The sequence below is a fragment of the Methylophaga sp. OBS4 genome (genome assembly GCF_026319305.1).
Lineage (GTDB): Bacteria > Pseudomonadota > Gammaproteobacteria > Nitrosococcales > Methylophagaceae > Methylophaga.
Map to the genome: position 1 here is coordinate 1 of NZ_JAPDMV010000019.1, position 57,671 is coordinate 57,671.

Sequence of the window (57,671 nt, forward strand, 5' to 3'; positions counted from 1 at the left end):
CATCACTACCTGACGCGGGTGCTGGCGGTTAATCTCAAACAGGGGCGTTGGGACAAGCTACTTTATATCATTGCCCTGTCAGGGCTGGTCCATGCCGCAATCGGCATTGCCCAGATCTGGTTAAAAGCGGATATGCCTTATCTGTTACCCAAATCACCTAATGGTGTGCCTTCCGGTTTATTTCAGCAGATTAACAATCAGGCCACTTTTCTGGTGGCGGTGATCAGTCTGTCGCTGTTCCTGGCTGCCAGACCTTTGTTGTATAAACGCCGGCTGTTTATGCAACTGTTGCTGGTCATCACGGTGTTGTTGTCAGCGTATATTGTGGGTGTGTCAGGTTCGCGTATTGGCGCCCTGACGTTGTTTATTTCCGTGCCGTTATTAATTTTTGCTTTACGCAGACCCTTACTCAGAAACAGTCGTTTCTCTGCGGCCATTTTACTGGCCATCGTGATGGGTTTTTCAGCAGGCCTTCTGCCCGGAACTTCAAAAGCGATTGATAAAACGGTAGCCATGCAATCGGGCTATTCCGGTTCAGCGCGGTTGGGTATTTACAAAATCTCACTGGATCTGGTGGCGGAAAAACCTGTTTTCGGACATGGCGTTGGCAGTTTTGCAAGCGTTTTCCAGTTTGCCCGGCCAGCCTTTTTTGAACAAAATCCGGATGGCACATTACCCAAGCAAATAGTCAGCCATCCGCACAATGAAATTATCCAATGGCTAGTGGAAGGCGGCCTGATAGCCCTGATGGGGATCGTTCTGGTTGCTATTGGTGTTTTGCGGGCATTACGGCAAACAGGCTGGTCAAGAGGGCTGGCTTATACAGGCTTGCTGTTGCCCATTGTTCTGCACACCCAGGTGGAGCTGCCACTCTATACGTCAATTTTGCACTGGTTTGTGTTGGTGATATTGCTGGCGCTACCCTTCAGCCATCAACTTACAAACAGAAATAACAGCCTGACCATTTATGCCAATAAACTGGCTGCCATCAGTCTCTGGGCGATAGTGGGCATATTTATCTTGTTCTTATTGCATACTGTCCGCTCAAACTGGGACTTTGTCGCTTTCTATAAAGGCGAGCAGCGGGAAAATCCATTACAAATTGCCAAGCAAAATCCGTATTTATCCGACCAGGCGCAATGGATAGATATGAGCGCGATGATGTATTCCAGCATGCAGTATGGTTTAAAAGACAATGTCGAGTTTTACACCAACTGGGGCGAACAATACCTCACTAAACGCCCGGATGTGGATCTGTATCAAAAACTCACGGATGCCTATGAGTTTCTGGGTAATAAACCGGCATACTGTGATGTAGCAAAGCGTGGCTTTGAAATCTATCCTCAGGCTGAGCGTCTTCAACGGGCAGTGGAATATTGCCGGTACTGACAAATATGGTCACTTTATGACGTTGATGGTTGCTTTTAATTATTAAGCCCTGGACTAAACCAATATAAAACAGCGTGTTGGTTATTGGCATAAAAGTAGCATCAATTTAAACAGCAAATTTGGGTTTGCTGGTTTCATCAACAAGGAGATTGAAATGAAAAAAACACAACAAGGTTTTACATTGATCGAGCTGATGATCGTGGTTGCGATTATTGGTATTTTGGCGGCTATTGCGATCCCTGCCTATCAGGACTACACCATCAGAGCAAAAGTCCAAGAAGGTGTTAGTGCCTCTTCACCGGCAAGAACATCGCTCGGCGTCGCATGCAGTGAAGCTGAGAGTTTAGCAAGTCAAACTAATGCTACTCTGGAGTTGCCAACAAATACTGACTACGCTAACGGCAATAAGTATATCGAATCTGTCACTGTTGCAGGTGTCGATGCCTCAACTGCTACTGTGACCATTGATTATAACACCGCAATTCCACAGTTAGCCGGTGGCCAAGTAGTTTATACTGGTACTTGCCGAGACACTGGTACAACCTGGGCCATCACAGCAACAGGTGGCTTCCCAACTAAGTATCTGCCTAAAGAGTAAATCAAAAATCAAAGGAATCAAAGGAATCAAAGGAATCAAAGGGGTCAGACACGATTGATTCTGATTTGATCTGAAAGATGCGAAAAAGCCCTGGAGCAATCCGGGGCTTTTTTGTTTGTAGAGCAGACGTTAGGATATGAAGGAATGTTTCAAAAGGATTTGAAGATGGCACGTCTACCAAGATTTGAACTACTGGGTCATTCCCAACACGTTATTATCCGTGGCAACAATCGTCAGATTATTTTCGTTGCTGACGAGGATTATGTTTTCTATCTCGAAAAACTGGCAGAGGCCTGTGACCGCTATGACTGTCAAGTGCATGCTTATGTATTAATGACAAACCATGTTCATCTGTTGATGACGCCACTGGAGTCAGGGGCAATCGGCAAGGTTATGCAGAGTGTTGGTCGTCGTTATGTTCAATATTTCAATCATTGCTATCAACGCACCGGGACATTATGGGAAGGGCGCTATAAGTCGGCACTGATTGACAGCGACCGCTACGCACTCACCTGTTATCGTTATATCGAAATGAATCCTGTTCGTGCCGGGATGGTGCAGTCTCCCGCAGAATACCGTTGGTCGAGCTATCATACCAATGCTCTGGGTAAGTCTGATGAGTTGATAACTCCACATGAGCTTTATTCTGAGCTGGCTGAAGATGATGTCCGTCGTCAACAAATCTATCGGGAGTTAGTCAGTGAGCAAGTCGATGCAAGTGTGATAGACGATCTGCGAAGAGCCACAAACAAAGGTTGGGCGGTGGGTAGCGAACGATTTAAAACGCAGGCTGAAAAGTTGATTGGCAGACGTGTTTCACCCAGTGCGCGGGGAGGGGATCGCAAATCTCAACGATTCAAAGACAAAAAAGCGTGAGATATTTTCGATCGTGTCTGACCCCATTGATTAACCCCATTGATTTTATTTTTGATTTTGGCATTGATTTGCCATTGATTCCCATTGATTAAAAAGCTTTATTAAGTGTACTATTAATAGTACTGTTAAGGGGGCGATAAGATGATTACTGCAAACGATATTAAAACCAAAGGTGTGTCGAGTGTAGAGGAAGCACTCCGTGGCCATAGCGAGGCGATGATTACGGTACGTGGCAAGCAAAAGTATGTCGTGATGCGCGTGGAGGACTATCAGCAGCTTCGTGAGGCAGAGCTGGAGGCCGCCTTGTGGGAAAGCCGCCGTGATATCGAAAACAAAGCTTTTAAAACGCAATCTGTTGCTGAACATATTCAAGAATTGTTCGATTAATGGCGTATCAGCTGCTTTTTACGGAAAGCTATCTGAAACGCGCCAAACGCTTTGCAAAACGTCATCCTGAGTTGCGATCGCAATATGAAAAAATATTGTTGCTATTGGAGCAAAACCCTTTCCATCCATCACTTCGCTTGCATCCATTGACGGGGCGTTTATCCGGCCTGCATTCGGTCTCTATCAATCTCAATTACCGCTTGACGCTTGAGCTGATTATTCATGATGAACGGATTATTCCGATTAATGTTGGCAGCCATGAAGAGGTGTATCGGTAAACAAACTTGCAAGCTGGTATTTTTGATAAATCCGCAGATTACGCAGATGGTCGCAGATTATTCTGAAAGAAAAAGCGTTTCATCTGCGAAAGAAAATCAAAAGGGTCATCCATAAGTCGCTCCTGGCGAATTTGTCCCGCCAGGGGAGAGGGAATGGGATTCTTTCTCAAGGACAGGAAATGACCATAGACTGAGAATGCATAAGCCTGTGCTGGAATTTGCTCAGGCGACTTTCATATACTGAACATGAAGGACTGGCAAATCTAGATAATATCTTTCTGATTTTAATGAGTTATTCGTGGGGGTCCCTCAGTGTCTGACCCCATTGACCTGGCGTCTGAGCCTACTGATAGCTGTACTGGCTATGAAAGCGTTGTAGTTTAATGTGGCTGGCTATCTTCGCGATAGCGTTCTGCCACAGCCTGGCCGCGGGGGAAATTGACCTTTAGACAGACTATAAATGCCAGGGCAAAGAAGAGTGCGCATAGCAGAATGGCGTTTTGCAAACCGACCCAGGCCTGCATCAGTCCGACACCGACCAGACCGATAATGGCGGCCAGTTTGTGGGACAGGCCCCAAAAACCGAAGAACTCTGCCGCTCTTGCTAACGGTGTTAATTGCCCGACAATGGCGCGACTGGCCGACTGGGTCGCCCCCAAACAAAGTCCGGCAGCAACGGCTACGACAATAAAGACATCCTGCATCTGTAATTCATGACCAAACTGGTTGAGCCAGGCTGTGAGTTGTGGCGTTTGCCAGATTAACAGGATGGCCAGGATCCAGAAAAGCAGGGTAAAGCCGTAGGTAAAACGACTGCCCATACGATCCTGTATCCAGCCAAACAGGATGGCACCGGCAGTGGCGGTGACTTGTACGGTGATAAAGGTCAATACCCGCATCCGCTCATCCCAGCCGATAACCTGAGCACCATAGATAAAGGTAAAGGCGATGATGATGTAGATGCCGGACATGGCAAATAAAGCTGAAAGCAGGAAGATACGCAGATCATGATAATCGGTCAGATAGGTCAGGCTGCTACGGACCCGTTTCAGTCCTTGCTGCCACATATCTGCCTGACCGACGGGATGCGGGGTGCCGTTTTCTTTTAGCCAGAGGAAGGTGGGTATAGCTGCCAGCAGAAAGAAGGCAGCGGCAAACGGCCCCACCCAACGGACATTGTCAAAGTTGTCGGCACTGACTTCGCCAAGAAATAACAGCGCGATACCGGTTGCTACCAGACCGCCAACATAACCGAGCGCCCAGCCGAAACCAGAGATCCGTCCAAGGTCTTTGGCTGGTCCCAAATCGGGCAGAAAGCTGGCGATAAAAGATTCACCAATTGAATAGGCATAGTTGGAGACCACAATTAACAGCATGCCGAGCAGGATGTAGCCGGGAGCAACAAAGTACAGCAGCGTGGTTGTTATCACGGTAACCAGATAACTGATAAACAGAAATTGCTTGCGCCGGGCGCTGAGGTCCATCACTGCGCCCAGAAAGGGCGCGGTTATTACAACAAGCAGGTAGCCAGTTGCCAGTGACAAACTCCACAGCAGGTTACCCAGCCGGTAGTTGTTTTCTGCATCACCGACAATGAGCCGGGTAAACAGATCACCAAAGATGACGGTAATGATAAGTAGAGTATAGGACTGATTGGCAAAGTCGAACATTGCCCAGCCGAGGATCTCTTTTTTGGAAGCGCGCTGGCGTGTCATGGCATGGTCACCGGGCGTTTATTTTTGTGGTGGTGGTGGGCTAATGGTAGCAGTTGATCCCCTAAAAGAGATGGTTCATGGCGCTAATGTTGCGTTAGATGCCAATGTTTTGACCACAGAACAAGTATTTTCGGTATTTTATGAATTCCCGCCTGCGCGTGAATATCAGCTTAATTTACAATTCGGGTGGCTTGGTAAACCTTGTATTCAAGTTTAGACAGGCAGCCATAGAAATCATTGATGGTGTTATAACGATACATTCGTCATTCCCGCGTGGTCGCTGCCTACACGGGAATGATGGGTGTCCGGGAATTATTTAACCCGCATACCCGGCTGGGCGCCGGCATCAGGGTTCAGGATAAACAAGTCTTTACCGCCCGGACCGGCAGCCAGCACCATGCCTTCCGACAGACCGAACCGCATTTTACGCGGTGCGAGGTTGGCAACCATCACGGTCAGTTTGCCAATCAAGTCTTCCGGTGAATAGGCCGATTTAATACCGGCAAACACCTGTTTTTCTCCCAGACCGATATCCAGCGTCAGTTTCAGCAGTTTGTCGGCGCCGTCGACATGTTCGGCATTAACGATTTTAGCGATACGGAGATCGATCTTGGCAAAGTCATCAAACTGGATTTCAGCGGCAATCGGGTCGATATAGCTGTCAGCTTGTACGTTGTCGGTTGTTTTTGTTTTGCTGGTCATATTTTCTTTTGAAGCTTCCAGAATGGCATCGAGTTTGTCTTTTTCAATGCGGGTCATCAGCGGTTTGAACTTGTTGATGGTGTGATCCAGTAATGGCGTTTCAATATCAGCCCAGTTCATAGGGGCAATATTGAGGAAGGCTTCAGCCTGCTCGGCAGTGCGGGGCAATACCGGTTTCAGATAGGCCAGCAGAACGCGGAACAGGTTCATGCCCATGGTGCAAATAGCTTGAACTTCCGTCTCCTTACCTTCTTCTTTGGCCAGCACCCACGGTTTCATTTCGTCGATGTACTGGTTGGCGCGATCAGCCAGTGCCATGATTTCACGCATGGCCTGACCGAATTCACGCTGCTCATAACGTTTGGCAATGGCTTCTGCCTGATTGCTGAAATCTCTGAACAAAGCCGGTTCACTTAATTCAGCCGCTAAGCGGCCGTCAAAGCGTTTGCTGATAAATCCGGCGCAGCGGCTGGCAATATTCACCACTTTACCCACCAGATCTGCATTGATACGGGTCTGGAAGTCATCCAGGCTCAGGTCGATATCCTCAATGCCACTGCCGAGTTTGGCGGCAAAATAGTAACGCAGATATTCGGGGCTGAGATGATCAAGATAAGTGCGGGCCTTGATAAAGGTGCCGCGGGACTTGGACATCTTTTTGCCATCAACCGTCAGAAAGCCGTGGGCGTAGATGTTGTCGGGTTGGCGGAAACCGGCACCTTCCAGCATCGCCGGCCAGAACAGGGCATGGAAGTAGATAATGTCCTTGCCGATAAAGTGGACGAGTTCGGTATCACTACCCGGCTTCATAAATGCGTCGAAGTCGATGCCGGTGCGGTCACAGTAATTTTTGAAGCTGGCCAGATAGCCGATAGGGGCATCCATCCACACATAAAAAAACTTGTTGTCTGTATCGGGTATCTCAAAGCCGAAATAGGGCGCATCACGGGAAATGTCCCAGTCCTGCAAGCCACTGTCGAACCATTCATTGAGTTTACGGCTGACTTCCGGTTGCAGATGGTCACTTTGCGTCCACTCTTTGAGGGTTTGTTCAAAGTCACCCAGCTTGAAAAAGTAATGCTCTGATTCTTTGGTGATCGGCGTGGCGCCGGACACTGCTGAAACCGGATTTTTCAGTTCAGTCGGATCATAGGTGGAGCCACAGGCTTCACAGTTGTCGCCATATTGATCGGCGGCGCCGCACTTGGGGCATTCGCCACGAATAAAACGATCCGGCAGAAACATTTCTTTTTCCGGATCATAGGCCTGACTGATGGTGCGGGCCTCGATATGGCCGGCATCACGGTTGGCGAGATAGATCTGGCTGGCCAAAGCCCTATTTTCAGGGCTGTGGGTGCTGTAATAATTATCAAAACCAATTGCAAACTCGGCAAAATCCGCTTGATGCTCTTTGCTGACATCACTGATTAATTGTTCGGGCGTAATGCCTTCGTTGTGCGCCCGCAACATGATGGGGGTGCCATGGGCATCATCAGCACAAACATAGTGACATTCATGGCCACGCATTTTTTGAAACCGCACCCAGATATCGGTTTGGATATACTCCACCAGATGACCGAGGTGAATCGATCCGTTGGCATAAGGCAGGGCGCTGGTGACCAGAATTTTTCTTTGCATGAGTGATTCGCAACAACCGTCTGAAAAAGCGTTTAAAGATACCAGAAATGGGTATTTTGTACTATGTAACAAAATATATAAATTGCTTGTCTATTGAAAACTTGCCGGCTTTAGTCTAGATTGGATATTTGCAACTCTTATATAAGATATATGACACTAACGGGGGAAGTTGATGGATCTGACATTACACGATATTCATGCCGATTCGATTGATCTCGCCCTGGACAAAGCCCGCCAATACCGCTCACTGCTGGAACCGGAAATTGCCGAAAGTATCTGCCTTGATATTCTCCATATCGATCCTGATAACCAGCAGGCACTGGTTTTATACATTCTTGCGCTTAGCGACCAACTGCATCACGCCGGTAAAAAAACACAGGTCAAATCGATAGAAGATGCGGTGGAAAAACTCCACAGCGAATACCAGCGTTATTATTACACCGGCTTGCTGCATGAAAGGCGTGCCCGCTTTATGCTGACACAGAGTATGGCGCGTGTATTTGCCTATGACTATTTTATCGAAGCCTTGCAGTTTTACCAGATGGCCGAGCAGATTCGGCCCGAGCATAATGATGAATCTATTCTGCGCTGGAACAGCTGTATCAGGACAATCGAAAAAGAAAAACTGAAACCGCGTCCGGACAGTAAAGATGCCAGACAGGATATGGAAAGCTGAGCATGAAACTGTTGCAACTTCAAAAACGCACTATGGCGCTGGCGGGCATGGCGATGACTGTTTACCTGGTCTTTCATATGCTCACTAACTTGAGCTTCTTTTCCAGTGAAGGCTTTAGCCGCTTTTATGATTTTTACAACCAAACCTGGGTTCGATGGCCTTTGCTGATTATTGTGTTGGTATCGTTGCTGATTCATGTCAAAGCGGCAGTTGTTATCAGAATCAAGAACAGCCAGGCGCGGGGGCAAGGCTACCGCAAGCATGACAAATTGCATGTGCCGGCGCCACTGGTTTCGATCAGCATTGCGTTGTTGCTGCTGTTTATTCTGGTGCATATCGGCCAGACTTTGTTCATGGATACCACCAGGGTCAGAGCAGAACTGGTTCACTGGTTCAAATCGCCGCTGATGGTGTTGTTTTATTTGTCGGGTTTGTTAATCCTGGCGATGCACCTACAGCATTCGCTGGTTAATGTGCTGCAAACCTTGGGCATCACTTCCCGTATGTACAAAACATTGATTATAAGTAGTGTGGTGTTACTGACGGCTGGCTTTGCAAGTGTGCCTGTTTATATCTGGATAACCGCATGAACGATTTTGAGCTGGACAGTCACGCACCCAAGGGACCACTTCAGGATCGCTGGACCCAGCATAAATACAACGCGCGGGTAGTCAGTCCCGCCAATCGCAAGAAGTATACGGTGATTGTGGTCGGCACCGGTCTGGCAGGCGCTTCAGCGGCAGCTTCACTGGGCGAAATGGGCTACAAGGTGAAAACCTTCTGTTTTCAGGACAGCCCGCGCCGCGCGCACAGTATTGCCGCGCAGGGGGGGATCAATGCCGCCAAGAACTATCAAAACGATGGCGACAGTGTCTGGCGCCTGTTTTACGATACTATCAAGGGCGGAGATTTCAGAGCCAGGGAATCCAATGTCTTTCGTCTGGCGCAACTCAGCACATCGATCATTGATCAGGCAGTCGCACAAGGCGTGCCTTTTGCCCGTGAATACAGTGGTTATCTGGCTAACCGTTCATTCGGGGGGGCACAGGTCTCACGTACATTTTATGCCCGCGGCCAGACCGGTCAGCAATTATTACTGGGCGCTTATCAGGCGATGAGCAGACAAGTGGCTGCGGGTACCGTGACCCATTATTCCCGTTGTGAAATGCAGGATTTGATTATGGAGGGTGAACGGGCCATCGGTATCGTCACCCGCGATCTGGTCAGCGGTGAACTGGAAAGTCATCTGGCTGATTGTGTGGTGTTGTGCACCGGTGGTTACAGTAATGCCTTTTTCCTGTCGACCAATGCCAAAGGTTGCAATACCTCCGCTATCTGGCGTGCGCATCGCAAAGGGGCTTTGTTTGCCAACCCGTGTTTTACCCAGATTCACCCGACCTGCATTCCGCAGCATGGTGAGTTGCAGTCAAAACTGACCTTGATGAGTGAATCTTTGCGTAATGACGGTCGGGTCTGGGCACCTAAAAATATCGCCGATTGTGATAAACGTCCGGAAGAGATTCCCGAGCAGGATCGAGATTATTTTCTGGAGCGTATGTATCCGGCTTTCGGCAATCTGGTGCCGCGTGATATTGCTTCACGTGCAGTCAAATTGATCTGCGATGAAGGCCGCGGTGTCGGTTTTGAGATTGATGGCAAAAAACTGGGTGTCTATCTGGACTTTGCCGATGCCATCAAAACCCAGGGGCTGGAGGCTATCAGCGAGAAATACGGCAATCTGTTTGAGATGTACAAACGTATTACCGCTGAAGATCCCTATACAACGCCGATGCGTATCTACCCGGCGGTGCATTACACTATGGGCGGCTTATGGGTGGACTACAATTTAATGACTACCATCAATGGTCTGTTTGCCGCTGGCGAAGCCAACTTTTCCGATCATGGTGCCAACCGTCTCGGTGCCAGCGCCTTAATGCAGGGGTTGGCGGATGGTTATTTCATTCTGCCTACCACGGTGTCAGATTATCTGGCCAAACAGCAGCCATTGAAACCGGAGAATTATAGACAGCAGGCACAACAAACTTTACAGGAAGCGCAGCAACGCATTGAGCGCTTGATGAATGCGCCGGCGCCGTCAGTCACGCCCGATGATTTTCACCGGCAACTGGGGCAAATCCTCTGGCATGCCTGCGGAATGGCACGCGAAAAACAAACTTTGCTTAACGCCATTGATGAGATACGTGAATTGCGCCAGCAGTTCTGGCAGAAAGTCAGAATCAGCGGCGATAGCCGCCAGATGAATCAGACTTTGGAGCGGGCAGGGCGCGTGGCTGACTTTTTTGAGCTGGCGGAACTGATGTGCCTGGACGCGCTGGAGAGAGAAGAGTCATGTGGTTGCCATGCCCGGGAAGAGCATTTGACCGAGGCGGGTGAACCACAACGCAACGATAGTAATTATTCCTTCGTATCAGCCTGGCAGTACAGTGGCGATATCAGTAAACCCAAACTGTACCGTGAGGATCTGCATTTTGATTTTGTCCGACCCAGCATAAGAAACTATCAATGATTTTCAAACTGAATATTTGGCGACAAGCCAGTCCGGACGCGGAAGGCTATTTCGAAGCGCAAGAAGTCGATGCCAGTGAGGATTCTTCTTTTCTTGAAATGCTGGATGCCCTCAACGAGCAGTTGATTCTGGAAGGCAAAGATCCCGTTGCCTTTGATTTTGATTGCCGGGAAGGCATATGTGGCTCATGTAACCTTGTTATCAATGGCACTCCACATGGCAAGCAACAGGCGACCACGACCTGTCAGCAATACATGCGCGACTACAAGGACGACAAAGAATTGTGGATTGAGCCATGGCGGGCAAAGGCTTTTCCGGTGATTAAAGATTTGATTGTCGACCGCACCAGCTTTGATCGCATTATCCAGGCAGGCGGTTATATTCCTATCCGCACCGGCTCTGCCTGTGAAGCCAACACCTTACCGGTAGAAAAACATGTGGCTGATGCGGCCTTCGATGCCGCTACCTGTATAGGTTGTGGCGCTTGTGTCGCCGTGTGTCCCAATGCTTCGGCTACCTTGTTTGTGGCAGCGAAAGTCGCGCATTTGTCGACTTTGCCGCAGGGAGACATGGATAAAAAACGGCCGGCAAAATTGTTAAAAGCAATGGAGCTGGAAGGTTTTGGCAGTTGCAGTAATTACCGTGAGTGTGAGCGGGTTTGTCCGAAAGAAATCAAGATCAGTACTATTACCACAATGAACTATTTGTTATATCAAGGCAGATAGCGCCATTCTCTCTCCCACTAGCCAAGTGCGACGGTTGTAATCTGCCATGCTTATTCACATGGATGTGATGGCCGCTATCACTATCCCTGCTAACGCGGCGTTTGGGCATCCGGCCCATCATTGCCTGGAAATAACATACAAGGAGCAGTTATCGGTCTGCGTGAGACCCTGTTTGGCCGAAGGACTACGGCGGATCAGAAACCCGTTGACAGTTAAAGCTTGCCAGTCTTCAATCAGTTCATGACAATGAAGTTGAAACGTTTTCCAAGCGCTACAATCCGGTTACATTGCGTGACTTATAGAGGAGACACTAATGGCTAGGGTTATATTGACGCACCTTTACGTTATTTTTATGGCGATCTTTGTGGTAATGACCGGTAATATTCTCGCTGATCGTTATGGTGATGATATTGTTTCCGGTCTCAAAAGCATGGTGAGCGGCGCTGATAATGAAATTTCCGAGATGAAAAATAGCGTCAAGGATTGGAACAAAAATATGTTGGATTAAAAGTGAACGTAACAGATCAAAATGAAGTCACAGCGGTTGGCTGGCGGGAGTGGTTATCGCTGCCGGATTTGGGCGTAGACAGAATCAAGGCGAAGGTGGATACCGGCGCCAGAACTTCCGCGATTCATGCCTTTGAGGTCGACCCGTTTGAAAAAGACGGCAGGCAATGGGTACGTTTTGGACTGCATCCCAATCAGGATGACACTGACACAGTGATCTGGTGCGAAGCTGCAGTTATTGATCAGCGCAACGTCACTGACTCTGGTGGTCATACCGAACAACGTTATGTGATTCTGACCAATGTAAAGCTGGGACAGAAGATGTGGCCTGTAGAAGTTACACTCACAAACCGCGATAATATGCTGTTTCGCATGCTGCTGGGCCGTACGGCGATGACAGCAGGCAATATTGTGGTCAACCCCGCTTTGTCCTTTTTGTCCGGGCAAAGCTCACTGGAACAAGATGAACAGCCACACAAAGAAATCCTTGATGGAGAAAGTTGATGAAAATAGCCATCCTGTCGCGTAATCCCAAGCTCTACTCTACCAGCCGTCTGGTCGAAGCAGCTGAAGCGCGCGGCCATGAAGTGCGTGTACTGGATGTGCTGCGATGTTATATGAACATCACATCGTTGAAACCGGAAGTACATTACAAGGGCGAGAACCTGACCGGTTTTGATGCGGTGATTCCGCGAATCGGGGCCTCGGTGACTTTTTACGGCACAGCGGTATTGCGCCAGTTCGAAATGATGAGTGTCTATCCGCTTAATGAATCCGTAGCTATCAGCCGCTCCCGCGACAAGTTGCGTGCTTTGCAATTATTGTCACGCAAAGGCATCGGTCTGCCGGTGACCGGTTTTGCCCATCGTCCCGACGATGTGGATGATTTGATCAAAATGGTCGGCGGTGCACCGCTGGTGATTAAATTGCTGGAAGGCACGCAAGGCATAGGAGTAGTGCTGGCCGAAACAGAAAAAGCGTCGGAAAGCGTTATTGAGGCTTTTATGGGCATGAAAGCCAATATCCTGGTGCAGGAATTTATCAAGGAAGCCGGTGGTGCCGATATTCGCTGCCTGGTTGTTGGCGATAAAGTTGTTGCAGCGATGAAACGGCAGAGTAAGGAAGGCGAGTTTCGCTCCAACCTGCATCGTGGCGGCAGTGCCAACTTGATTCGAATCACGCCTGCCGAGCGGGCCACCGCGGTGCGAGCGGCAAAAACCATGGGGCTCAATGTCTGTGGTGTTGATTTGCTGCGCTCCAATCATGGTCCGGTGGTGATGGAGGTCAACTCTTCGCCGGGGTTGGAAGGCATTGAAAAAGCGACCGGCAAAGATATCGCCAATATGCTTATCGAATTCATCGAAAAGAATGCTAAAGAAGGTAAAACCAAAACCCGGGGCCGAGGCTGACAATATGGCAGATTTGCTGGTGATTGCCGGTGAGGAAGTCAAACCTGGCCAGAATAAAATCATCGAAATTCCTTTACCGGATCTCTATATGCATACGGCATTGAGTATGCCGGTTCAGGTCATACGGGGGCGACGAAAAGGGCCGGTTTTATTTGTGTCCGCTGCCGTTCATGGTGATGAAATCAACGGCGTTGAAATCATCCGCCGCCTGGTCAAAAGCAAAAGCCTGAAAGGCTTGCGCGGTACTTTGATTACTATTCCCGTCGTGAATGTCTACGGCTTTCTCAATCAGTCCCGATACCTGCCGGATCGGCGAGATCTTAACCGTTGTTTTCCCGGCTCTGAGGAGGGTTCGCTGGCGGCACGGTTGGCTAATTCCTTTATGACCGAAGTAGTTAGTCAGTGCACGCATGGCATTGATCTGCATACGGCCGCCATTCACCGTGACAACTTGCCGCAGATAAGAGCCGACTTGTCCAATCCGGAAGTAGAGACGATGGCCAGGGCTTTTGACGCGCCGGTAGTGGTTAATTCAGGGCTGATAGAAGGTTCTTTGCGCTATGCAGCTCAACAGAATGAAGTCGCTGTGATTGTTTACGAGGCGGGGGAAGCACTGCGTTTCAATGAATTGTCGATCCGCGCGGGCGTTAAAGGCGTTTTGACTGTTATGCGCAGTATCGGGATGTTGGCTGCCAGTCGCCGCGCTAAGAAAAGAGAACCTTTTGTGGCCCGCTCCAGTGCCTGGGTTCGTGCGCCACAAAGTGGTATTTTCCGTATGCTGGTACCGATGGGCGCTAATGTCAACAAAGGCGATTTACTGGGTATGGTCGCGGCCCCATACGGCAAAGAAAAGTCAGAAACCGAAGTATTTGCTACCAGTTCAGGCATCGTTATCGGCCGCACCAACATTCCGCTGGTCAATGAAGGCGAGGCCTTGTTCCATATCGCACGCTTTAATCGACCTGATGAAGTGGCCGATAGTGTAGAAGCATTTCATTCCGATCTGGATCCGGCTACAGACACTGCTGTACCGGAAGAATTGCCGATAATCTGAAGGGCTTGTCACGACGTTGTAAAGTGACAGTTGTTACAATTGTAATAATTCTTTGCATTTTCGATCTAAAGTATAGAAAATCCCGCGTTTTGATAACGGTTACGAGAGTCAGTCCATGCAACCCCCTTTAAATTCAACACTGGAAAATGAGCTGGACCTGAGTCAGGAATGGAGCGCTGAGCTCAGCGCCCGTCTCTATGGCGTGCGTGACTGGGGCAGTGATTACTTTGATGTTTCAGAAGATGGTAATGCCGTCGTCTCGTTGCAGTTTGGCGATAAAACCATCAAAGTGCCGATTATCGATATCGTCAACGGCATGAAACAGCGCGGGCTGGACATGCCGGCTGTCTTGCGCATTGAAAACCTGCTTGATCTGCGTATTACCCAGCTTAACGAGGCGTTTGCCCGGGCTATTACAGACGCGGGTTATCAGAACCACTATCGCGGCGTGTTTCCTATCAAGGTGAATCAGCAATGTCATGTTATTGAAGAAATTGCTGATTATGGCAGTCGCTATCACCATGGGTTGGAAGCGGGCAGTAAGGCGGAACTGATTATTGCCCTGTCGCAATTACGTGACCATGACAGCCTGATCATCTGTAACGGCTATAAAGATGAAGAGTTCATCGAACTCGGTTTGTATGCGCGGCAGATGGGCATCAAATGCTTCTTTGTCTTGGAAACAGCAATGGAGCTGGAAACCATTCTTGAGCGTAGCCGTGCTTTGGGCATCGATCCGCTGATCGGCGTCCGTATCCGGCTGGCTTCGATGGTCGAAGGTCACTGGAATGAAGACAGCGGTGACCGTTCAATTTTCGGTTTATCGACCAATGCCTTACTCAACGTGGTCGAACAGCTGAAAAAAGCCGATATGCTGCATTGTCTGCAGTTATTGCATAGTCATCTCGGCTCGCAAATTCCCAACATTCGTAATATCCGTAGCGGTGTGATGGAAGCCTGCCGTTTTTACGCCGGGCTCATCGAAGAAGGCGCACCGATGGGTTATATCGACTTGGGCGGCGGCCTGGCGGTGGATTACGAAGGAACACGCAGCAACAGTACACACAGTATGAACTACGGGCTCGACGAATACTGTTACAACATTGTTGAAACCCTGCAGGAAAGTCTGGATCCGCTGGATATTCCACATCCGGTCATCGTCTCCGAATCCGGCCGTGCGCTGGTGGCGTATTCATCCATGTTGTTGTTTAACATTCTGGAAGTGCGTGAGCACAAACCAGAGATTATTCCTGAACAAGCGCCGGATGACAGCCACGATCTGATCGTCAACCTGTTTGGTGTGCTCGATTACGTCAATGCCGATAACTTGCAGGAATGCTACAACGACTCGCTTTACTATCGCGATGAAGTCCGTGAACTGTTCCATCATGGCCAAGCCTCATTGCGCGATCGGGCGTTGGCGGAAAACCTCACACTGGCCATTCTGGAAAAAATCTCCGATCTGTTGCCGCAGGCGCGGCGCGTTTCAGCGGAACTGGAGAATCTGCCGGAGTTGCTCTCTGATATTTATTACGGCAATTTCAGCCTGTTCCAGTCTTTGCCTGATATCTGGGCTATTGATCAATTGTTCCCGATCATGCCGATCCACCGGCTCAACGAGGCACCCATTCGCGATGCAGTGCTGGCCGATATGACCTGTGACTGTGATGGCAAAATCGATAACTTTATATCCCCGGATGGCGTGCGTAGAACCCTGCCGTTGCATCCGCTGAAAGAGGGTGAAGAATATTATCTGAGCGTATTTCTGGTCGGTGCTTATCAGGAAACCTTGGGCGATCTGCATAACCTGTTTGGTGACACCAATGTAGTCAGCGTGCATATCAATGAAGACGGCAGCTTTGATTTTGTCCGTGAATTCCACGGTGACAGCATTGCCGATGTGCTGAGTTATGTTGAATACGACCCGAAGCTGATGCAGGAGCAGTTCCGCCGTATAGCAGAACAGGCTGTGCGTGACGGCAAGATCTCGGTGCCGATGCGTCAGCAGATGTTGCGCGCATTTCGCGAAAGCATGAACGGTTATACTTTTTTTGAACGTTAATTCAGCCCCTGTTCTGAACTTGGTTAAAGGAATTCAGCTATGTCTAAAGTCGTGATTATTGGTGCCGGCGGTGTCGGTGGTGTGGTCACCCATAAATGTGCACAATTGCCGCAAGTATTTTCCGAAATCTTGTTGGCCAGCCGTACTGAAGAAAAATGCAAAGCTATCGCTGCACAGCTGGATCGTCCCATCAGAACCGCACAGGTTGACGCCGATAATGTGGCTGAACTGACTGCGCTTTTGCAACAGGAAAAACCGGATCTGGTCATTAACGTCGCACTGCCTTATCAGGATTTGAGCATTATGGATGCCTGTTTGGCTGCGGGTGTGGATTACCTGGACACCGCGAATTATGAACCGCTGGATACCGCCAAGTTTGAATATAAATGGCAGTGGGCTTATCAGGATAAGTTCAAGCAGGCTGGTTTGACGGCCTTGCTCGGCAGTGGTTTCGATCCGGGTGCCACCAATGTGTTCACGGCTTATATTGCCAAACATTATTTTGATGAAATCCATGAACTGGACATCATTGATGTCAATGGCGGCGATCACGGTTATCCGTTTGCGACCAACTTCAACCCGGAAATCAATATCCGTGAAGTCACCGCGGAATGCCGCCACTGGGAACAGGGCGATTTTGTGACCACGCCGGCAATGTCGAAAAAAGCCAGCTTCACCTGTCCGGAACAGGTCGGTACTTTTAATATTTACCGTATGTACCACGAAGAGCTGGAATCGTTGACCAAACATTTCCCGACCTTGAAACGGGCACAATTCTGGATGAGCTTTGGCGAAAGCTACCTGAAACATCTGGAAGTATTGGGCAATGTCGGCATGACCAGTATCGAGCCGGTTGAATTCCAGGGCCAGCAAATCGTGCCGATTCAGTTCCTGAAAACCCTGCTGCCGGATCCGTCTACGCTGGGACCGCGAACCAAAGGCAAGACCTGCATCGGTTGTGTGGTCAAAGGTATCAAAGACGGCAAGGAAAAAATTGTCTACATCTATAACATCAAGGACCACCAGGACTGTTATAAAGAAGTGCAATCACAGGCTATTTCCTACACCACCGGTGTACCGGCGATGATCGGTGCCAAAATGATTTTGGAAGGCAAATGGAAACAGCCGGGCGTGTGGAACATCGAGCAGTTTGATCCGGATCCGTTTATGGAAGATATGAATAAATACGGTCTGCCTTGGCAAGTGGTCGAGCTGGATAATTTTAATCTTGATTAAAGGTTTATAAATCCGCAGATTACGCCGATTTTCACAGATGAAAAACCGTTTCAAAACAATCTGCGTCCATCTGCGTAATCTGCGGATAAAAAATAAATTAAATGCAATTCACGGATTTTTCGAAACTGGACCTGTACCGGCTGCCGTCCCCTTGTTTTGTGGTCGATGAAGTAGCCGTCGAGCGAAACCTGCGGATTCTCAGTGAAGTCGCTGAAGCCAGCGGTGCCAAGATTCTGGGGGCGTTAAAAGCTTTCTCAATGTGGTCATTCGGTCCGCTGACGCATCATTATCTCAGCGGCACCTGCGCCAGCGGTCTGCACGAAGCCAAACTCGGCCATGAGGAATATGGCGGTGAAGTGCATGTGTTTGCGGCGGCCTTCAGTCAGGCTGATATTGATGAGTTGCTGACTTTTGCCCACCATATCGTGTTCAATTCCTGCAGTCAGTGGCGGCGTTTCCGTGAACAATGCCTGGCCGCACAACAGCAACGGCCCGAGTTGCATTTCGGCCTGAGAATCAACCCGGAACACTCCGAGGGCACGGTGCCGATTTATGATCCCTGTTCACCGGGGTCAAGACTGGGTATTCCTTTATCGCAGCTGGATGAGAATGTGCTGGAGGGTATCAGCGGGCTGCATTTTCATACTTTGTGTGAGCAGGGCTTTGCCCCCCTTGCCAGAACGGTCGCGGCGGTTGAAGATAAATTCGGTCATTTGCTGCCAAAAATGCAGTGGATTAATTTTGGCGGTGGTCATCATATTACCGCTGAAGGTTATGATATCAACGGACTGGTAGCGTTGATCCAGCAATTCAAAAATCGTCATCAGCTCGAAGTGTACCTGGAACCGGGCGAGGCGATGGCTATAGGCACCGGTATTCTAAGTTGCGAAGTTTTGGATATCACTTGGAATCAGTTGAATCAGGCGATCCTGGATACTTCGGCCACCTGCCATATGCCGGACACGCTGGAAATGCCATACCGGCCTGATATCACCGGTGCGGATGAAGCTGAGGTGTTGCCATATACCTATCGTCTCGGCGGTTTGACTTGTCTGGCGGGTGACGTGATTGGCGATTACAGTTTTGCCGAACCGCTTGCCATCGGCCAGCGGCTGGTTTTTGAAGATATGAGTCATTACACCATGGTCAAAACCACGACTTTCAATGGCACCAAGCTGCCCGCGATAGCCATCTGGAATTCGGAAACCGATGCCTTGCGCGTGGTCAAAGAATTTGGTTACGCCGACTTTAAACACAGACTCTCGTGAGTAAAAACATGAACAAAGATTATCCCTTATTTCTGGGCTCTGAAATTGAGCAACCGCTGCCAACGCAAGCCATGTTCCATGTATTGCCGGTGCCTTATGAAAAGACCGTCTCCTATGGCGGCGGAACCCATGAAGGGCCTTCAGCTATTCTGAAAGCTTCCTGGCAGCTGGAAGAATGGGACGGTAAAAGCAAACCGTGCGTTGAAGGTATTTACACTTGCGAACCAGTCGATTGCAGTGTCGCTGCCGAACAGGTGATCGAAAACATTGCCAATGCTACCGCCGAGATTGTTGGTCATGGCGCGATGCCGGTAGTGTTGGGCGGTGAACATACGGTGACTTATGGTGTGCTGAAAGGTTTGCGCGAAGCCGGCTTTGATGATTTTGGCATTGTACAAATCGATGCCCATGCCGATTTGCGTGAAGCCTATGAAGGCGATCTGTTAAGCCATGCCTCGGTGATGAAACGCGCTGTTGATATGGGCATTCCGCTTTATCAACTGGGCATTCGTGCTTTTTGTGAAGAAGAAATGGCTTATCGTGAACAGTTCGGCGTGTTGTATCAGGATGGTGACGAACTGGTGCCGAACAATATCAACAGCATCACCTTGCCGGATGATTTTCCGCAAAAAGTGTTTTTTACGCTGGATATTGATGGTATGGATCCATCGGTGTTTCCTTCGACCGGTACACCGGTTCCCGGCGGACTTGGTTGGTATCAGACCCTGAACCTATTCGAATCGGTGGCCAAACAGCGCGAGATCATCGGTTTTGATATTATGGAGTTTGCGCCGATTAAGGGCTTCCATGCCTATGATTTTGCGGCGTCTATGCTGGCTTACAAAATGATGGGTATTGTGCAGCGCAACCGCCGCTAAAAAGTGCTGGACGAGGTTTCCACGGAGAGCCCGTGGGAACCAAGTGGAAATTTTTTATAAATCCGCAGATTACGCAGATGGACGCAGATTATTCTAAAAGAGATGAGCAGACCTATCCGTAATCGGCGCGGCGACCTTAATCGGCGAAATCTGCGGATAAATATTCATTTTGAACGATGCTGTGGTTAGTCAAATCCTACAGTCAAAATTTTATACTTTTCTTTGAGTCATTTACGGGCTAAAATCCGCCGTTTTTCTCTTTTTGGGATTTTTCTAATGAATCAAGCCACTGTAAAACTGTTGCAAGATTATTATGCTGCTTTCAACCGTCAGGATATGGACGCGTTTCTGGGCATGCTGACCGAAGATGTCGTGCATGATGTCAATCAGAGCGGTCGTGAAGTCGGTAAAGAAGCGTTCTCCAAATTTATGGATCGCATGAACGCCCATTACAAAGAAGAAATTGTTGATATTTCCATCACCACCAATGACGAAGGTGATCGCGCTGCAGTTGAGTTCACCGTATTAGGCCAGTATCTGTCGACTGATGAAGGTTTGCCGGAAGCCGCTGGCCAGACTTACCGTTTGCCGGCCGGGGCTTTCTTTGAAGTCCGTGACGGTAAAGTGGCTCGTGTAACCAACTATTACAATCTGGAAGATTGGATCGCGCAGGTCGCAGGTTAAGAGATAGCAATGTTAAGACTGGAACGACTGTCAGGTGATAAGCTGACACAGTATATTCCGGAACTGGCCCGGCTCCGGATCGAGGTCTTTCGTGATTTCCCCTATCTGTATGATGGGGACCTCGCTTACGAAGAACGCTATTTGCAAACTTACATCGAAGCGCCGGACAGTGTGATCGTATTGGCATTCGACGGTGATAAGGTGGTGGGCGCCTCGACCGGTATTCCGCTCAAGTATGAAACCGACGAAGTCAAAGCGCCGTTTATTGCCGCGGGTTACGATGTCGACAAGATCTTCTATTGTGGCGAATCCGTGTTGTTGTCTGCTTATCGTGGACAGGGCGCGGGTATAGCTTTTTTTGAACATCGTGAAGCACATGCAGCCGAAATCGGTGGTTTTGAATACAGCTGTTTCTGCGGTGTGCAGCGCCCGGATGACCATCCGCGCCGTCCCGTCGATTATGTGCCGCTGGATAATTTCTGGCGTAAGCGCGGTTATGAAAAATATCCGGATATCAATACCTCCTTCAGTTGGAAGGAACTCGACGAAGATGTTGAGTCGCCCAAGCCCATGACCTTCTGGATGAAGAAACTTTAAAAGTCACCTAGTCCGTTGTTAAATACAGACTCCTGGTGGTAACTGGATTCCCGCCTCCATGGGAATGACGTGATGTTGTTCCAGGCATGTCATCCCCGCGTGGTTCCCGCCTTCGTGGGGATGAAGATATTCATTCCGTCGTTCAAGCTTTAGCGGCTACTTCAACGTGATTATTTTGGATTTTATATATGAGCAAAGTCAAAGCGGCGGTTGCCCAATACGATATCGGCTTCTTCAGCCACTGGTCAGAGTTTGAGAACAAGCTGACGCAGTGGGTGAGTCAGGCGGCTTTGCATGATGCCAAGCTGCTGGTGTTCCCGGAATATGGCAGCATGGAACTGGCGTCTTTGTTCGGCGAAGCGGTTTACAGGGATCTGACTAAACAACTGCATGCGATGCAGGATGTTTATGCCGATTATGAAATGCTGTATCAGCAACTTGCCAGACAATTTGATGTGATGATTCTGGCCTGTTCCTTTCCGGTTCTGCAATCAGATGGCTCATTTCGCAACCGCGCCAATCTCTATGGCGTCGACGGCCAGATTGATTATCAGGATAAATTGATCATGACCCGCTTTGAGAATGAACAGTGGCTGATTCATGGTGCTTCGCAGATCAAGGTCATTGATACTGATATTGGCCGTATCGGCATTAATATCTGCTATGACACTGAGTTTCCGCTGATTGCCCATAAACAGGTGGCTGCGGGCGCTGATTTGATTCTGGCACCAAGTTGTACCGATACCGAAGCCGGTTTTCATCGCGTGCGTATCGGTTGTCAGGCGCGGGCGCTGGAAAACCAGTGTTATGTTTTGCATTCACCGACTTTTGGCAAGGCGCCGTGGTCGGAAGCGGTGGATATCAACACTGGCCGCGCCAGCATCTACACCCCCGTTGATTATGGCTTTCCTGATAACGGTATCCTCGTTGAAGGCAGCCACGATACCGCGCAGTGGGTATACGCGGAACTCGATTTGGCTGAAATTGCCCGGGTTCGCAAAGAAGGGCAGGTGTTTAATTATCGTGACTGGCCCTTGCAAAACAAGTTGCAGGCCCCCAAGTAAACTTCATACGCCATCAATGATGGCGTTTTTTATCCGCTGAAAAGCCCTAGAATATATGTGGATGAAGCCCCCCTACAACGGCAAGTTCAATATGTTTCCAACGGGCAGTTCGTAACAACAGCGAACCGACTTTCCATCCGTCATTTTGGATTTCGAGAGAAAGTCGAATATGGCGAGTCCACCAACAGGGTGAATCTGATGACGGTGTACGAAATGACGGAGATCCTGGGGACACGCCTGAGAGTGTGAGCCGTATTCTGGCCTAATTCAAACGTAGTGATACCTTGCATAAGCGGGGTAGTTGCCTGCGCGACATCTACGAAATAGATGTTCAGCGTCTGCAATATGGGGTACGGCAATAATCTACCTAAACAACATCGTTGCTCAGGTTTGTCACCACGGCGGGGATAAGGTGTAAAGTTAAATGGTGGTTTCTTACTAAGGCACACGCTTATGAAGCTCCCGATCAAAGACCGAACAACGGCAGGTCAACATCTGGCCCAGGCGTTAAGCGCTTATCAGGATCGCGAAGATGTACTGGTGTTGGCGTTGCCACGCGGCGGTGTGACGGTGGCTCACCAAGTGGCGAAAGCCTTAAATGTGAAACTTGATATCTTGCTGGTGCGAAAACTCGGCTGTCCGGGGCAGAAGGAACTGGCGATGGGGGCGATTGCCAGCGGCGGATTACGCGTACTGAACGACGATGTGGTTAGGCTCCTGGCGATACCTGATAAAGTGATTGATGAGGTCGCCGCCGAAGAACAGCGGGAACTCGAACGCCGGGAGCGGGCCTACCGTGGTGAGCATTCCAGACCGGAAATCGCAAGCAAATATATTATTTTGGTCGATGATGGCATTGCCACCGGAGCAACGATGCGGGCAGCTATTGCCGCATTACGTCAACAGAATCCGGCCGGAATTATTGTTGCCGTACCGGTGGCGCCTGCAAAAACGATCGAGCTCCTGGCTGGCGAAGCCGATAAAGTCATTTGTCTGGCTACGCCCGAACCCTTTACGGCCATTGGCAACTGGTATATGGATTTTTCCCAGGTTCCGGACCAGCAAGTCAACCAAATTTTGTCTCAAGCCTGGATGGATTCATCATGAACCTGTACGGCCTGTTTTTAAGGTTTAATTGTCCATTGACTGGTCATGAAAATGATTAAACGACAGAATTATCAGAAGACAAATTCGGACATTGAGAGTCTCATTACTAAGACCTGGATGTAGACACCTATTATGTTCGATAGCTAGGGGAGTGGTGCTAATGATTAATAATAGAAATAGAACCGTCATGTCGAACCTGCTCGCGCTGTATGACGACTACGGTCAATCCGTGTGGATTGACCAGCTTGAACCCCGCTTTTTTGAGGATGGTGTACTCAGAAATCTTGTGTCAACGGGTATCCGCGGTCTCAATATCAGTCTATCGACATTTTGTGCCGAGTTAGGTACCGCAAATACTTACGATGGCGTGATTCGTGATCTGATACAGGCCGATCATGCCATCGATCTGGAGCAGCTTTATCGTTGGCTGCTGATCCAGGATGTCCAGGCTGCTGCCGATATGCTTGAGCCTGTTTATGACAGTAGCCATGGCGTTGACGGTTACGTCAGCGTGGCCATATCACCGCATCTTGCCTATGACACGGCCGGCACAATAAAGGCCTCACAACAATTATGGCGAGAGATCGGCAGACCCAATGTGCTTCTCAAGATTCCGGCGACGCCGGAGGGGCTGCCTGCTGTGGAGCGGCTTATTGCGGAGGGAATCAATGTCGATGTGGTGGCACTGTTCGGCATATCGCGCTACTGCCAGGTGGCTGATGCCTATCTGCATGGGCTGGATATGAATACGGATCCCGCAGCGGTCAGCTCAGTAACTTCCTTTGCTGTCAGTGGGCTGGACAGCAAAGTGGACGCACTTCTGAAAAAACTCGATGCTCCTGAGGCCAAGCAGCTTATCGGCAGGATTGCTGTTGACAATGCCAGCCTGATCTATAGCGAATTCAAGATGTTCTTTCAGGGAGAAATATTCAAGCCTTATCAAACACGCAACGCCCGGCCGCAACGTTTACTGTGGACGGATACCCGCAACTCAGACTATGTCGACGTTCACTATGCCAATGACTTGATTGCGACTGACACGATCAATGCCATGTCGAGGCAGACCCTGGATGCCTTTCAATATCATGGTGAGTTGCGTGTCAGTCTTGAGCCACAGCTTGGCAAGGCCAGGCATGATTTGCATTTGTTGCAGGAATGGGGGATTGACCTGGGGAAAGTTACCGACGAACTGGAGCAAGAATACATTGCCAGGCAAGTGCAGGATTATGATGCTTTGCTGAAAACACTGGAGGACAAGCGCAACCGCGTGGCCAAGGACTTTGCAGGCTGAATGAGGTGGGTCTAGGGGCTGCCGATAGTGCACGTTACACACTCATAACAGCGAGCATCAGGCCTTTTCTGCGTGGTCCCGATTCTTGCTGGCAAACGCCTGCCTTTTCTCTGCAAAATCGATCAGACGTGCGGTGATGCGCTGGTTCAGACTGCCTTCGGGAAAGTGGCCGTCCTTGTCACGCTCGCCGGCGTCGATGCCGGTCAATACCGACATGCATTCATCAATGTGATTGACCGCATAAATATTGAATTGGCCCGCCGCAACAGCATCAATTACCGGCTGACGCAGCATTAGATGTTTGACGTTGCTGGCGGGGATAACGACGCCCTGATTGCCGGTCAGCCCCCGCGCCGTGCAGAGGTCGAAGAATCCTTCTATCTTCTGATTGACGGCCCCGATGGCCTGAATATGGCCATACTGGTTGACTGAACCGGTAATGGCGATCGTTTGTTTGATGGGCGCTCGGGCAAGTGAAGAGAGCAGGGCGCAGAGTTCGGCAGCCGAGGCGCTGTCGCCTTCGATAGGGCCATAAGACTGTTCGAATACCAGGCTGGCAGACAAAGACAGCGGACGGTCGGCGATGTAATTAGATGACAGGAAACCGGACAGGATAAGCACACCTTTGGAATGAATCGGCCCGCCGAGTTCGACTTCGCGCTCGATATCGATGACCTTGCCCGACCCCATCGACAGGCGAGCTGTGATGCGGCAGGGGCGGCCGAAGATGAATTCACCCAATTGAATGGCGGCGAGTCCGTTAACCTGGCCGACTGCCTCGCCTTCGGTATCAATCAGTATCGTTTCGCGCAAGGTTGCACGCAGAAGTCGATCATGGATGCGGCCCATACGGCGTCGTTGGCCATTGATGGCACTGAGTATTTCTTCAACACCGATGATGTTTCTGCCATTTTTCGCTGACCAGTAATGCGCTTCGCGCACAATATCGGTAACCCGTCGCACCTGGGTTGATAACCGCTGGGCATCGTCAGCATGGCGCGAACTTTCTTCGATGACTCTGGCCATACCTTCCCTGTTCAAAGGCGGAAGCTTTTCTTTGCGGGCAATGGCGCCAATCAGGCGGGCAAGTTGTTGTGTATTTTTGACGTTACGTTCCATGTCATCCTCAAAGTCGGCGGCCACTTTGAAATGTTCCAGAAACTCCGGATCGTATTGTTGTAAGAGGTAATAGAGCACTCGATCACCGATCAGAATAACTTTGACTTTGAGTGGGATAGGTTCAGGCTCGAGAGAAATAGTGCTGACCAGGCTGTATTCCTGGGCGATGGACTTAATATCGATTTCGCCGGATTTCAGCGCACGCTTCAGCGCATCCCAGGCAAATGGTTGCATCAGAATCTTACGCACATCAAGAACCAGATAGCCGCCATTAGCGCGATGCAGAGCACCCGGTCTGAGCAGGCTGAAATCGGTGAAAAGTATGCCCTGTTTTGCAGTGTGTTCTATCTGCCCGACCAGGTAGGCGTAGCTGGGATGATCTTCAAAAATAACCGGCGCACCTTTCAGGTCATCACGGTCAACGAGAAGGTTGACTCGATAACGGTGTACTAATGCGGAATCATAATCAACGGCCCGTTCACCGGTAAAAACCTCTTTCAGACTGGTCATGTCCATGTCGGATGCTTGCCTGAACAATTCGACATGGTCTGCGATATCCTGTTGCAGTTCTTTAAGAAAGACGATGATTCGGGGAAAGGCTTCATACTGTTGTATAAGTTCCTCGATGAGGCTGCCTACGGCAAACAGTGCGACTTGACGATCCAGCTTCTGAATCTGTTCCCGTACCTTTCTCACCCGCCGTGGAATGGCTTGCAGCATTTTGCGCAATTCCTTGCTGACTTTTTCGGTTTCCTGTTGCAGCCGTTGTTGTTCATCCTCGGAGAGTTTTCTGAATTCTTCCGGTGTGATGGCTTCACCCTTGTGCAGGGGAACGAAGGTAAACCCGGTTGCGGTTTGAATAATACCAAGGCCGTGTTGTTCAGCCTGTGATTGCACTTCCTGGAACGCATTTTCCTGCTCCTGACGGGCCTGCTGCTCTATCTGCTGCCGACGCTTGTGATAGTCCTCGCTTTCAAAGGCGTCAGGAATCGCGGAGATAGCCTCTTCAATAAGCCGTGCCAAATCATCACGGAAACGTCGCCCCATGCCAGCGGGTAATTCAATTGCTTTTGGTGTGCGCGGATCGTAGAAATTATTGACATAACACCAGTCGGATGGGGTGGGTTCGGCACGGGCTTTTTCTTGCAGAAATTGCCGAATAAAGCTGTGGCGTCCTGTACCGGGCGGGCCCAGCACAAACAGGTTGAAGCCTGGCAAATCAAGGCCGGTGCCAATTTCTATGGCCTCCACCGCACGATCCTGCCCCAGCATCTGATCAAGATCTTCGAGTTCTGCCGTGGTCTCGAAAGTGAATTCGTCAGGATTACAACGATGGTAGAGGGTATCTGCGGGAAGTGGCGCAACAGTATTCATATCTTTCGCCTATCTATCTGATGAAACCGACAAACATCTGTTACCGAAAGACCAGCCTGACAACTGTTACCGTTACACATCGCCGCCGTCTGGTCAAAAAGCATTTAAATGCCAACAGGCCCTAAGTAGCATAGCTTTGAATTTATTGTCCAGCTTGGCTAAGGTTAGAAAAGATCGTCATAACGGTCGGAGGCGGACGATTCCTGCTTCTGCTTTAGCATTTATGATTGTGGCATAGCCGTTGTGATCATTGAGATTTATTAATGCGGTTGCCGGCAGCGAAATTTAAGCTTATTTATTCAGCACATCAGGGGGGGGTATGAAAAGACAAAACAGGCCCAAAAGGGTCATGATCATTCAGGGCCATCCGGATGCAGAGGGCAGTCATCTCTGCCATGCACTTGCCAGGGCTTATGAACAGGGAGCAAAAGAGGCCGGGCATGAGGTAAAATACATTGATATTGCAACGCTGGACTTTACTGTGATCCGCACAAAACAAGACTGGGAAAGCGGAGCGCTGGCTAACGATATCGCCAATGTTCAAACTGCGATCATTTGGGCCAATCATTTGGTGCTAGTCTACCCACTGTGGCTCGGCACCATGCCAGCGCTGCTTAAAGTGTTTCTTGAGCAGGTACTGCGTCCCGGCTTTGCCTTTGAAATGTCGCCGGACGGCAAACGATGGACAAAGAACCTGACCGATAAAAGCGCCCGCATCGTCGTGACAATGGGTATGCCGGCTTTTGTTTATCGCTGGTATTTTCGCGCTCATGGCCTTAAAAACATGAGACGCAATATCCTCGGTTTTTGCGGTATTAAACCGATCCGGGAGAGCCTTATCGGCATGGTCGAAGGCGCTGAGAGCGCCAGGATCAACAAGTGGCTGGCAAAGATGCGGACGCTGGGCAGCAAGGGTGTCTAAACGGGTTTCCAGTGTCAGCGCTATGAACTGGCAGTATTGTTATTCATACGGTGTTCAATCATTTACCAACAACGCCACCGGAAAGTACCTGAGCAGCGCCGCCGCGTCGAGCCAGACGCCACCTTTTTGTTTGTTCGCCGGCACCATTTCATCGGTAAAGATATTGCGATAGTACCCTGTTCGAACGTTGTTGGAGACTGCGATCCGGGTCTTGTCCCAGGTTGGACTGCCTAGCGGGAGTTGCTCTGAGTTGCCTGCCAGACGCATGAACCAGCGTGCAGCGACGACCAGTACCTCTTTGTCATCAAAGCGACGGGAAAAGGCGCAGATATGATCGGCGTTCTCTCCCTCAACCTCAAGCTCGTGGTATTCACCCTTACCGAACAAGTCGGGCTGTTGACGGCGCAAGGTCAGCACTTTCCAGGTCAGATAAAGTTTGGCCCGACCGTCTTCGATATGTTCCAGTAAATCTGACAATAAGTCAGGCAGGTTGCTACTCGTCTGGCAAGTGGTTACGAGCGCATCCAGTTTTGCCTGGCTGGATTGATACGCGACCGGTCTGCGGTTATCGGGGTCGACCAGGTTAAACGCCCACAGCTCGTTGCCTTGATAAATGTCAGGCACGCCGGGTACCGTCAGTTTGAGCAAAGTTTGTGACAGACTGTTGAGCAGGCCGCAACGGACGATATGCTTGTGGAAGGGGAGGAAGTCGACAAGAAAAGCGCTGTGTTCGGGGGATTCCAGCAAGGCAGCGACGAAATGCCGCATGGCCTCTTCATATTCGGTGTTGGGGTTGATCCAGGAGGTGTGGATTTTGGCCTCTTTGATTGCCTTGATCATATAGGTTTCGATGCGTTGCTTGAACAGATTGAGCTCATCGCTGTTAACAGGGGTGAGCGGCCAAGCGCCTATCAGTGTCTGATAAAACAGGTACTCGTCGTTACGAGACGGCATGTAGCTATCATCATCCGCCAAGAGTTTATGATGAAGATTTAGTTTGCTCCAGCGAGTCAGGTGCCTGCGCCATTCCTGCGGTACTTCGGATAACACGTTGATCCGTGCCCTTACATCTTCGCTTCTTTTACTGTCGTGGGTGGAGGTCGTTATCATCGTTTGCGGCCAATTTTCCAGTCGCAGGCGGTTTTCATGGTGAAATGCCTTAACTGAGATACCGAAAGCACGCGGGTCGAAGCCGACGTCGTTCAGTGATACCAGGCGGTTATAGGCATAATACGCCGTGTCTTCCATGCCTTTGGCCATCACCGGCGCAGTATATTGCTGGAAGCGCAGGGCGAATTGAGTGATTTGGCGCTGTATTCTTGAACTCTGCCGTTCCAGATGGCTGAGGGTAAGCAGTTTGTGGATGAAATCGAAGATCTGAATGTCGGCAGCGGGGCTGCGTTTTTTTGCCTGTGCGATGGCCCAGTGAATGTAACGCTGATCTTCGTCACTGATGCGCTGCCAGGTGATGTAGGTTCGATAAACCGGAAAACAGGCCACGACCTCGGCCAAGGCTTCGCGCAGGCTTTGATAGGTGAAATCGCGAGTGTAGCGATCTGTCTGGGCGATGCTGCCTGCCAGGTTGGCAAGTACGGTCAGTTCACTGGCAAGCGCGCTGCGGATAATGCGCTTCTTACAAGCATAGAGGACCTCATCGAAATCCTGCGTATGGCCGGTGAAACGGTTATAGAGCCAGTTGAGAGAGTGTTCTGAACCGGTATAGACGAACAGGCCATTGAGCAGGTGTGCAGCCTCATAGCCGGTTGTGCCGGCAACAGGCCAGTCGGCGGGTAGACGCTCGTGGCTCTCCAGAATCTTCTCGACCAACAGATAACAGGGTTCGTCGTCCTGCGGGCGGGGGCCATCAAGTGACTCAGCTATCATTTTTCTAAGATTGCAACAGTATTGAAAAGGATCGGATAAGCCATCGATATGATCGATACGCAATCCATTCACTTGACCGTTGCTGAGCAACGTTCGAACAAAGCGATGCGTGGCATTAAAGACTTCATTGTTTTCCAAACGCAAACCAGCCAGTTCATTAATATCAAAAAACCGCCGGTAATTGATTTCATCTGATGCAACCTGCCAGTATGCCAGCCGGTAAGCCTGTACTTCCAGCAAGCGATGGAGGGGATCGAAGCTATGACGCTGACCGGGTGTACCGTTGAATTGTTTGATGTTGTCATCCAGGTAGGCCAGGACTTGGGGATGGTGCTGGCAAAGATCGGCCAAACCGTGTTTGCATGCTGTTATCCCGTCGCGCCGCTTTTGCCGGTGTTTGGCGGACAGATCGGTACGACGGGGCAGGGCCTGGCAATCAGCAATGAGCCTGGTAAAGGCATTGAACGTATCACGATCGCTGTTAAGTTGTTGATCTAACTCATCAAGGTGAAAGCCAAGGATTTTCGGATAACTTTTCGGATCGATCGGGAACAGGTGTTCGTAGTAGCGGACGCTGAAAGTACCGTGGTCAGGGTCCAGTGACAGTGTTAACTCGCCTTGTTCAAGAACCGTTCCATAATGGTTCCCTAAAAAAGGCAGCAGAACCTTATTGTGCAGGATGGGGTTGACGGGATGCCAGTCGATATCGAAATAGGCCGCATAGAAAGAAGCTTCGCCGTTTTCGAGAACATCCAGCCACCAGCTATTGTCATCACCCCCCACCCCCATATGATTGGGAACAATATCGAGAATCTGCCCCATATTATATTGATGCAGGGTGTCGACATAGCTGGCAAAGCTGGCTTCGTCCCCAATCTCCGGGTTCAGGGTGTTATGGTCGACGATGTCATAACCATGAGGACTGCCCGCACGGGCCTTGAGAAAAGGTGAAGCATAGACATGGCTGATGCCGAGCATATGCAGATAGGGAATGAGTTTGTTTGCATCGGCGAAGGTAAAATCACGGTTAAATTGCAGGCGATAACAGGCACTGGGTATGGCTGAGGCGGTCATGTTGCGGTGTCCGTATGCATACACCAGGCTACCGACCAGGGCGGTAAGGCATGGAGGTCAGGGCCGGCCAATTCTGAGGTGTGTGTTGTATACAGGACATGATGCAGAGAGAGCTCAAGGCCAGTGAGTATTTGTGGGCCTAGATTAGCGATCAGCAACAACTCGGAGCCATCACCCAGGATCCAGCGTACGGACAGAGCTCGCTCACTTAGTCGACTGTACGACTTTTGTTGGTTTGCGATGTTGTAAAGCCGTGGTATCACCTCGTGTCGTCGCAGTGTCAGCAGTTCACGATGCAGGGCCAGCCACTGTCTGTGAAGTGGCAAATTGCAGGCATCCCAATCAAGTACGGATTGTTCGAAGGTGGCTGGATCTTGCGGATTGGGTATACGTTTACGCCACTGTGGATTGTTGAACTGCGGAAAACGGGCAAATTCCTGTTGGCGGCCAACGGCAACTTGTGTTGCAAGCTCCGGACTGAAGTCACAGAAGAAGGCAAACGGCTGGACACAGCCCCATTCCTGGCCCATAAACAGCAGTGGCGGCGAGGGAGAAAGCAACAACAAAGCTAACACTGCCCGGATTGGAGCCGGTTCTGCCAGCCTGGCCATTCGCTCGCCGAAAGCGCGATTGCCCACTTGATCATGGTTTTGCAGGAAGCAGACAAAGGCGGTGGGCGGCAGGTGATGACTGGCTTCGCCTCGTGGCCGGTCGTCACGATAGCGGGATGGTTCGCCCTGGTAGGCGAAACCTTCAGTTAGACAGCGACCCAGATGATGAATTGGATCGTCGGTATAATCCATATAGTAGCCATCCGACTCGCTGGTCAGCAGTACGTGCAATGCGTGGTGACTATCATCATTCCATTGTGCGCTGTACCACAGCGGCTGTGCAGTCTTATCACGACTCAGGTAATGGGCCGCATTATGATCATTTTCCAGCACCAGATGAACGTGGCGAGAATTGCCGAAGTATTCGTGAACGCGCTGCGCGAGTTCAGTCAGAATATCCGGTTGCGAGTCATCCTTGATCGCGTGCACGGCATCAAAACGCAAACCGTCGAAATGATATTCCTCCAGCCAATAAAGCGCATTGTGGATATAGAATTGCCGTACCGTTTCCCTGTACTTGCCATCGTAATTGATGGCCGGCCCCCAGGGTGTCATATGTTGTTCAGTAAAGAACTGGGGCGCATAAAGGTGGAGATAATTACCCTCCGGACCGAAATGGTTGTAGACCACGTCGAGAAAAACCATCAGACCGCGCCTGTGGGCGGCATTGATTAATGACTTCAGATCTTCTGGACGTCCGTAGCGGTGATCGGGCGCGAACAGGTAAGTGCCGTCGTAACCCCAGTTATGCTTGCCGGGGAAATCTGCTATTGGCATCAGTTCAATTGCGGTGATGCCTAGTTCCGCCAGATAGTCGAGTTTTTCCTGCACCGCAGCAAAGTTGCCCTGAGGCGTGAAACTGCCTACATGTAACTCGTAGATGATGACTTCTTCCCATGGCCGGCCCCGCCAGTCGGTATCCTGCCATGACCAGCCAGCCGGATCGATGACTTCGCTTGGCCCATGCACATCTTCAGGCTGAAACCGGGAAGCGGGATCGGGTATCCGTTGGTCACCATCGATACGAAAGAAATAAAGCGTGCCTGTTGCCGCCAGGTCGGTCGTGATGCTGAAACAGCCTTCCGCTCCACTTTCCATCTGTAGGGTGACATGGCGAGCAGCGATATTCTTATCACTGTCATCGACATGACGATGAGTCAAACAGACATCCACCTGTGCTGCTGCTGGGGCCCAAAGCTGAAAACTTACACCTCCGTCAGGGAGTGGCGCAGCGCCAAACGGCATATTATGCTGGCGCTTATCTGTTGTCATCGCGCTGCCCTTGTGTATTAACCGAGTTCGATACGACCTTGCGATCTATGTAACAAAGCCACCATGAGTGCCAAGTACTCGCGAAGATGACGAGTGAGCAGAAAATTATCGCGCACGAATGCCTGCGCTATTTCGCCCATCGCCTGGATCTTCTCGGGTTGATGCAATAGATACCGGATCCGTAACGCCGCTCCTTCAGGCGTATTCACCAGAAAACCCGTATGGTGATTGAATATTTGCAGGCGTATGCCGCCGACATCACCGCCTATCACCGGTTTGCCTTTCCACATGGCTTCTGTGACTGTCAAACCGAAGCCTTCGCGGATGGATTTCTGCAATACAATGTCAGCGGCACGCTGCAGCGCATTGATTTCCAGATGAGCATCGGACGGCAGCAGCAGTACATGAATATCCGGATCGCCATAAGCCGCGGCTTGCACTTCATTGAGAACGGCTTCACCTTCCGGATCATCAGTGGCACCGCCACCGGCAAGTACCAGCTGAATCGGCGGCAGAAAATGCTTTGCCAGCTGATAAGCATGAATAACACCGATCGGGTCCTTGAACCGATCAAAACGTGAGATTTGAATCACCAAGGGGCGCTGCGGGTCGAGCTGATACTTTTGGTAGAGATGCTGAATGGTTGCCGGTTCAAGTTCCTGGTTTTTCTCGCTGAGCGGATCGATACTTGGCGGAATCAGATATTGCGGATGGGGTAGTTCCTGGGCAAAAGCGGCCAGCGAGAAAATGCTGGCGTCGTAAGGTTCTACGAACTGGCGCAAATATTTCCATACCGACCGGTAAGGATGGCTGGCGTCGATATGACAGCGCCAGATCCATTTGCCCTTGCGTTTGGGAAAATGTCTGAGCAAGGCGGCGGGTTGCGGATCATGGATGAAAACAAAGTCCGCATCTTCAAGCTTGTCATGCAGTATTTCCGCATTGCGGGCGTTGGTTTCTTCATAGACTTTGAGCAGGCTTTCGGCCAATGGCATTCGTATCCCCTGCAAGGTGTTATGCATGCCTTTGGTACACTCAAAGAATTCACTTTCACCGGTAATGATTTCCCACTGGGCGTTGATACCCAGCTCCTGGGTGAGAGGAATAATCTTGGTCAAAATCTCGGCAACACCACCGCCGACACGTGTCGAATTGACATGTACCACTTTCGCGCCTGCCAGCGGTGCAGCGAGCTGACGCAGGTGAGCGATAACATCTGCGCCGGTAACTTGTGAATAGTCTTCTAACAGGCTCATTTTGCTGCCTCCTGGAAGTAAGATACCAACACGTGTGCAAGCCGCTGGCGTAACTGACTGAGACTATCGAAGTAAGGATCGACACTGGCGATCTGTTCCTGCAACGGAGCGAATTCCCCGCCGAAAGTGGTCAGCCAGTCACTGAAATCGTCGCCCCCGTCAGGAGTACGTCGCCGGGCATCAATAAAATGATAGAAGATGCTGCCGAGCGAGAGTTCCATCATGGCAGAGGCCAAATCTTTCGGATGTTTAAACTGCCTTTCGGTATCGAATACGACGATTTGTGATTTGACGAATTCAAATTGTTGGGTGGCACGCGTCCATAATAAGTGTTCGACTTCATCAAAGCGGGCATCGATAAGTTCGATGATTTCCCAGCGCAGTGCATCAAGACTGGAAAAGTTGGTGGGGTCCAAAGCGGACAACTGCTCTGCCAGCACACCATCGTGAATACCGTGCCTTACCCATTCGGCAAAGTCGTTGTTGTATTCACGTTCACTGAAATGTGATTGCAACAACCCTCCCCAAAAGTGATGGTAAATGCTTGCTGTTTCTATATCAGCCAGCTCACGGCGAAGTTCCTGTAGAAGACGTGCTTTTTTCCCGGTAGCTAAGGTGAGCAGGGCGCAGTCTTTGATTGAGAAAGGTGCGCGGTGATCGGGGGAAAGTGAGTCAGAATTAACCATCATTTAACTCCTTGCTTTTGCCCTCGGTTGCTTGGACTGTTAATGACATGATGGAGCGGAATTACGGGTTATACCTTGTAAAAAAGTGTTTTTTTCAGGTATCGCCATTACTGACAGGTATGAATATTTGAACACTTACATAAGTCTAAAGTTTAAGCAATGAAATTTATCAAACAGGCACAGGATTTTATCAGCACGGCAATGTGCTTTTAGAAATAAAAGTCCATCCGGCGATGTATGCAATAAGCGATACTCGGATTAAAATCCGCCACCATGATCTGTAACGTTACGCTACCCGTCTATCTGTCAAATTCTAAAACTTATGTGGATGTAGTTTCGGACTGCAATGTAGAATAGATGGTTATTTCCCTTTGCAGGGAACTCTCTGAACCCGAACAGGAGTTATGAATGTTAGATCAGTCTCAAATCAAAAAAATTGTTAACGATTATCAGGATCCGTCCACGTTGATGACGCTGGAAGAAACCAAATCAATCGTTAAAGTGGAACAAGAAGCCGGTAAAGTGAATGTGAAGGTCACGCTTGGTTATCCGGCAAAAGGCTATATCGAGCAGCTCCAGACTGATTTGACTCAATTGCTCAAACAGCAAACCGGTCTGGATGCGGTTACAGTAGGCATTGACAGCAAAATTATCAAACATAAAGTCCAGCAGGGCGTGCAGGCACTGGAAAATGTGAAAAACATTATTGCGATTGCCTCAGGTAAAGGCGGTGTCGGTAAGTCCACGACAGCGGTCAATCTTGCTCTGGCGCTGGCAGCTGAAGGGGCACGTGTCGGTGTGCTGGATGCGGATATTTACGGTCCCAGTCAGCCGCGTATGCTGGGCACGACCAAACGGCCGGAGTCGGCAGATGGTAAATCTATTGAACCGGTTGAGAGTTATGGCCTGCAAAGCATGTCTATCGGTTTTCTGATTGATGAAGAAGAGCCGATGATCTGGCGCGGTCCGATGGTGACTCAGGCTTTGCAACAGATGCTCAGTGATACCAATTGGAGAGAACTGGATTATCTGGTCATCGATCTGCCGCCCGGCACCGGTGATATCCAGCTGACTTTGTCGCAGAAAGTACCGGTCAGCGGCGCCGTTATTATCACCACTCCGCAGGATATCTCTTTGCTGGATGCCCGCAAGGCATTGAAGATGTTTGAAAAGGTCAATGTGCCTGTTCTGGGTGTGATTGAAAATATGAGCACGCATATTTGCAGCCAGTGCGGCCATGAAGAACATATTTTCGGCAGTGGTGGTGGCCAGAGTATGGCCGATCAGTACAATGTCAATCTGCTGGGCAGTCTGCCGCTGGATATCAAAATCCGGGAAGATGCCGACAGTGGTCAGCCTAGTGTGGTGACTGATCCTGAAGGTGAAATCGCGATGGCTTACCGCGCCATCGCCCGCCGAGTTGCGGCCCGACTGGCAATACAGGGTAAGGATTATTCTTCTGCATTCCCTGAGATCGTTATCAAGAACGATTAATCACGGCATACCGAAATCACATTGGAAGAGCACTAACTGCCTACATGAGCTCCCGCAGGGCGGCTTCTTGTCTCGTTGATATCGTGCATTTCCAGGTGGTTTCGGTATAACATTGGGGTCTTTTAAACAAAGCGGCCGAGATATGATCAAATCAGATAAATGGATTCGCCGGATGGCGGAGCAGGGTATGATTTCACCATTCGAACCTGGGCAGGTTCGGGATGAGGGCAACGGCAGAATCATTTCCTACGGTACGTCCAGCTATGGCTACGATGTGCGCTGTTCCAACGAGTTCAAGATATTCACCAATATCAACTCGGCGATTGTCGATCCAAAGAATTTTGATGAAAGCAGCTTTGTTGATGTGACGTCTGATGTCTGCATTATCCCGCCTAATTCCTTTGCCCTGGCACGTACTGTTGAAACCTTTCGTATTCCCCGCAATGTTTTAACCGTCTGCCTGGGCAAGTCCACCTATGCCCGCTGCGGCATTATTGTGAATGTCACGCCGCTGGAACCGGAATGGGAAGGTCAGGTTACCTTGGAGTTTTCAAATACCACACCGCTACCCGCAAAAATCTACGCCAATGAAGGTGTAGCCCAGATGCTGTTCTTTGAGTCGGATGAAGTTTGTGAAACTTCTTATGCAGACCGCGGAGGCAAATACCAGGGCCAGGCCGGCGTGACTCTGCCAAGATCCTGATTGCTGCCATGTCTGTGGCAGTGCGTTTTCTACGTGGTATCAAGCTGATTTTTATCAGTGGTTTGTTGCTTGCCTGTACTGGTGAACGAGCTGCAATGCATGAATGGCAACACAGTCATTTAGGCAGCTACGCAGCGGCGTTTTCGCCGGACAGTCGTTATGTATTGGTGGGGGATACTGATTTACCTGCCAAACTGTGGGATATTGCAGCCGGTAACATCAAATACAGCTGGCAGAACCAGCCCGGTAAAGCCGGTACCACAACTGATGTGGGCTTCTCTGCTGATGGTAAAGTCGTTGCTACCTGTGAATCCGAGACCATCGTGTTATGGGATATGGCAACAGGTGAACCGATGCTCAGACTGGAATTCCCCTTCACGGTAAAAGATTTGGCATTATCGCCGCAGGGTGATTACCTGCTTTTGGCATTACAGGACCGCACGGCGGTGTATTTTGATGTAATCGAAAACCGGGTCGTCCATGTGTTTGAACATGATGGTGAAGCGGTCAACTCACCGATTAACCAGCTGATCAACACCGTTGCTATCTCAGCTGATGGCAAATACGGCCTGACCGGCGGCGATGATCACACGGCCAGGTTATGGAATCTGGACAGCGGTGAACAAATACGGCAATGGCTACACGGGAGCAGTGTCAGTCTGGTGTCATTTGATCCGCTGGGCGGATTTGTTATCAGCAGCGCCGGCAACGATCAGGCCCGGTTATGGAATCTGCACAGCGGAGAGCAAATCGCCGTACTCAATACTTCACCGTTAGGTATTGATGGTATCTGGGCCGACTTTCCGGTTTTTAAAACCACCACTACAGCGGTTAATTATTCTGCCGATAATCGGTTTATCGTCACCGGGCATCCCAATCAGCAGATCTGTGTCTGGCGTGCGCAAAATGGTGCGAATGTTGACTGCTGGCAAACGCCCAGACGTCAGGCTTTAAGACCCGGTGTGGTGTTACAGGCCGTGGCTTTTGATGCTGAGGGTCAGGCGGTATACAGTGAAGCAGGGAACGGGCTGGCACAAAAGTGGAGTTTTGATCATGACTGAAGCTTTGTTGAAGTTGGTGTTTTTTGTACCTGAATCACACAAGGAAGTCGTTAAACAAGCTATTTTTGCCGCGGGGGCCGGGCGTTATGAAGGCTATGATTGCTGTAGCTGGGAAACACAAGGACAAGGCCAGTTCAGGCCTTTGACGGGCAGTCAGCCCTTTATCGGTGAACAGGACAAAGTCGAGATTGTGCCCGAGTTTCGGGTGGAAACTATCTGTCCCGAGTCGCAGATAAAAACCATTCTGGAGGCATTGATCGCCGCCCACCCCTATGAAACCCCGGCCTATGAGGTCTGGTCTGTAAAGACACTGGACGATTTCTGAATAGAAGAGCAAATTGAAATGGATGAATCGGCAACTGAACAGCCACCCAAGGTGACCCTGCTGGCAGATTATCAAAAACCCGCCTATTTGATTGATGAGGTTTTACTGCAATTTGACCTGGATGCTGCCACCACCCGGGTAACCAGTACGCTCAAAATACGTAAAAATCCGCAAGGCCCCCCTCAGGCCGATTGTGTTCTCGACGGTGAAGACCTGACTTTGCTTGCTATCAGACTCAACGGCCAGGAGCTCAAAGGCAACCAGTATCAGCGCACGGCTAAGCAATTATTACTGCCACAGGTGCCGGACAAGTTCGAACTGGAAATTGTTACCGAAATCCATCCCGAGCAAAACACCGCTTTGGAAGGGCTTTATTATTCCGGTTCAATTCTGTGTACGCAGTGTGAAGCGGAAGGTTTCCGCCGTATAACCTACTACCCGGATCGCCCTGATGTGATGGCGGTATTTACCGTCACTATTGTGGCTGAGCGTGAAAAATGGCCGGTGATGCTGGCCAACGGTAACCTTGAAGATCAGGGGTGCTTTGATGACGGTCGTCACTGGGTTCGCTGGCATGATCCGTACCCGAAGCCCAGTTATCTGTTTGCGTTGGTAGCCGGTGACCTGCATTGCCAGCAGGACAAATTTGTCACGATGAGTGGCCGTGAAGTGGCACTGCGCATCTATGTCGATCCGGAAAACAAACACAAGTGTGAGCATGCCCTGAACTCGCTCAAACAGGCGATGCAGTGGGACGAACAAACCTATGGCCGTGAATACGATCTGGACGTGTTCATGATCGTCGCAGTCAATGATTTCAATATGGGGGCCATGGAAAACAAGGGTCTGAACATTTTCAATGCTGCCTGTGTGCTTGCCAGTCAGGAAACGGCCACGGATGATGATTTTTACACTATCCAGAGCATTGTCGGCCATGAGTATTTTCATAACTGGTCAGGTAACAGGGTCACCTGCCGTGACTGGTTCCAGCTGAGTTTGAAAGAAGGTTTTACCGTGATGCGGGATCAGAGTTTCAGCGCTGATCTGAACTCTGCCGCGGTGCAACGCATTGATGCCGTCAATCAACTGCGCAGCATGCAGTTTGCCGAAGATGACGGTCCCATGGCCCATCCGGTTAGACCTGATTCTTATATCGAAATCAGTAACTTCTATACCGTGACCATTTATGAAAAAGGTGCTGAAGTCGTACGCATGATCAAAACACTGGTCGGTGATGAAGGTTTCAGACACGGTACGGATTTGTATTTCGAGCGTCATGACGGGCAGGCCGTGACTACCGATGACTTTGTCAAAGCGATGGAAGACGCCAATAATATCGATCTGAGTCAGTTCAGACGCTGGTACGAGCAGGCGGGTACACCTCAGCTCACTATCGCCACCGATTATAATCCACTGAAACACCGCTTCAGCTTATCAGTCAGTCAAAGCTGCCCGCCGACACCGGGGCAGCCCACTAAAAAACCGTTTCATATCCCGCTAGCGGTGGGGCTGCTGGATAAAACCGGACAGCGCCTGCCGATGCAGCTGGCAGGAGAAGCCAAGCCATACAACGGCGATACGCGGGTGTTATCGGTTACCGAGACGAGCCAGACATTCGAATTTATCAATGTGAATTTTGAACCGGTCGCCTCCGTACTGCGCGGTTTTTCGGCACCGGTCAAACTCAATTATGCTCTGAGCAATCATCAGCTGGCATTTTTGATGGCAGAAGATCCCGATAGCTTTAACCGTTGGGATGCCGGACAGAAACTGTTTATCAATGTTTTATTATCGTTGCTCAGCGATATTCAGCAGCAAAGACCACTGATTCTGTCACCGTTACTGGTCAACCAGTTTCAGCGGATACTGACAGATCAACAAACCGATCAGGCATTGATTGCCAAAATGCTGACCCTGCCCAGCGAAAATTATCTGGCAGCGCAGATGAAAACCCCCGATGTTGATGCGATTCATCAGGCCCGTGAATTTGTTAAAAAAACATTGGCTACTGCTCTTGCTGAGCAGTTCAATGCCGTTTATCAACGCCTTAGCGGTAAAACCGAATATCAGTTCAACGCGCAGGAAATGGCAAAACGCAGCTTGAAAAACCTGTGCCTGTCCTATCTGGTCGCCAGTGGTGATCCGATGCAGGTGCAGCGTTGTCTGCGGCAGATGAAGCTGGCGGATAATATGACTGATCTGCTGGCCGGTTTACGATTGATGGTCGATCAGGCGGGACCTGAACGGGAACACGCTCTGCGAGCGTTTTATGAACAATGGCAGCATGACCGTCAGGTGGTCGACAAGTGGCTGTCAGTGCAAGCCTTGTCAAAATTGCCTGATACCCTGCTGCGGGTAAAAGGTCTGATGAAACATGCGGCCTTTAATATAAAAAATCCGAACAATGTAAGAGCGCTGATAGGGTCATTCTGTCGCAATAATCCCTTACATTTCCATGCCAAAGACGGTTCCGGTTATCGGTTTCTGGCCGAACAGATCCTGGTTCTGGATAAACTCAATCCTCAGGTGGCCGCGCGTATGCTGGGGGCGATGAATTCCTGGCGCCGCTATGATAAACAACGACAGCAACTGATGAAGCAGACACTGGAGAATATTGCCGAGCAGAAAGAACTGTCGGCTGAAGTTTATGAGATTGTGACCAAATACCTGGCGGACGACTGACGATGTTTTCACTACATGGCAGACTGGCACAGGACTGTTTCACTTTAGGACAATTTGCGTTGTCCGAAGTGTTGTTAATGAATGATTATCGTTATCCGTGGGTGATACTGGTGCCTCGGCGTGCCGATATCAGCGAAATTTATCAGCTGACGGTAGCGGAACAGCAGCAACTGCTACACGAGTCCAGTTTCGTGGCGAGCCAGATGGCAACTTACTTCAAGGCGGATAAAATGAATATAGCCGCATTGGGTAATGTGGTGCCGCAACTGCATTTGCATCACATCGCGCGATATAAAACCGATGCCAGCTGGCCGGATCCCGTGTGGGGCAAAGGGCAGGCTGAACCATATGGTGAACAAGCCAGGCAGGATGCAATTCAGCAGTTACAGGCGTTATTTGCCGATTTGATGCAAGATGGTCAATGAACTTCGTTTTTATCTCCATCTCAGCCGCACGCAAGCATTAAGCTATTATCAGGGCCATGCCCGATCAGTCGTGGTGACCGCTGAAAACGGGCAGCGTATCCGCTTTCCGGCGGAACATATCCGGCCTTTTGTCGAAGCCGATGGTGTGCAAGGTTATTTCAGCATTCAGTTTGATAAAAATAATAAACTGATGGGGCTCAAGCGCCTGCATTGTTAATCAAAATCAAGGGGCCGGACAACATATGTTCCTGTGGTTTGCCGATGTAATAGCCCTGAGTGTAATCAACACCAAGCGCCTGTAACATGGCCAAAGTTTGTGCATTTTCAACAAGCTCGGCCACCATTTTGTTTCCCCAAGCCTTTGGTAATTGTGACTTAGGCCTGAACGAACAGGCGATCCTCGGCATTGGGCTGGTTCCCATGGTCCTCCGTGGGAACGATTTAGACCTGATTATTTGCTTTTGTTTTTGACGACGATTAATTGTGTTTGTGAAATCATATCGGGCCAGCTTTGTTTGTCTTTCCCCAGCCATTGCCACCAGAAACCAAGGCCCAGGCAAAGCCATGAAACCAGTGCGGCGGCAAATCGCAGACTGGCTTGTTTCCAGGTGACTTCACGCTGTTGCTGACCAATCAGATAAACTTTCCAGGCGCGCATACCCAGCGTCTGACCGCCGTGCGTCCAGAACCAGCCATAAAAAAACAAGCTCACCATCAGCAGATAAAACAGAAACAGTGGATTACTTGCGCCGATAGCCTGCCCGCCATTGATAACAACGGGGATAACAGTTGCCAGGAATAAAGCGGACAGTAACAACAGTAGGTCATAGAGCATGACCATCAGCTGGCGGAACAAGCCGGGACGGGGATAAGATTCAGTCATTATTAACCTGATTTTGGTGTAATTTATTTGGGCATTAAAGCCGGGTCCATAGACTCATAAATTATGAGTTTCATTACCAGTTAAAGTATCATTATCGCTTTAATTTATCTGAATTGGGATCCGCATGCTGCAATTGATTGGCCGTCAGGCTTTTTCTGCTTTCCGTCTGGAGAAATTACTCAGCGCGATTCAGGCTGAAGTAGCAACCGTATCAGCTATCAGAACTGAATACCGTTATTTTGTCGAGATTGATGGTGAGTGCAGACTACCCGCTGCAGAACAGAATATAGTCGAAACATTGCTGGAAGCGCAATCAGGCGACAGCGAAGCGATGGCTGGCGAAGCCTTTTTCCTGGTGACGCCGCGTCCCGGTACGATTTCTCCCTGGTCAAGCAAAGCTACCGATATCACTGTTAACAGTGGTGTGAAAAATGTCGAGCGCATCGAGCGTGGCGTAGCCTTTTTTGTCAAAAGCAGTGAAGAACTGAACGCTTCTCAGAGGCAGCACATCGCCAGACATCTGCACGACAGAATGATCGAGTCCGTATTCGAAACAGTGGATGACGCTGATCGTTTGTTTATGCATGGCGCATCGCGCCCGCTGGTGTCAGTGGATATTCTCAATGGCGGCCGTGAAGCGTTGGTGGCCGCGAATAAGAATATGGGGCTGGCGCTGGCGGAAGATGAAGTTGATTATCTGTTTGATAATTTCACCATGCTGGCTCGCAACCCCAATGACATTGAACTGATGATGTTTGCGCAGGCAAACTCCGAACATTGCCGCCATAAAATTTTCCGTGCTGACTGGATCATTGACGGCGAAACCCAGCCGCATACGTTGTTTAACATGATCCGCAACACCCATGATAAAAATCCGGAAGGTGTGGTAACGGCATACAGTGATAACTCATCGGTGATTGAAGGGTTGCGCAGCCACCGTTTTCAGGTGGATATGGCCACAGGCCAGTATCACTATGAAGGCGAAGTGCAACACATCCTGATGAAGGTGGAAACCCATAACCACCCGACGGCTATTTCGCCCTTTCCCGGTGCTGCAACAGGGGCGGGCGGTGAAATTCGTGATGAAGGGGCTACCGGTCGTGGCTCCAAACCCAAAGCCGGTCTGACCGGATTCTCCGTATCCAACCTGGAAATCCCCGGTTTTGAACAACCCTGGGAAACCCCTTACGGCAAGCCGGCACGTATGGCATCCGCACGTGAAATCATGATTGATGGCCCATTGGGGGGCGCGGCATTTAATAACGAGTTTGGCCGCCCTAATCTGTGCGGTTATTTCCGTACTTATGAAGTTCATATCCCCAGTAAAGACGGTTTTGAAGTGCGCGGTTATCACAAACCGATCATGGTCGCGGGTGGCATGGGGTCGATTCGTCCGCAGCATGTGAAAAAAGGCATTATGGATCCGGGCATGCAACTGATTGTGTTGGGCGGCCCGGCGATGCTGATTGGCCTTGGCGGCGGTGCGGCTTCATCTGTCACGTCAGGCACCAGTGACGAAGGTCTGGACTTTGCTTCTGTGCAACGTGGTAATCCGGAAATGGAACGCCGTTGTCAGGAGGTGATTGACCGTTGCGTCGCCTTGGGCGAGGACAATCCGATTATTGCCATTCACGATGTCGGTGCCGGTGGCCTGTCCAATGCTTTCCCTGAACTGGTTGATGACAGCGGCCGTGGCGGACGTTTTGAGTTGCGGGTGATTCCTAACGACGAATCCAGCATGTCACCGATGGAAATCTGGTGTAACGAGTCTCAGGAACGTTATGTGCTGGGTATTCATCCGGACCGCGTTGATGAATTTCAGGCGATTTGTGAGCGTGAACGTTGTCCTTGGGCCATTGTCGGTGAAACTACCGAAGAAGAGCATTTATTGCTGGGCGATGCCGACAATGAAACCTTGCCGATTGATATGCCGTTGTCTCTGCTATTAGGTAAACCGCCTAAAATGCTGCGTAATGTAACCCATCAAAACAAACAGTATCCTGAACTCGACTTCACCGGTATTGCAGCTGAACATGCCTTGGAGAGGGTGCTGAAGCTACCCACCGTGGCCAGCAAAAACTTCCTGATCACCATTGGTGACCGCAGTGTCACCGGCCTGGTGGCCCGTGATCAAATGGTAGGCCCATGGCAGGTGCCGGTTGCCGATTGTGCCGTCACTTTGGCTGATTATCATGATTACCTGGGTGAAGCCATGGCTATGGGGGAGCGTGCCCCGCTGGCGGTGATTAATGCACCGGCATCAGGCCGTATGGCCGTCGGTGAGGCGATTACCAATATTGCCGCGGCCAGGATTGAAAAACTCAGTGATATCAAACTGTCGGCCAACTGGATGGCAGCCTGTAGTCATCCGGGTGAAGACGCCTTGTTGTATGACACGGTAAAAGCGGTCGGCATGGAGCTGTGTCCGGAACTGGATATTGCTATTCCGGTCGGTAAAGATTCACTGTCGATGAAAACCGTCTGGGATGAGAAGGGCGAGACCAAAGCCGTCATCTCACCTTTGTCTTTGATCATCAGTGCTTTTACGCCAGTTACCGATGCAATGAAAACCAGCACGCCGCAACTGCGCACTGACAAGGGTGATACCGATCTGATTTATATCGATTTGGGTCATGGTCAAAACCGGCTGGGTGCGTCCGCGCTGGCACAAGTATTCAACCAGGTCGGCCGCAAAGGACCGGATCTGGATAAAGCCGTCATGCTCAAACAGTTTTTTAATGCCATTCAGCAATTGAAACAGGACGATCTGATCCTTGCTTACCATGATCGTGGTGATGGCGGTCTGGTGGTGACGCTGGCGGAAATGTCCTTTGCCGGTCATTGCGGTGTGGACATTGAATTCGACGGTCTGGGTAAAACGCTGCCGGTTTTGTTCAACGAAGAACTGGGCGCCGTGATTCAAGTGCGTCATAGCGATGTGGAAGATGTGTTGTCTGTACTGAGGGAACATGATCTGGCCGGCATTTCACACGTTATCGGTACGCTCAATGACCAGCAGCGTATCCGCATTAAGGTCGATGGCGAATTGGTGGTCGATCAGTCGCGGGTGACCTTGCAACGGTTCTGGGCGGAAACCAGCTACCGGATGCAGGCTTTGCGTGATAACCCTGACTGCGCCAGGCAGGAATTTGATGCCTTGCTGGATGACAAAGATCCCGGTCTATTTGCCAAACTGAGTTTCGATGCGGCTGAAAATGTGGCAGCACCGTTTATTGTCAGTGGTAACCGCCCTAAGGTCGCCATCCTGCGTGAACAAGGTGTTAACGGGCAGATGGAAATGGCTGCATCATTTGATCACGCCGGTTTCTGTGCTATCGATGTGCATATGAGCGATATTCTCGAAGGCCGCGTTGATTTGGCTGGCTTCCGTGGTCTGGTCGCCTGTGGCGGTTTCTCTTACGGTGACGTATTGGGGGCCGGTCGCGGCTGGGCCAGCACCATTTTGCACAATGGCCGTGCCCGTCAGCAGTTTGCCGACTTCTTCCAGCGCGAAGATACCTTTGCCTTAGGTGTCTGTAACGGCTGTCAGATGCTGTCGCAGCTGAAAGAACTGATTCCGGGCAGTGAGCCCTGGCCGCGTTTCTCACGCAATCTGTCGGAACAGTTTGAAGCCCGTTTCTCATTGGTCGAAATTGTTGATTCACCGTCAGTATTGCTGAAAGGTATGGCCGGTTCGACAATGCCGATCGCGGTGGCACATGGTGAAGGCCGTGTCGATTTCTCTGAGACCGGCTCTCAGACTGATGCGATTGTGGCGATGCGATATGTCGACAACTACGGCAAAGTGACAGAAGCTTATCCGTTTAACCCGAATGGTTCGGTTGCAGGTATTACCGCGCTGACAACGGCAGATGGCCGTGTCACCATTATGATGCCGCATCCCGAGCGTGTAACGCGTACGGTGCAACATTCATGGCACCCTGATAACTGGGGTAAAGATGGTCCGTGGATGCGTTTGTTCCACAATGCCAGACGTTGGGTAGGTTAATAAATTAAAGCCGCTCACCTTGGGATTCATCGAAAGGTGAGCGAATTATATTTTTTTTCCTCTGGCAGGTGTGCTCCCGGTTTAGGGTAAAACTCTGGCCTGGATGCCACGGAGGACCGTGGCATCCAGATGAGAAAATATTTGAAATTCGTGGGGATCCCCTCAGTGTTTAAGCTGATTGAACTTAAAATATCAGGCTCCCATGGATAAAAATACCTTCGCTTCGCTCAGCAATTACATCGACTTACTGCTCGATGCGATTTGCGTTGTCGACAAGGAAGGCCGCTTTATGTTTGTCAGTGCCGGCGCCGAGCGGATTTTCGGTTACACACCGGCAGAGATGATTGGCCAGCCAATGATTGAAATGGTTCATCCCGACGATCGGCAGAAAACGCTGCAGACGGTCGAAGAAATCATGGCAGGTGTGCTGAAGGTTGATTTTGAAAACCGTTATCTGCGTAAAGACGGCAAGGTAGTACATCTTCTCTGGTCTGCACGCTGGTCGGAAGCCGACAAGATGCGGGTTGCGGTCGCCCGCGATATCAGCAAAAGTAAACGTGCGGAAGCAATGCAGGTAGCGTTGTTTGATATTTCCGAGGCGGCACATACAGAAGAAAGCCTGCTTTCTCTGTACCAGCGTATTCATCAGATTGTCGCGGATTTGATGCCTGCAAAACAGTTTGCCATCGCCCTCTACGAGCCGAAATCCGGCACAGTCAGTTTTCCCTACAAAACGCTTGAATCGACCACAGATGCGGCAATGCAGCAATTCGATGCTACGGCACTGTGTGCTGACGTGATTCATAACGGTAAAACGCGATTGATACCGGGCGCGGCAAGCGTTGATTCTTCACCAAACTGGCTGGGTGTGCCACTCAAATCCCAGAACGGCATTATCGGTGCGTTGATGGTGCAGACCTACGAACCGGATCAACTGTACACGTTCAATGATCAGGAACTTCTGGAATTTGTTTCAACCCAGATTGCTGCAGCTATTGAACGTAAACTCATGCTGGATCGCCTGCAGCATCTGGCGCTTTATGACCAGTTGACCGGGCTGCCCAATCGCGAATTGTTCCATGACCGTGTGCAACAGGCATTAGCCAGGGCACGGCGGCAACAGCAACAACTGGCGTTGTTTTATCTGGATCTGGATAAGTTCAAACAGGTCAACGATACGCTGGGACATGCTGTCGGTGACAAGTTGTTGCAGGAGGCTGCCAGACGCATTTCACTTTGTGTCCGGGAATCGGATACGGTGGTGCGTTTCGGCGGGGATGAGTTTGTGATTCTGCTAGACAGAATTGCCAAGCAGCAAACTGCTCTGGTTGTCGCGGAGAAGATCCGTACCGAACTGAGTCAGCCGTTTGAATTAGACGGTAATGTTATTGATATGTCTGCAAGCATCGGTATAGCGCTGTTTCCTGCTAATGGCGACAGCGAACAGCAGCTTCTTCTCTATGCGGACGAAGCGATGTATTTCGCAAAACGACGCGGTGGCAATCAGTTCCAGGGTTGATGCCTGCGGTGGTGAATCCAGCTTAAACGGATTAGTGCGCAGCCGCAGATATCAAGTTCAGCTATCAGCCACGGAGTCATAAAAAAGGGACAACGAGTGTCCCTTTTTTTATCAGACTTTAAATCGCTGTACGATGATATCGAGATCAGACGCCAACTTGGCGAGTTCATGACTTGCGATAGAAATTTGCTCGCTGCCGTTAAGGTTTTCCGATGACAGATCAGAAACATAGGTGACATTACGGTTGATTTCCTCTGAAACCAGGCCTTGCTCTTCCGCTGCGCTCGCAACATGAGTACTCATATCAGCAATCTGTGTCATTGAATTGACAATATTCTGCATTGACTGCGTAGCGGACTTGGTATAGTGCGACATGTTCTGCGCATTTTCTCTTTCTTCTGCCATCACCGCTGCGGCCTGCCGGGTATTTTGTTGCAGATTATCAACCATGACCTGAATCTGTTCTGCCGAGTCCTGGGTGCGTGTGGCCAAGGTACGAACTTCATCAGCGACGACAGCAAAACCACGTCCGTGTTCACCTGCCCGGGCGGCTTCGATAGCGGCATTCAACGCCAGCAGGTTGGTCTGCTCTGCAACGCCTTTGATAACCGTGAGCACGGAACCGATTTCATTACTGCTCTGGGTCAGCTCCTGTATCACATTCGCCGCGTTACCGACACCTTCAGCAAGTTTATTGATTGAGCGGATAGTGTCATTAATAACGGCCTGTCCCGACTGGCTGTCGGTATTGGCATTTTTTACCTCCGCAGCCAGCAATTCTGCATTTCTGGCTATCTCCTTGACGGTACTGGACATTTCATTCATCGCGGTGGCGATTTGTTCGGACTGCGATCGCTGTTCCAACGAATTGGTTTTGGCTTGGGTCGTCGTGGAGGACAGTTCCTCCGAGGCGGTCGCCAGCAGAGATGCATTATTACGTAACTGATGCACGACCTTGTTCAGGTGTTTGGTCATTTTATTCAAGGCATCAACGATCTGGCGGGTTTCATCCTGGGCTTCAACTTCGACTTCTATGGTTAAATCGCCATCAGCAATCTGGTCAGTCGCTTTGACCAGACGCTGAATAACGTTAATGGTAGCGCGATAGAAGCCGGCAAACAGATATAGTGACACTGATAAAGCGGCGATGATAATAAGGATCAGCAGCATGCGTTGAGATCTGAGATCGTCGATACGGTTTTGCAGCAGTTCATCAAGTACGGGAACCAGTGTGTCGAATAACTGATAATTGGCCGCGATGGCCTGAGTGCCCAGATCGAACACCTTGGCCGCATCAGCCTGAATGTAATCACTTAACAGGATGTCCCGGTTGATAATGGTGGAGAATGCGTCATGTGCTGTAACACTGTTATCAATATATTTACTCAGTTTTTCGTTCAGGCCCTCATTCTCTTGCAAAGAAAAGGAAAGCGCTTCATTAGCCGCATCAAAATCGTTTTCAATCCGGCCCAACAATGAGCCTAGCTGAACACGCTCCGTGATATCAATATCATGCTTGGCGGCCAATCCTGAACCAAGTCCGCGCGCCTGGCCCAAGTTTTCGGTGACATGGGGTATTTTGTAAACTAAAGCTTCAATAATAAAAGTCGTGTTGAGGGATGGATCCAGAATAAGCCCCGATTTGTTACTGATGCGCTCAAATAGTGCATAAACTTTGGCGATCAACTGGGTATGTTCCTGAAACACCTGTTTACTGGGGGCGGAAAAAGCCCGTTTTTCGACTTGGGCCCATTCATTTTTTATGTCTGCCCATAAAGCATCAGTATTGAATTCGGCACCCAGTTCGGCATTGACCGCGTCAATGCCCGCAATATCGGCGGCAATTTCCTGCCGTTTGGCCATGATTTTGCTTTCAAAGGTAGTATTGCCATTGCGGTAAGTGTTAGTCATGCCACGATGTTGGGGCAGGTGCTGATAAAGCTGACGAACTTCGTTGATATAACGCAGGCCTTTTTGTTCCTGTTTGCCGGCTGTAATGCCCGTGCTCAGGCTGCCTACCAGAAGCAGAAAGGTAATGGTCAGTGGGACCAGAAATATTACTGCTATTACCGCCATTTTCTTGGGGTAGGATAATTTATTCATCAATGAAACGGCTAAGCTCATACTTTAAGTCCTTTAGTGTTCAGCACGGGTTTTGTCAGAGGCGTTTAAATAAGCAAAAACTATACCTATTTATAAACGCATTATTGTTATTTTTGGTGTCGCAACAAATTATAACCGCACGGACGTTGTCGAAAATGCGGCATATCTGTTTATCGTCAGTGGTAGTAAATTCTGAAGTACCAAACAGGCAGAGCATTAATGTTGAGATGAAAATACCCACTTTTATTTGTTGATGTGCTGATGGCGGCGGGCTGGAGGTACAGCTTTGCACAAAAATCGTGCATATCGAATGAATACCGGTAATCGAGATATGTTCCAGTCCAAACAGGTTGCGGGCGAAAACCGTACGGGTTTCGAAACCCCAGGCGTAATACTGATATGACGCATGATAGCCGTCACACAAGTGGATATTGTTGATTTTATCCACGTGGGAGGCACAACCAAAGGCGACGGAATTGATTGATTTTTCTGACTAAATGGGGTGTAGTTGATTGATTTTTATAATTTCTTTGAAAAAGAACGCACTTTTAACCTGCATCACTGTCGCAATTGACACAATCTGCAAAAACAGGAGGCCTTATGATTAAGTCAAAAACTCTAATGATAAGCACCTTGTTAGCTGGTTTGATGACTATGAACACGGCCATGGCAGCAGAACATACAGTGACTGCCGTGGGTCTGGTGTTTCAGCCGCTCGTGATCAAAATTGCCCCGGGTGACACTGTCCAGTGGACCAAAATGAGCACCCATAACGTTGAAATGATGGATGGGCTGATCCCTGAGGGTACGGAAGCTTTTACCTCACCGATGAGTCAGGACGTCTCACATACCTTTGAAAAAGAGGGTATTTATGTCTATCAATGTACCCCGCATATCGGGGCCGGTATGGGCGGTGCCGTTATTGTCGGTGAGCCGACCAACCTTGATACGATCAAGTCGCAAGATGTATCAGGCGGCCTTGGACGTGTAGTTGATAAAGCGGTTAAAGAAGCGGAAGCGATGTAGCTTTGATTAAGGCTTTTAAAACCGGTTGCTTTTGCAGCCGGTTTTATTTGTAAAAGGCCTCAAGCTATTGATTAACTGTAAAAAACAGCCAGCCAGATAGTAGGCTCATCGGGGGCGGTCGATAACACCTTATGGCGGGTATGCGCTGGAATATTGATATAGTCCCCTTTGCTGAGTACGAATTGGTCACCATTATCAAACAGCAACGAACCTGAGCCGCTCAGCACAATCACCCACTCATTTTCATCCTGGTCGTACCAGCCTTGCTCTGGTGAGGCATGGCCGTGAGAGATAATTCGCTCTATCCGAATGTTTTTGCCATTAACAATATCCTCAAAGACTTCATCTTCGAGGTTTGATGGCAATGATGAAAAAATATTATTCATAAAACTCTTTAGGGCCTGTTTATCTTTCAGTCCACCACTGCTGGAGACTATTTTTGTGTCCAACAAGGCGGAATGAGCGTTGATGAAAAAGCGGGAAGCAATAATATGAATAGAGATAGGTAACTTGTCTGAGGCAAGGATTTCCGCATATCGATAATCTTTAAGTTCTGTTCAGTCATGCCGAGGCATGGTTGGGTTGCAGGGCAGTATGGCCAATACATTAACAAAGTTCCCTTGTTATCATTCAAGAATCAACCCCTTTATCGCTTATTCTGAAATCTCACGCTGGCGGTAGTGCCTTGACAGCCGGAAGTTCATATCTGAAGTGTTCAGCAACAAGAAGTGATTGCTGTTGTCTACTGTTTATGTGATTGGGTAACTCTGAATAGGGAGAAGCTCCCATGAAATTTAATTTCGATGAATGGGCCCAGTTAGCCAAACAAGACGAAGCTGCCTTTGAAAAAAAACGCGCAATCATACTCAAGCAGGAAATAGAGAACTGCGCCAGTAATGACAGAGAGTTGCGTATCCTCAAGGGCTTACAGTTTAGAATCGACATGATACGGCGGAAACATAAAACGCCTTTGGCAGCATGTATGGCAATATCAGAGATGTTAATGGATAAGGTTTATCAGTTGGAGAGCCTGGACGTCGCCGCGATCATCCGGAACTCTGCAAAAGAGGCAGGTCAGAATACAGATACCTGCAATATCATTCCTTTCGACACGTTAAGAAAATAGAACTGGATTGACCGTTACAAGTCACTTGGTATTACTCTAGATTGAAGCGTTCAATATAATCACTTCATTGTTATCATTGATTTTTTTAGAGTAATTATTATAAAAGAGTTCCTAATGGGGAGGGCTTGCGTGTGATGGCAAATAAACCCTGTGTAGACGATATCTGGGTCAATGGCTAACCGCAGATATTTGTGTGAAGGCGCTGCCGATCTGTTGTCTCTCTGGCGTTCAGTCTATTTCATCACAACTCTGAATCACTATGAGTATGAATGACAAAATAGCCAAGAGTCTCTTCCTCGTCACGTTGATCATTATCGGCTACGGTTACGGGTATTACAGCCACCGTTTGCAATTATTCCCAGCTAAGTTCGTCGCTTACATTGAAGACGGTGTCCGCAAGTTTGTAGTGAAGTCCCAGGAAAAACTGCCTTTCCAATATTCCGAAACCAAACAGCGCGAGGCTATCGTCAATCCTCATCCTGAGGCGATGGCTCCCGGCCTGACATTAATCAGCCGGGTAGGTCGCGATGACAAACTGCTGGCCGAGGTTATCGATGCGGATGGCACGGTTATCCATCGCTGGTCGCTGGATTGGTTTGATATCTGGCCCAACGCCACTCATCTTCCTGACGAGCTCACCCCCAAGGAACCTCCCGGCAGCCATATTCACGGCATGGTGCTGACGGAAGATGGCGGGCTTATCTTTAATTATGACCAACTCGGCATGGTCCGCGTCGATGCGCAAAGCCAAGTCGTCTGGCGTCTCCCTTATAGGACACATCATTCAATCTACCAGGCGGAGGACGGGAATATCTGGGTGCCGGGCATGATCACGCACAAGACACCGCTTGATTGGCTCAGCTATTACAAGCCGCAGTTTGACGAATATACGATTTTGGAAGTGGAGCCAAGCGAGGGCCGTGTCCTGCGTGAAATCTCACTGTTCAAGCTGTTTCAAGAAAATGAGCTTCACGGTCTGTTGTACCTTTCATCGCTCGGTTTGCACCCCGAGTCGCAGGGCGATACCCTGCATATGAACGACGTGAAACTGTTTCCCGAGGATATGACGCCTGGATTCTTTAAACCCGGCGATATCATGGTCTCACTGCGTAACATCAACACCGTTCTGGTCTTTGATCTGAAAACAAAAAAGAAGAAATTTCTCTCCATCGGGCCTTTTGTGCGCCAACATGATCCTGATTTTGTTGATGGAAATACGATCTCGGTATACGACAACAACGATTCCGCACCGGCCGAATCAGGTGTTCAAAGCCGCATCCTGTTACTCAAAGCGCCAGGCGGCGAGGTGTCCGTGGCCTACCAGGGCACATCGGAGCAGCCTTTTTTTTCCTTTCTGCTGGGCAAGCATGAATGGCAGAAAAATGGAAACCTGCTGATCGCTGATTCCCGTAACGGAAGAGTTTTCGAAGTTACATCCAGCGGTGAAATTGTCTGGGAGTACTATAATATAGTTGCTGAAGGTGTCGTCGGCCTTGTGGAAGATGCGCAACGCCTGCCGAAGCGATTTTCTCGCGAGTTTTTCGAACAAATCCGTTCCTCGGAGACGGAACAGAGTTCGTCTGCCGAAGGTCATTAAAAGGCGGTTGCGTATTCATAAACCAAACACGTTGGTGCCTCATTATGAAAAGAATCCTTTCGCTTGTATTGTTCGTCTTTGCATTTGCGGCCATTCCAGTTCAATCTGCCTACGCCTACATCGGACCGGGTGGGGGACTGACGGCCATTGGTGCGATACTGGCACTGATAGCAGTTATAGTTGTTACCTTTTTCGGTTTTCTCTGGTACCCGATCAAACGCTTCCGCAAGAAGCTGCGTGAGCGTAAGAATCAGCAAAACGTCGATCCTGAACCATAACAAGAGGACTGAATCGTGTGAGCGAGTTGTTGGGAGCGTCTTTTCTCGTTGCCGGCTTCCTCATATTATTCCAATTGTTGAATCTGGTACGTTGGGCGGGTGAAGCCGTTTCGCTGTCGCGCGAATCGTTGTTTGAAATCAGCCGACGTGATATCGACGACGATGAGAAAGAGCGGAATCTGCGCTCGCACGCACTAAGACTGATTGGGGTTTTAGGCATTCTCCTCGGTGGAGGCGTGGCGGCTGCCGGTTTCCCCGTACTTATTCTTTGGGGCCTTGACGGTCTCGGCTTTGTGTCCCTGACTGCAACCTTGGCGTTTGCGTCCACATGGGAATTTCTGGTCGGGGCTACGCTGGTGACGACCCTGGTACTGTGGTTGTCGTGGCGGCTTAAGCACAGCAAAAAACAGTCGGCTGATAACTTCGAAAATCGCTATTCGGCGACCACCCGCATTTTACACAATCTAGCGTTTGCTACCACACCAGCCCAATTGGCGGTTGCTGACCTGGAGGACCGCTGGGCGCTCAAGCGAACTGATCCCCAACATGCAGAAAATGCGGTATTCATTACTGCTTTGCCCCGTGCCGGCACCACGTTGTTACTCGAACTGTGCGCGGCCACCGGCGAGTTTGCCACTCACAGTTATCGGCATATGCCGTTTCTCTATACCCCGCTGCTTTGGCAGTGGCTTACGCGTTCCATGCAAACAACGGGCGAGCTACGGGAACGCGCCCACGGCGATGGTATGCTGGTCAATGAGGACAGCCCCGAGGCATTTGAGGAAATGCTTTGGGTCGCTCATTGGCAGGATCAGTACGACAAAAACCGGATCCAGCCATGGAAGCAAACTGAATCTGCAGATTTTGTCTCGTTCTTTCGCAACCATATGCGGAAAATCGTATATCTAGGCAACGGCGAACAAGGTGTATCGCCGATGCGTTATATTTCCAAGAACAACCTGAATATCGCCCGGATTGACTGGCTGCTATCTGCGTTGCCAACGGCGCGAATTCTCGTTCCATTTCGTGACCCCGTGCAACATGCTGTGTCTCTCTGGCGTCAGCATCAAAACTTTCTATCCATCCACGAGGCGGATTCGTTCGCCCGTCATTATATGGCGGCGATAGGCCACTTTGATTTCGGCGCGAACCTTCGTCCGGTCAATTTCGACGGTTGGATGGAAGCCGAAGATCTGTTGCCTGCCACTGACATCAACTTTTGGCTGCAGTACTGGATTGCGGCCTACAGCTACCTGTGCCAACGAAACAGCGATAGGCTCGCTTTCATCGATTACGACCTGTTATGTCGGGAACCGTCGATGTCTCTGGAGCGATTGGCCGGCTTTCTTCAACTGCGCGAACCGAACAAGCTGGTTGAGCAACATACCCGGTTGCAGGATAAGCCGCCTCATGCGATTGACAGCACTAACCTTGACACCGAACTCCTTGATAGAGCACAGACTAGTTATGCCCGACTTCAGGCACAAAGCCTTGTTACACATGACTCGGCTCATTGAATCTCGCGGGTTTATGGTAACTAAAGAGGCAAGTCAGAATACGGACACCTGCAAAATGATTCCTTTCGACACGTTAAGAAAATACAATTGAATTGACCGGTATAAGTCACCTAGTTTTACCCTGATTTAAGCGTTAATATAATCACTCCATTTTTATCACTTAACCTGAGCTGCGCATAAGAAGCTTTGAAAGTTCAGCAATAAAGCACTCGCTCTTCGACGAGCTCAGAACGAACGGTACTATAGGGCTCCGTTCGTGCTGAGCCTGTCGAAGCATGAACAACAACTCTGCGGAAATAAATGATTTCACCATGCGAGCGTGTTGCTTATCCAAACCTCAGGTCACCTAAGAATCAACTTGGGCTGACCTCTTGATTAGCCTTGATTCCGACCTGACCAATTGACATCAATTTTATGAGTATTCTCGTTATACAAATAGTGATTAAACAGTGGGATAAAGGTCAACGGTCTGAAGAACATATCAAGGCCCGGCAGCAGATACCCGATCGTTATCCGGTCACATCGCCCGCGGCGCAATATTTTTCCGAGCATCAAATCGTGCTCGATCAACACGGCGATGATGTGATGGGTAACCGAATTCGCTATGAACTTACTGATGACAACCAGTTCATCATCGATCGCTTTTGCTTTGATCTGAACAAGAAAACCGTCGAGTACATTGCCCAGCCAGACTCCATGCTGCCGCCCAAACTTATTACGACCTTAGAAAATAACTGGATTCAATGTAAATACAAGTGGCGCTATAAAGTCTTTGAAGGCGGACTTTTTTACTGGCTATATGAAGAAATGATCGTCAATGCCCATTTTGTCGACAGCCTGACAGAGGATGTGTTTATGACTTCAGACCCGGCGCTTGTTTTTCAAGGGGGAGGGGAGTGACTTATGGGGCATGAGATCCTCTTGACTTTTCTTTCAAGTGATCTGGCCCCTTGAACGGGCCCCTTGAACGCTTGAACGAATTACCCAGCCAGCACCTCCAGCAAGTAACTATATAACCCGATACCAATCAAGACGTTAAATGGAAAAGTCACACCGAGAGAGGCCAACATGGCCAGCCCGATATCTGCCTGAGGAATAGCATGTCGCACTGCCACGGGTGCGGCAATATAAGAGGCACTGGCGGTTAAAGCGCCCAGGATGACAATAGTGCCAGGCTCCAGCCCCAGCCCCAGACCAGCCACCAGCCCCGGCAAGGACAATAACGGTGGCAAGCAAAGCGCGAATGCAATCACCCGCCAGTGACGGAGCTGGATCTTGCGGAGGGTTTCTGCCGCCACCAGGCCCATTTCCAGCAGGAACAAAGAAAGCACCAGAGAGAAAGCACCGGTCAACGGCGCTGTTACACCCTCGCCCTGAACGGGGCCGTAGAGCATACCAATGATGACACCACCCACTAGCAGCACCACACTACGGTTGGTCAGGGTTTCCTGCCACAAGGGCGCGGCCTCGCCTGCCTCTGGGGGCTGGTCTCGAGTATATCTGCGATACAACCACAGGCCCGTCAGAATGGCCGGTAATTCCAACAGAACCAGATAGAGCGTGACCTGGCCGTCGGTGGCCATACCCCGGGCTTCCACCCAGGCCAGTGCCACCGCAAATGTACCGGCACTGACGGAGCCATAATGGGCACAGAAACTGGCGGCATCCGCCACATTCAGGCGCACCAGGTGACGCAGGATCGGGAACAGCATCAGGGGAATTGCAAAGCCCAGCGCAACAATCGCCAGTACCTCGGTTACCAGCCCCCAGTGCATGTTGCCATGAAGGGCCATGCCGCCTTTCAGACCGATGGTCAGCATCAGCAGCAGGCTGAGAATATCGTAGACCGACCGGGGAATGGCGAGATCAGATCGCAGAGCGCCGGCAACCAATCCCAGCAGAAAGAACATTACGATGATGTCGGGCATGAACTCAAAACTCCAGACAAAAAAAAGGCCCTTCTGGGCCGATCTTTATGAAGACGAATATTATAGATTATTAAAAAATAATCGGCAGATGATTTTCAATTGACTCTGAAAATCATAAGTCGCTGCCTC

General features: G+C 49.9%; 51 protein-coding genes. 39 read left to right on the forward strand and 12 right to left on the reverse strand.

Going from position 1 to position 57,671, the window contains the following annotated elements:
* The 5 genes from OMP95_RS07370 to OMP95_RS07395 all read left to right on the forward strand — a co-directional run.
* On the forward strand, positions 1-1,389 hold a 1,389-nt coding region (locus OMP95_RS07370; protein ID WP_266327488.1), incomplete at its 5' end, for a PglL family O-oligosaccharyltransferase.
* Positions 1,390-1,543: 154 nt separating this feature from the next.
* Complete coding sequence (locus tag OMP95_RS07380; RefSeq protein WP_323135118.1) at positions 1,544-1,987, forward strand: pilin; 444 nt, start codon at positions 1,544-1,546, stop codon at positions 1,985-1,987.
* 165 nt (positions 1,988-2,152) lie between these two features.
* Positions 2,153-2,863, forward strand: coding sequence for a transposase (locus OMP95_RS07385; protein ID WP_266327490.1), 711 nt, complete (start codon positions 2,153-2,155; stop codon positions 2,861-2,863).
* A 141-nt stretch (positions 2,864-3,004) separates the two neighbouring features.
* Positions 3,005-3,250, forward strand: coding sequence for a prevent-host-death protein (locus OMP95_RS07390; RefSeq protein WP_266327492.1), 246 nt, complete (start codon positions 3,005-3,007; stop codon positions 3,248-3,250).
* Positions 3,250-3,528, forward strand: coding sequence for a type II toxin-antitoxin system YafQ family toxin (locus OMP95_RS07395; RefSeq protein WP_266327494.1), 279 nt, complete (start codon positions 3,250-3,252; stop codon positions 3,526-3,528). The genes OMP95_RS07390 and OMP95_RS07395 overlap by 1 nt, the downstream gene beginning before the upstream one ends.
* 380 nt (positions 3,529-3,908) lie before the next feature.
* Here the strand turns inward: OMP95_RS07395 and OMP95_RS07400 are convergent, their stop codons facing one another.
* On the reverse strand, positions 3,909-5,243 hold the full coding sequence (locus tag OMP95_RS07400; RefSeq protein WP_266327496.1) for an MFS transporter: 1,335 nt from the start codon (positions 5,241-5,243) through the stop codon (positions 3,909-3,911).
* Between OMP95_RS07400 and OMP95_RS07405 the strand changes: the two genes are divergently transcribed.
* On the forward strand, positions 5,221-5,460 hold the full coding sequence (locus OMP95_RS07405) for a hypothetical protein (protein WP_266327498.1): 240 nt from the start codon (positions 5,221-5,223) through the stop codon (positions 5,458-5,460). The two genes, OMP95_RS07400 and OMP95_RS07405, sit on opposite strands and share 23 nt — an antisense overlap.
* Positions 5,461-5,555: 95 nt before the next feature.
* Here OMP95_RS07405 and metG read toward each other — a convergent pair whose 3' ends face one another.
* Complete coding sequence (gene metG, locus OMP95_RS07410; RefSeq protein WP_266327500.1) at positions 5,556-7,583, reverse strand: methionine--tRNA ligase; 2,028 nt, start codon at positions 7,581-7,583, stop codon at positions 5,556-5,558.
* A gap of 172 nt (positions 7,584-7,755) precedes the next feature.
* Here metG and OMP95_RS07415 point away from each other — a divergent pair, with 172 nt between their 5' ends.
* From OMP95_RS07415 to OMP95_RS07495, 17 genes are all read left to right on the forward strand, one after another.
* Positions 7,756-8,259, forward strand: coding sequence for a hypothetical protein (locus tag OMP95_RS07415; protein ID WP_266327502.1), 504 nt, complete (start codon positions 7,756-7,758; stop codon positions 8,257-8,259).
* 2 nt (positions 8,260-8,261) lie between these two features.
* Positions 8,262-8,849 (forward strand): succinate dehydrogenase, encoded by a 588-nt coding sequence (locus OMP95_RS07420; RefSeq protein ID WP_266327504.1) that lies wholly within the window; start codon positions 8,262-8,264, stop codon positions 8,847-8,849.
* Positions 8,846-10,786, forward strand: coding sequence for a fumarate reductase/succinate dehydrogenase flavoprotein subunit (locus OMP95_RS07425; RefSeq protein ID WP_266327506.1), 1,941 nt, complete (start codon positions 8,846-8,848; stop codon positions 10,784-10,786). The genes OMP95_RS07420 and OMP95_RS07425 overlap by 4 nt, the downstream gene beginning before the upstream one ends.
* Positions 10,783-11,511 carry a succinate dehydrogenase/fumarate reductase iron-sulfur subunit gene (locus tag OMP95_RS07430; protein WP_266327508.1) on the forward strand — a complete coding sequence of 243 codons (729 nt, stop codon included), beginning with the start codon at positions 10,783-10,785 and terminating at the stop codon, positions 11,509-11,511. Before OMP95_RS07425 ends, OMP95_RS07430 begins: the two co-directional genes overlap by 4 nt.
* A gap of 313 nt (positions 11,512-11,824) precedes the next feature.
* On the forward strand, positions 11,825-12,019 hold the full coding sequence (locus OMP95_RS07435) for a hypothetical protein (protein ID WP_266327510.1): 195 nt from the start codon (positions 11,825-11,827) through the stop codon (positions 12,017-12,019).
* A 2-nt stretch (positions 12,020-12,021) separates the two neighbouring features.
* On the forward strand, positions 12,022-12,522 hold the full coding sequence (locus OMP95_RS07440; RefSeq protein WP_266327512.1) for an ATP-dependent zinc protease: 501 nt from the start codon (positions 12,022-12,024) through the stop codon (positions 12,520-12,522).
* Positions 12,522-13,427 carry a 30S ribosomal protein S6--L-glutamate ligase gene (gene rimK / locus OMP95_RS07445; RefSeq protein WP_266327514.1) on the forward strand — a complete coding sequence of 302 codons (906 nt, stop codon included), beginning with the start codon at positions 12,522-12,524 and terminating at the stop codon, positions 13,425-13,427. Before OMP95_RS07440 ends, rimK begins: the two co-directional genes overlap by 1 nt.
* Before the next feature lie 4 nt (positions 13,428-13,431).
* Positions 13,432-14,481, forward strand: coding sequence for a succinylglutamate desuccinylase/aspartoacylase family protein (locus tag OMP95_RS07450; protein WP_266327516.1), 1,050 nt, complete (start codon positions 13,432-13,434; stop codon positions 14,479-14,481).
* 115 nt (positions 14,482-14,596) lie between these two features.
* The gene (gene speA / locus OMP95_RS07455) at positions 14,597-16,543 is read left to right on the forward strand and encodes a biosynthetic arginine decarboxylase (protein ID WP_266327517.1); all 1,947 of its coding nucleotides are present in this window, start codon (positions 14,597-14,599) and stop codon (positions 16,541-16,543) included.
* A gap of 39 nt (positions 16,544-16,582) precedes the next feature.
* The gene (locus OMP95_RS07460; RefSeq protein WP_266327519.1) at positions 16,583-17,779 is read left to right on the forward strand and encodes a saccharopine dehydrogenase family protein; all 1,197 of its coding nucleotides are present in this window, start codon (positions 16,583-16,585) and stop codon (positions 17,777-17,779) included.
* Between the two features lie 101 nt (positions 17,780-17,880).
* Positions 17,881-19,047: a carboxynorspermidine decarboxylase gene (gene nspC / locus OMP95_RS07465; RefSeq protein ID WP_266327521.1), complete on the forward strand. Its 1,167-nt coding sequence runs from the start codon at positions 17,881-17,883 to the stop codon at positions 19,045-19,047.
* An 8-nt stretch (positions 19,048-19,055) separates the two neighbouring features.
* On the forward strand, positions 19,056-19,925 hold the full coding sequence (gene speB, locus OMP95_RS07470) for an agmatinase (protein WP_266327523.1): 870 nt from the start codon (positions 19,056-19,058) through the stop codon (positions 19,923-19,925).
* A 276-nt stretch (positions 19,926-20,201) separates the two neighbouring features.
* Positions 20,202-20,609, forward strand: a complete 408-nt coding sequence (locus tag OMP95_RS07475) for a ketosteroid isomerase-related protein (RefSeq protein WP_266327525.1) — start codon at positions 20,202-20,204, stop codon at positions 20,607-20,609.
* Positions 20,610-20,618: 9 nt separating this feature from the next.
* Positions 20,619-21,206, forward strand: coding sequence for a GNAT family N-acetyltransferase (locus OMP95_RS07480; RefSeq protein WP_266327527.1), 588 nt, complete (start codon positions 20,619-20,621; stop codon positions 21,204-21,206).
* Positions 21,207-21,394: 188 nt separating this feature from the next.
* Positions 21,395-22,270: a carbon-nitrogen hydrolase family protein gene (locus OMP95_RS07485; protein WP_266327529.1), complete on the forward strand. Its 876-nt coding sequence runs from the start codon at positions 21,395-21,397 to the stop codon at positions 22,268-22,270.
* Between the two features lie 453 nt (positions 22,271-22,723).
* Positions 22,724-23,377 (forward strand): phosphoribosyltransferase, encoded by a 654-nt coding sequence (locus tag OMP95_RS07490; protein ID WP_266327531.1) that lies wholly within the window; start codon positions 22,724-22,726, stop codon positions 23,375-23,377.
* Positions 23,378-23,537: 160 nt separating this feature from the next.
* A complete protein-coding gene (locus OMP95_RS07495; RefSeq protein ID WP_266327533.1) occupies positions 23,538-24,668 on the forward strand; it encodes a transaldolase family protein in 1,131 nt (376 codons plus the stop codon).
* 57 nt (positions 24,669-24,725) lie between these two features.
* Here the strand turns inward: OMP95_RS07495 and OMP95_RS07500 are convergent, their stop codons facing one another.
* Positions 24,726-27,161, reverse strand: a complete 2,436-nt coding sequence (locus OMP95_RS07500; protein ID WP_266327535.1) for a Lon protease family protein — start codon at positions 27,159-27,161, stop codon at positions 24,726-24,728.
* A gap of 319 nt (positions 27,162-27,480) precedes the next feature.
* On the opposite strand from OMP95_RS07500, the gene OMP95_RS07505 reads away from it, so the two are divergent.
* Entirely contained in the window at positions 27,481-28,083 is a 603-nt protein-coding gene (locus OMP95_RS07505; RefSeq protein WP_266327537.1) for an NAD(P)H-dependent oxidoreductase, read from the forward strand.
* 54 nt (positions 28,084-28,137) lie between these two features.
* Here OMP95_RS07505 and treY read toward each other — a convergent pair whose 3' ends face one another.
* Genes treY through OMP95_RS07525 form a run of 4 tightly spaced genes read right to left on the reverse strand, consistent with a single transcriptional unit; the run spans position 28,138 to position 34,869 of the window.
* The gene (treY, locus tag OMP95_RS07510; protein WP_266327539.1) at positions 28,138-31,041 is read right to left on the reverse strand and encodes a malto-oligosyltrehalose synthase; all 2,904 of its coding nucleotides are present in this window, start codon (positions 31,039-31,041) and stop codon (positions 28,138-28,140) included.
* Positions 31,038-32,924, reverse strand: a complete 1,887-nt coding sequence (treZ, locus tag OMP95_RS07515) for a malto-oligosyltrehalose trehalohydrolase (RefSeq protein WP_266327541.1) — start codon at positions 32,922-32,924, stop codon at positions 31,038-31,040. The genes treY and treZ overlap by 4 nt, the downstream gene beginning before the upstream one ends.
* 17 nt (positions 32,925-32,941) lie before the next feature.
* On the reverse strand, positions 32,942-34,180 hold the full coding sequence (locus OMP95_RS07520) for a glycosyltransferase (protein WP_266327543.1): 1,239 nt from the start codon (positions 34,178-34,180) through the stop codon (positions 32,942-32,944).
* The gene (locus OMP95_RS07525) at positions 34,177-34,869 is read right to left on the reverse strand and encodes a DUF5752 family protein (RefSeq protein WP_266327545.1); all 693 of its coding nucleotides are present in this window, start codon (positions 34,867-34,869) and stop codon (positions 34,177-34,179) included. Before OMP95_RS07525 ends, OMP95_RS07520 begins: the two co-directional genes overlap by 4 nt.
* Positions 34,870-35,274: 405 nt before the next feature.
* On the opposite strand from OMP95_RS07525, the gene apbC reads away from it, so the two are divergent.
* The 7 genes from apbC (at position 35,275) to OMP95_RS07560 (ending at position 41,773) form a co-directional block, all read left to right on the forward strand.
* Positions 35,275-36,360: an iron-sulfur cluster carrier protein ApbC gene (apbC, locus tag OMP95_RS07530; protein ID WP_266327547.1), complete on the forward strand. Its 1,086-nt coding sequence runs from the start codon at positions 35,275-35,277 to the stop codon at positions 36,358-36,360.
* 142 nt (positions 36,361-36,502) lie between these two features.
* A complete protein-coding gene (gene dcd / locus OMP95_RS07535; RefSeq protein WP_266327549.1) occupies positions 36,503-37,063 on the forward strand; it encodes a dCTP deaminase in 561 nt (186 codons plus the stop codon).
* 8 nt (positions 37,064-37,071) lie between these two features.
* The gene (locus OMP95_RS07540) at positions 37,072-38,124 is read left to right on the forward strand and encodes a WD40 repeat domain-containing protein (protein ID WP_266327551.1); all 1,053 of its coding nucleotides are present in this window, start codon (positions 37,072-37,074) and stop codon (positions 38,122-38,124) included.
* Entirely contained in the window at positions 38,117-38,449 is a 333-nt protein-coding gene (locus tag OMP95_RS07545) for an NGG1p interacting factor NIF3 (RefSeq protein WP_323135119.1), read from the forward strand. Before OMP95_RS07540 ends, OMP95_RS07545 begins: the two co-directional genes overlap by 8 nt.
* An 18-nt stretch (positions 38,450-38,467) precedes the next feature.
* Positions 38,468-41,131 (forward strand): aminopeptidase N, encoded by a 2,664-nt coding sequence (gene pepN, locus OMP95_RS07550; RefSeq protein ID WP_266327553.1) that lies wholly within the window; start codon positions 38,468-38,470, stop codon positions 41,129-41,131.
* Positions 41,132-41,133: 2 nt separating this feature from the next.
* Positions 41,134-41,556 (forward strand): HIT domain-containing protein, encoded by a 423-nt coding sequence (locus tag OMP95_RS07555; RefSeq protein ID WP_266327555.1) that lies wholly within the window; start codon positions 41,134-41,136, stop codon positions 41,554-41,556.
* On the forward strand, positions 41,546-41,773 hold the full coding sequence (locus OMP95_RS07560) for a DUF2835 domain-containing protein (protein WP_266327557.1): 228 nt from the start codon (positions 41,546-41,548) through the stop codon (positions 41,771-41,773). The genes OMP95_RS07555 and OMP95_RS07560 overlap by 11 nt, the downstream gene beginning before the upstream one ends.
* On the opposite strand, the gene OMP95_RS07565 is transcribed toward OMP95_RS07560, so the two are convergent.
* Positions 41,754-41,900 carry an EAL domain-containing protein gene (locus OMP95_RS07565; protein WP_266327559.1) on the reverse strand — a complete coding sequence of 49 codons (147 nt, stop codon included), beginning with the start codon at positions 41,898-41,900 and terminating at the stop codon, positions 41,754-41,756. The two genes, OMP95_RS07560 and OMP95_RS07565, sit on opposite strands and share 20 nt — an antisense overlap.
* 107 nt (positions 41,901-42,007) lie before the next feature.
* Positions 42,008-42,439: an RDD family protein gene (locus OMP95_RS07570; protein ID WP_266327561.1), complete on the reverse strand. Its 432-nt coding sequence runs from the start codon at positions 42,437-42,439 to the stop codon at positions 42,008-42,010.
* A gap of 124 nt (positions 42,440-42,563) precedes the next feature.
* On the opposite strand from OMP95_RS07570, the gene purL reads away from it, so the two are divergent.
* Both purL and OMP95_RS07580 read left to right on the forward strand, forming a co-directional pair.
* Positions 42,564-46,448 carry a phosphoribosylformylglycinamidine synthase gene (gene purL, locus OMP95_RS07575; RefSeq protein WP_266327563.1) on the forward strand — a complete coding sequence of 1,295 codons (3,885 nt, stop codon included), beginning with the start codon at positions 42,564-42,566 and terminating at the stop codon, positions 46,446-46,448.
* Positions 46,449-46,650: 202 nt separating this feature from the next.
* Complete coding sequence (locus OMP95_RS07580; RefSeq protein ID WP_266327565.1) at positions 46,651-47,967, forward strand: GGDEF domain-containing protein; 1,317 nt, start codon at positions 46,651-46,653, stop codon at positions 47,965-47,967.
* 111 nt (positions 47,968-48,078) lie between these two features.
* Here OMP95_RS07580 and OMP95_RS07585 read toward each other — a convergent pair whose 3' ends face one another.
* The gene (locus OMP95_RS07585; protein WP_266327567.1) at positions 48,079-50,091 is read right to left on the reverse strand and encodes a methyl-accepting chemotaxis protein; all 2,013 of its coding nucleotides are present in this window, start codon (positions 50,089-50,091) and stop codon (positions 48,079-48,081) included.
* Positions 50,092-50,670: 579 nt separating this feature from the next.
* On the opposite strand from OMP95_RS07585, the gene OMP95_RS07590 reads away from it, so the two are divergent.
* Entirely contained in the window at positions 50,671-51,096 is a 426-nt protein-coding gene (locus OMP95_RS07590) for a plastocyanin/azurin family copper-binding protein (protein WP_266327569.1), read from the forward strand.
* 71 nt (positions 51,097-51,167) lie between these two features.
* Here the strand turns inward: OMP95_RS07590 and OMP95_RS07595 are convergent, their stop codons facing one another.
* The gene (locus OMP95_RS07595) at positions 51,168-51,482 is read right to left on the reverse strand and encodes a cupin domain-containing protein (RefSeq protein WP_266327571.1); all 315 of its coding nucleotides are present in this window, start codon (positions 51,480-51,482) and stop codon (positions 51,168-51,170) included.
* Positions 51,483-51,883: 401 nt separating this feature from the next.
* Here OMP95_RS07595 and OMP95_RS07600 point away from each other — a divergent pair, with 401 nt between their 5' ends.
* The 5 genes from OMP95_RS07600 to OMP95_RS07620 all read left to right on the forward strand — a co-directional run bounded on the left by OMP95_RS07600 (position 51,884) and on the right by OMP95_RS07620 (position 56,514).
* Entirely contained in the window at positions 51,884-52,222 is a 339-nt protein-coding gene (locus tag OMP95_RS07600; RefSeq protein ID WP_266327573.1) for a DUF3135 domain-containing protein, read from the forward strand.
* Between the two features lie 265 nt (positions 52,223-52,487).
* Positions 52,488-53,819: an arylsulfotransferase family protein gene (locus OMP95_RS07605; RefSeq protein WP_266327575.1), complete on the forward strand. Its 1,332-nt coding sequence runs from the start codon at positions 52,488-52,490 to the stop codon at positions 53,817-53,819.
* A 44-nt stretch (positions 53,820-53,863) separates the two neighbouring features.
* Positions 53,864-54,097: a hypothetical protein gene (locus OMP95_RS07610; RefSeq protein ID WP_266327577.1), complete on the forward strand. Its 234-nt coding sequence runs from the start codon at positions 53,864-53,866 to the stop codon at positions 54,095-54,097.
* 77 nt (positions 54,098-54,174) lie between these two features.
* On the forward strand, positions 54,175-55,614 hold the full coding sequence (locus tag OMP95_RS07615; RefSeq protein WP_266327579.1) for a sulfotransferase: 1,440 nt from the start codon (positions 54,175-54,177) through the stop codon (positions 55,612-55,614).
* 414 nt (positions 55,615-56,028) lie between these two features.
* Positions 56,029-56,514, forward strand: coding sequence for a hypothetical protein (locus OMP95_RS07620; RefSeq protein WP_266327581.1), 486 nt, complete (start codon positions 56,029-56,031; stop codon positions 56,512-56,514).
* Between the two features lie 80 nt (positions 56,515-56,594).
* Here OMP95_RS07620 and OMP95_RS07625 read toward each other — a convergent pair whose 3' ends face one another.
* On the reverse strand, positions 56,595-57,542 hold the full coding sequence (locus OMP95_RS07625; RefSeq protein WP_266327583.1) for a sodium-dependent bicarbonate transport family permease: 948 nt from the start codon (positions 57,540-57,542) through the stop codon (positions 56,595-56,597).
* Between the last annotated feature and the right edge of the window lie 129 nt (positions 57,543-57,671).

Coding starts and splice junctions, on each gene's coding strand:
- OMP95_RS07380 (WP_323135118.1), top strand. CDS start 1,544: ATGAAAAAAACACAACAAGGTTTTACATTGATCGAGCTGATGATCGTG.
- OMP95_RS07385 (WP_266327490.1), top strand. CDS start 2,153: ATGGCACGTCTACCAAGATTTGAACTACTGGGTCATTCCCAACACGTT.
- OMP95_RS07390 (WP_266327492.1), top strand. CDS start 3,005: ATGATTACTGCAAACGATATTAAAACCAAAGGTGTGTCGAGTGTAGAG.
- OMP95_RS07395 (WP_266327494.1), top strand. CDS start 3,250: ATGGCGTATCAGCTGCTTTTTACGGAAAGCTATCTGAAACGCGCCAAA.
- OMP95_RS07400 (WP_266327496.1), bottom strand. CDS start 5,243: ATGACACGCCAGCGCGCTTCCAAAAAAGAGATCCTCGGCTGGGCAATG.
- metG (WP_266327500.1), bottom strand. CDS start 7,583: ATGCAAAGAAAAATTCTGGTCACCAGCGCCCTGCCTTATGCCAACGGA.
- OMP95_RS07415 (WP_266327502.1), top strand. CDS start 7,756: ATGGATCTGACATTACACGATATTCATGCCGATTCGATTGATCTCGCC.
- OMP95_RS07420 (WP_266327504.1), top strand. CDS start 8,262: ATGAAACTGTTGCAACTTCAAAAACGCACTATGGCGCTGGCGGGCATG.
- OMP95_RS07425 (WP_266327506.1), top strand. CDS start 8,846: ATGAACGATTTTGAGCTGGACAGTCACGCACCCAAGGGACCACTTCAG.
- OMP95_RS07430 (WP_266327508.1), top strand. CDS start 10,783: ATGATTTTCAAACTGAATATTTGGCGACAAGCCAGTCCGGACGCGGAA.
- OMP95_RS07435 (WP_266327510.1), top strand. CDS start 11,825: ATGGCTAGGGTTATATTGACGCACCTTTACGTTATTTTTATGGCGATC.
- rimK (WP_266327514.1), top strand. CDS start 12,522: ATGAAAATAGCCATCCTGTCGCGTAATCCCAAGCTCTACTCTACCAGC.
- OMP95_RS07450 (WP_266327516.1), top strand. CDS start 13,432: ATGGCAGATTTGCTGGTGATTGCCGGTGAGGAAGTCAAACCTGGCCAG.
- speA (WP_266327517.1), top strand. CDS start 14,597: ATGCAACCCCCTTTAAATTCAACACTGGAAAATGAGCTGGACCTGAGT.
- OMP95_RS07460 (WP_266327519.1), top strand. CDS start 16,583: ATGTCTAAAGTCGTGATTATTGGTGCCGGCGGTGTCGGTGGTGTGGTC.
- nspC (WP_266327521.1), top strand. CDS start 17,881: ATGCAATTCACGGATTTTTCGAAACTGGACCTGTACCGGCTGCCGTCC.
- speB (WP_266327523.1), top strand. CDS start 19,056: ATGAACAAAGATTATCCCTTATTTCTGGGCTCTGAAATTGAGCAACCG.
- OMP95_RS07475 (WP_266327525.1), top strand. CDS start 20,202: ATGAATCAAGCCACTGTAAAACTGTTGCAAGATTATTATGCTGCTTTC.
- OMP95_RS07480 (WP_266327527.1), top strand. CDS start 20,619: ATGTTAAGACTGGAACGACTGTCAGGTGATAAGCTGACACAGTATATT.
- OMP95_RS07485 (WP_266327529.1), top strand. CDS start 21,395: ATGAGCAAAGTCAAAGCGGCGGTTGCCCAATACGATATCGGCTTCTTC.
- OMP95_RS07490 (WP_266327531.1), top strand. CDS start 22,724: ATGAAGCTCCCGATCAAAGACCGAACAACGGCAGGTCAACATCTGGCC.
- OMP95_RS07495 (WP_266327533.1), top strand. CDS start 23,538: ATGATTAATAATAGAAATAGAACCGTCATGTCGAACCTGCTCGCGCTG.
- OMP95_RS07500 (WP_266327535.1), bottom strand. CDS start 27,161: ATGAATACTGTTGCGCCACTTCCCGCAGATACCCTCTACCATCGTTGT.
- OMP95_RS07505 (WP_266327537.1), top strand. CDS start 27,481: ATGAAAAGACAAAACAGGCCCAAAAGGGTCATGATCATTCAGGGCCAT.
- treY (WP_266327539.1), bottom strand. CDS start 31,041: ATGACCGCCTCAGCCATACCCAGTGCCTGTTATCGCCTGCAATTTAAC.
- treZ (WP_266327541.1), bottom strand. CDS start 32,924: ATGACAACAGATAAGCGCCAGCATAATATGCCGTTTGGCGCTGCGCCA.
- OMP95_RS07520 (WP_266327543.1), bottom strand. CDS start 34,180: ATGAGCCTGTTAGAAGACTATTCACAAGTTACCGGCGCAGATGTTATC.
- OMP95_RS07525 (WP_266327545.1), bottom strand. CDS start 34,869: ATGATGGTTAATTCTGACTCACTTTCCCCCGATCACCGCGCACCTTTC.
- apbC (WP_266327547.1), top strand. CDS start 35,275: ATGTTAGATCAGTCTCAAATCAAAAAAATTGTTAACGATTATCAGGAT.
- dcd (WP_266327549.1), top strand. CDS start 36,503: ATGATCAAATCAGATAAATGGATTCGCCGGATGGCGGAGCAGGGTATG.
- OMP95_RS07540 (WP_266327551.1), top strand. CDS start 37,072: ATGTCTGTGGCAGTGCGTTTTCTACGTGGTATCAAGCTGATTTTTATC.
- OMP95_RS07545 (WP_323135119.1), top strand. CDS start 38,117: ATGACTGAAGCTTTGTTGAAGTTGGTGTTTTTTGTACCTGAATCACAC.
- pepN (WP_266327553.1), top strand. CDS start 38,468: ATGGATGAATCGGCAACTGAACAGCCACCCAAGGTGACCCTGCTGGCA.
- OMP95_RS07555 (WP_266327555.1), top strand. CDS start 41,134: ATGTTTTCACTACATGGCAGACTGGCACAGGACTGTTTCACTTTAGGA.
- OMP95_RS07560 (WP_266327557.1), top strand. CDS start 41,546: ATGGTCAATGAACTTCGTTTTTATCTCCATCTCAGCCGCACGCAAGCA.
- OMP95_RS07565 (WP_266327559.1), bottom strand. CDS start 41,900: ATGGTGGCCGAGCTTGTTGAAAATGCACAAACTTTGGCCATGTTACAG.
- OMP95_RS07570 (WP_266327561.1), bottom strand. CDS start 42,439: ATGACTGAATCTTATCCCCGTCCCGGCTTGTTCCGCCAGCTGATGGTC.
- purL (WP_266327563.1), top strand. CDS start 42,564: ATGCTGCAATTGATTGGCCGTCAGGCTTTTTCTGCTTTCCGTCTGGAG.
- OMP95_RS07580 (WP_266327565.1), top strand. CDS start 46,651: ATGGATAAAAATACCTTCGCTTCGCTCAGCAATTACATCGACTTACTG.
- OMP95_RS07585 (WP_266327567.1), bottom strand. CDS start 50,091: ATGAGCTTAGCCGTTTCATTGATGAATAAATTATCCTACCCCAAGAAA.
- OMP95_RS07590 (WP_266327569.1), top strand. CDS start 50,671: ATGATTAAGTCAAAAACTCTAATGATAAGCACCTTGTTAGCTGGTTTG.
- OMP95_RS07595 (WP_266327571.1), bottom strand. CDS start 51,482: ATGAATAATATTTTTTCATCATTGCCATCAAACCTCGAAGATGAAGTC.
- OMP95_RS07600 (WP_266327573.1), top strand. CDS start 51,884: ATGAAATTTAATTTCGATGAATGGGCCCAGTTAGCCAAACAAGACGAA.
- OMP95_RS07605 (WP_266327575.1), top strand. CDS start 52,488: ATGAATGACAAAATAGCCAAGAGTCTCTTCCTCGTCACGTTGATCATT.
- OMP95_RS07610 (WP_266327577.1), top strand. CDS start 53,864: ATGAAAAGAATCCTTTCGCTTGTATTGTTCGTCTTTGCATTTGCGGCC.
- OMP95_RS07620 (WP_266327581.1), top strand. CDS start 56,029: ATGAGTATTCTCGTTATACAAATAGTGATTAAACAGTGGGATAAAGGT.
- OMP95_RS07625 (WP_266327583.1), bottom strand. CDS start 57,542: ATGCCCGACATCATCGTAATGTTCTTTCTGCTGGGATTGGTTGCCGGC.